Raw genomic sequence first — 55,950 nt, 5'->3', positions numbered from 1 at the left:
ACCGGCCGGTGGGACGCCACTGGTCGGGGGCTCCCGCACCCGGGACCGTGCCACGCAGGATGTGATCCGCCAGCACGTCACCGAGCACAGAAGACATCCATGCCGAATCACGATCCCTGCGCCGGACCGGCCAAGCCCCCCGCACGTCGGTCCACAACTCTCACACTCGCCTACGACGGCGACTGCGGCTTCTGCCAAACGGTCCTCGACCGCCTCGCCACGGCCCGCCCCGCCATTGCCGCCGTCCCCTGGCAGTCCCTGCCGCCCTCCACCGTCTCCACCCACCTGGAACGCTTCCAGGACGAAGTCCTGCTCCTGGACGGCGACACGGCCGTCGCCGGAGGAGCCCCGGCGCTGGCCGCCTACCTCCACAGCTCCCCGCTGACCGGCTACCGGCTCCTCGCCCGCCTGGTGTCGGCACCGCCCGTCCGCCCGGCGGCGGCAGCCGTCTACCGATGGGTGGCACGCCACCGGCACAGCCTCCCCGGAGGAACCCCGGCGTGCGCGGTGCGCCGTCCCCCGGCCGCTGCCTCCCCTGGCCCGGACAGCTGATCACCTGTCACGACCAGCCGTGGACAGGCCGCAGGAGCCGGTACCGCAACGACAGGTCGACGAAGTGTCCGGCCGTACGGCCTGACGGGCCGTACGGTCCTGCCGGGGAGACGTCGGCCGGGTCCGCGCCGCGGGGTCCGTTGCGTGGCGCTATCGCCGCCCCGGGTTGCTTCGTCGGCGATGCAGCCCCCTACACTCCGGACGGCCGCGCAGCTCGCGAAGCTGTCGACGGGCCGGGCCCGCACACCGGCCACAGCCGAGAACAGCGCACAAGGGGCGCCGTCGTCGACGGCTACCTCCGGCACCGCCGCGACCTCGCGACGGCGTCCGCCCGCGCCGTCGCGCTGAGCGAACGCGAGCACCGCGTCCTCGTCCTCCTCGCGCAGGGGCTTTCCAACATCGAGATCGGACGGCACCTGCACCTGAGCACCGGCACGGTCAAGGAACACGTCAGCACCGTCCTGGCCAAGCTCGCGGTCGACAACCGCGTCCAGGCCGCCCTGCACGCCCAGCGCGCCGGCCTGCTCAGCGGGGACCGGGCCCTGTGCGGGCGGCGCGGTCGACACTCCTGTGGGTGACGCTCACCAGCGCGCCGGACTACCGAGTAGCCCGCACCTGCTGCCTACCAGCGCTGACGTACAGAGCCCAGTCGCTCAACGCATCGACTCACAGAACGCACAGATGTGAACTGGGACGATGGCGACTTCCGGTGCGCAGAAGGAGCCGTAGGCGTGAAGCCGGGCGCGGTTCCTGAGCATCCGTACTCAGATCGGTGCCTCAGGTTCGTGGTTCCTGCCTGGGACGGTCCGTCAGGCCGAGTAGATCGGTCCCTGCTTGAGGACGTCGAGCTCGCGCGTCCGGGTGGTGGGCCAGACCGCCGGCCCGGTGGCGATGCCGACCTCCGAACGGCAGGCCGGCATTGCCGAGCTCGTCGTGCGGCGTCTCCCTGCACTCCGTCGACCAAGCCGGAGGAGCGCCCGGCCCCGGCGGCGCCATCAGCGGCCTGGATGATCAGCGCGTGCGCGTACCCCCGGTCACTGCTGCTCTTGCGCCGGTAGCTGCCCGCGGCCCTGGCAACCGTCGCCCAGTGCCCTCTGCCCGCCCGGGGTTACCAGGCGATGACGAGAAGTCCGTTGCCGCCGGAGCCGCCCTTGTTGGCGTCGCCGCCCGGGTTGCCCGGCCGACTGCCGTTGGACTGGAGAATGCCGGCCCGGCCACCGTCACCGCCGTTGCCGCCGCCACCACCCTCGCCGCCCCGGCCCGTCCCGGCCGGAGGGGTGTAGCTCGACCCGTCGGGCAGCGTCACCGCATCGTGGGGAACCCTGCCACCGGTCCCGCCCCTCCCGACCTTCCCCCCGGACCCGCTGTCGGTGTTCTTCCCACTGGACCTTCCCGCTCCGCCGTGCTGGCCCGGAGCACCCGGCTGACCAGCCGTCAACACACTGCAGGAGACCTGCGCCGAAGTGCCGGAGATGCTCGGCGTTCCGCCCTTGCCTCCCGCGCCGGCGCGACCCTCTTCGCCGCCTTCCGCACCCCGGCCGCCCCCTGGCGCACCGTTGTCGCTCCCACCCCCGCCACCGGAACCACCCCCACCAGGAGATCCGAATCCGCCACCCCCGGCAAACACCCCCAAGGGATTCGGATTCTGTTCGTCAAGTGGCGGAGCAATACCGGTCGACTCGTGGCCCAGGCCGTTGTCGCCCGAGGTTCCGGATCCACCCGTACCGCCGTCACCCTTGAAGAAATCGGCCCCGCCGGCGCCCCCGAGCCCTCCACGGCCTGCCGTCCCGCCCTGTCCGGTGCGGCCCACGTTGACGAAGAAGGTTTCGTCGGGGGTCAGGCCGTGAAGGGTGCACTGCACGAAGGCACCGGCCCCGCCCCCGGCACCACCTGCACCGCCACCACCTCCGGCACCCGCACCGGACGAGGGGGCGGCCCCGGTGCCCGGTGATCCTTCACCCCCACCCCCGCCGCCCCCGCCGCCCCCACCCGCACCGGTCGCACCCGCACCCCACGCGAACACGGTCACCTCCGAGAAACCCTCCGGGGGAAAGAAGCGACCCTCGCTTCTGTACACAACGAAGCCATGAGCGGTGGCACGAGGCTGCGCGACAGCGGGCGTGGACGGACACGATGCAACCGCCAGACCGGCCACAGCCACGAGAGGCAGAAAGGGATTCCGGGTCACTGTGGACGTCCTTTCACGAAACGGCAGGGGAACTCTGTCGGCGAAGGGGCGGATTCCGGGCACCCGCCATACTGCCTCGGCCCAGAAACGAAATCTTCACGAACACCCGCAACCGATATCAAACTACTTCACAACGCCCCGGCGGCCGCTCCTGCAGGCTTCGGCCGGAAGGGCCGCGGCGACGCCCGTCGCGGTGACAGTCCGGTGGTGACCACCGAGATGCGAGCACCCGCCTTCGCCCGCGTGCGCCGATCGGACCGCAATCCCCCGGGGCCGCCCGTGTGACGCGGGGCGTGGACGTGCGGCTCGCCGCCCGGGGTGAGGGCGGCGGGTGGTCGACGCTTCGGACAGCGGGGCCGTCCGGCCCCGGCGCCACTGTGCGGAGCCGGCCCGGCGAAGGGCCCTGCGGGACGGCCCGTGAGCTCCGTCGCCTCCTCTGGGAGGGTCTTCCATGCCGCGCACGCCAGCGCTCCCTGGCCGGTTCCGTCTCGGGGCAGCGATGTCTGTCCTGTCTGCCGTTGCCGCGAGGAGCGTCGTCGTGGCGACGCCCGCCCACGCCGCTTCGATCGCCTGCACCGTCAACGGGGTGGCCGTCAGCGGGTCGACGATCAACGGCTCCGAGGGCGACGACAAGATCGATTGCCCCATCGTCCCCAGCGGCGTCACCGTCCACGGGCGCGGCGGGAACGACAGCATCTGGATCAACGCGGACGGGGCCGTGTTCGAGGTCGGCAATCGGGGCGAGATCAACGGCGTCAGGGGAGACGACTCATCATGGTCACAGGTGGCGGGGCCGGCCTGTTCGGCCAGTACGGTGCGGACGGGAAGGCCGGGAACACCGGGGAGATCTACGGCGGGGGCGGCGGGCCCCGGCGATGGGACAGCGCGGCGAGCTGGTCTCTGTGAACGTACGACGCCTCGACCTCGCCGTCGAGGCGGACCAGGGGCCGGCCGCCCACGCGGTCTCCGACCATCCGTACCGTCACTACAGGCTGGGGTACCCCACAGTGCTCGGGACAGGCGCTCCCGCCGCCGCGAACGTGTCCCGCGAGGAGGGCGGCGTGACGCCCGACCCGACGACCGCGTCCACGGCCGGCGACCACCGCCCAGGACGCCGATCAGCTCGTTCGGCGTCGCGTCGTAGAGCCGGTCGTCGTCCACGGTCGGGGGCGGGCCCTCCGGCGGCGGGACCGCGCCCGTCGCCACCGCCCGCTGCCACACTTCCACCGGCACCCGCAGCCGACCCGCCGCCGCCCACCGGAGTGGCTGATCGAGCACGGCATCGGGACCGGCCGCCAGCCCTGCGCGCGCACCCGCTGTTGCGGAAACGGGGCCGCGCCTCGTCCGACTGGGCAAGGTCGAACGCTGGGGACCTGTCCTCAGGGCGGTGACGGGAGGACGTTCCTGAAGCGGATCGTCGCGGACGTCCGGTGGCGGGGTGTTGCTACGTCGGCGGCCTGGTTTCCTGCCAGAGCGAGTCGGGGCGTTGATAGCGGTGTGTATAGATCTGCCAGTGCCAGGAAGAGGCGGTGACGTCGGTGAGCGCGTCCAGATAACGATGGATCCGGGGCGCCAGCACGGTGTCAGAAGTGGCCCGGCTCACCTGGAGGGTCAGTTCGAGGAACTCGCGGGTGTAGGCGTTGGTGAGGGCGGCGCAGCGCTCGATGGCCGTTTCCAGCTCCGTGCCAGGGGTGGTGTCGTCGTCGTGTGGTGGCGGGCTGAGCATGGCCTGGGTGATCAGGTTGTAGTCGTCCTGGGCGTCGAGGACTTCTTTCTCGAAGGAGAAGAAGTCGTTGCTGGCGCAGGCGAGGGCGACGCACAGGAAGCGCAGCCGCTCGATGTCGGCTTGAACACCTGCTGTGTGGAGGTCGGCGTCGGTGAGGTGGTCGTCGAGGGCGTAGTCGACGAGGAGAACTGCGGGAACCATGCCCGAGGACACGCTGCGTCGCAGGAAGTAGGTGTCCACGTCGGGGGCGTGCCCGGTTGCCGTGTCCTGGTCGGTGGTGTTCTCGATGATGTGGGGACGCATGTTCGCGGTGAAACGGGCCGGGAAGTCCGAAGGGGTGGAGCGTGCGAGTTCTTCCATGATCTCTGCCGCCGCACGTTCGATGCCGGTCTGAGGGGGGCGTCCCTCCAGGACGGCCGCGACGCCCGTCACGATCGCCGCGCTCCGGGCGCGTTCAGCGGGCGAGAGCCACTTGTGATGCTCGCCGCCGAGGACATCGTCAAGGTAGTACAGGAGGTGGAAGGCCTTGCCCGCCAGGGTCAGGCGCCTCTCGTCGATGGCGAAACGCAGCAGAAACGCGTTCATGGTGACCGAGGCGGGACCCAATTGATCCAGGTGTACACCGCCTCGTTCTCCGGTCCAGATGCCGTGGAGCCGGGCCCAGGCCTCGACCGTCGCACATGAGGAGGCCATCGCGGCATGCGGTTGGAATCCGGGACACATCCCGGACAGCTCCAGCAGGCCACGCAAACTGATGCCCCTGGGGGTGCGCGCCACCACATCCCGGTACTGCGCTTCGACAGCCGCTTGCCGGTCGCTCCTGCTCAGATTCCGGTACGCCACAGGTATCCCTCCCCGCCCCACACCTCGACCGAGGGGAGGCTCGATCCGCTACACACAGCCATCACAGCGAATCACGGAAGCGGCCCTGACGGAACCGCTTCCCCAACGGGGCTTGGTGCATCGCCTGCCGGCCGGCGCACATCGGCGGACACGACGGGATCCGCTGACAGAGGGCGGTGCACGCAAGCGCTCCTGGCCGCACGCAGCGCGCTCGTGACACGAGCAGTCAGGCGCAGGACGGTGGGCAGGCTGATGACCGGTGAGGTGCTGCGGCGTAGCTCCTTGGGGTGGGAGTCCAGGTCGTTGGCCCAACTGATGATGTCGACCGCGTGGCCGCACAGGGTCACCGACCCGTCCAGCACAAGGCTCGGCAAAGGCATAACCTCCTCCGCCGCCGTTACCCCCGGGCAACTCGTCAGGACCGACGTCTCGGCGATCGTCGAGGTCAGCGGGAAAATCCAGTGCAGCCGGCGCGCCCCAGTGCACCGGCCGCACAGCCGACTGCCGACCGCCGTGCTCGAACAGGCCGGGCCCGATCAGGTGTCCGGACTGGGTACCCGCCCCGACCCACCGCCGCAGGCGCGGACCGCTCAACGGTCGACCGGGAGGGCCGGGCCCCTTCACGAAGACGCGCGCCGTGATGCGGGCGACCCGCGCACGAGCACTGGTTCCCGCCCCCGAGTGCACTCCTGGGCGGACAGGCCGAAGCACACGCCGTGCCCTCGCTCCGCGCAACGACGCTCACGCCAGCGCGCTCCGGTGACGGGGGACTCCCTCTGTGGGACAGTTCCCCCGGGTCCGCACGACCGGCGCCGCCCTCCTCGGGCCGGCGGTGACCGGCCGGGCCCGGGTACCTCGCACCACCAGCCCGACGAACGCCCCGAACCTCCGCCTGTGCCCGACCGCCGCGCGCGGTCGGCCGCACCGGTCCGGGCTCCTCGGCGCACGGCAACCGGACTGCGGCCTCCTGGGCCGGCACGCCCGGGCCGCGCCGACGCGCTCACCGCGCACGGCCAGGACCACACACCCCTGTTCCTCGTCCCGGGACGAGGAACAGCGGCATCGAGCCACCGGCCCTGCCCCGGCACGGCCCCGCACCGGACGCCGACCGCTGCAGCAGGCTCACGTCTCACGTCATCGTCCCGGCCAGCACGCGGAGCCACCCCGGCCTCCGCCCCTCACGACCCGCCGCGCCGCCGTCCCGCACGGACCTGCCGCGCCCCCGCACAGCCGTTGGAACCGCTATGACGCACCAGGATCCGCACCCCGCCGACGACGACGCCGAATCCCTTCGGCCCGCCACCCCCACCGACCTCTACGGCCTTCCCTTTCGCAGCCGCACGAGCCCGCTCGCAGCGACGGCCGCGCAGGCCAACGGCCGCTGGGCGTCCGCCGTCGGCCTGGTCCGCGCCGACCGCGCGTCATGGCTGGCCGACTGCGCACCGCACCTGGCCGCCGCCCGCATGTACCCGCACGCCCAGAGCCCCCGGCTCGCGCTCGTCACCGCCTACCTCACCTGGCTCTTCGTCCTCGACGACCGGCTCGACCACGACCCGGCCGACAGCACCGCGGGCTCGCGCACCCTCGCCGAGCTGGCCACGGTCCTCGGCCGCCCGCCGTCGACCGCACCGCCCGAACCGCTCCTCCGCGCCCTCGCCGACATCCGCCGACGCACCCGTGAACTCGCACCGCGAACCCTGTCGCAGCGGCTCGACACACACCTGCGCCAGACCGTGGACGCCTTCGCCACCGAAGCGGAGCACCGCCGCGACGGCCGGCCGCCGTCCGAGAACCAGTACATCGACCTGCGCCGACGGACCAGCTGCGCATGGATCTTCGCCGACCTCGCCGAACTCGCGCACGACACCGAGACCCTGCCCCTGCTCCACACCAGCGCCGAGTACCACGCCCAGGTCGCGTGCGCGGCGGACATCGCGGGCTGGGACAACGACCTCGTCTCCCTCGCCCGGGAGACAGCCAGCGACGAGAGCGACAACCTCGTCACGGTCCTCGCCCGCAGGCGCGGCTGGACCCCCGAACGCGCGGGCGAGGAGGTCGCCCGGCGGATCGGGCAGCGGGTGCGCGAGTACCCGGCCGCGGAGCGGCGCACCCTCGCACACATCGCCGCCTCCGGCCTGCGCGGCCCCGAACGCACCCGCCACGAGGACGTGATCATGTCCTTCCGCGACGTACTCGCCGGTGTCCTGGCCTGGAACCACGGCGACACCCTGCGCTTCACCGACCCCCCGACCGCCGCGCCCCGTCCCCACCGCACGGGAGGAACACCCGATGCCGAACCACGGCTCTGACCACCCGCGCCCTCCCGGCCGCCTGCCGCTGCTGGGCGACGCGCTCTCGCTGCGGCGCGACCCCCTCGGATTCCTGGAGTCCCTGCGCGGACTCGCCGACCTCGCCGAACTGCGCATCGGCCCCCAACGCGTCTACCTGCCCACCACCGCCGCACTCACCAACGCCGTCCTGACAGAACAGGCACGCCACTTCCACAAGGGCGCCCAGTTCGAGAAGCTGCGCCCCGTCATCGGCGACGGCCTGGCCTCGGCCGAGGGCCGCGCCCACCGCCGCCAGCGCGCCCTGGTCCAGCCCGCCTTCCACCGCTCCCGCTTCCCCGCCTACCTCCAGGTCGCCGCCCGCACGACCGCCGAGCGCACGGACACCTGGCAGGACGGCCGGACCCTGGAGATGGACCGCCAGATGTACCGCCTCGCCGCCGCGATCGGCACCCGGATCCTCTACCACAGCCACCTCGACGACGGATCGGAGGCCGTCATCGACGACGCCGGGCTGACCGTCGTGCGAGGCATCGGGAAACGGGTCACCGCGCCGTTCGGCCTGGCGGAACGGCTGCCGACCCGCGCCAACCGGCGCTACCGCACGGCGGTGGTGAGCCTGCACGAGGTCGTCTCGCACATCGTCAAGGCCCGCCGCGACGACGGACACGACCACCAGGACCTGCTGTCCGTGCTCCTGTACTCCCACGACCGCGCGACCGGGGACCGGCTGACCGACCGGCAGGTCCACGACGAGGTGATCACCATGCTCGGCGGCGCCACCGAGTCCACCGCGGTCAGCCTCTCCTGGACCCTGTACGAACTCGCCCGACACCCCGACGTCGAAGCCCGCGTCGTCGAGGAACTGGACACCGCCCTCGGAACACGCGACATCACGGTCGACGATCTCGACGCCCTTCCCGTCCTGCGCCGGGTCGTCGACGAGACGCTGCGCCTGGAGGGACCGGCCTGGATGCTCACCCGCCGGGTCGCCGAGGCCGTCGACGTCGGCGGCCGCACCCTGCCCGCGGGCACCGCCCTCTGGTACTCCCCCTACCTGCTCCACCACGACCCGGCCGCCTTCCCCGACCCGCACCGGTTCGACCCCGACCGCTGGCTGACCGCGCGCCGAGGAACGGACGCCGCCGGCCTGTTCATCCCCTTCGGCGCCGGCATCCGCGCCTGCATCGGGGAGAGCCTCGCCCGCGCCGAACTCCTCGTCGTCCTGGCCACCCTCCTGCAACGGTGGCGCTTCCACCTCGTCCCCGGCACGCGGGTACGCAAGGTCGCCGGCTTCGTCCTGAGCCCCAGCAACCTGCCCATGACCGTGACCCGCCGACCCCGCTGAAGCCGGCCGCCCCCACCCCCAGAAGGGCACACCCGTGTTCCACGTCTTCTTCGCCGCCGGCGGCGCGGCCTGGATCATCACCTACGCACTCATGATCCGTCTCGGCTTCCGCCAGCAGACCTACTGCATGCCGCTCGTGGCGCTCTGCGCCAACATCTCCTGGGAGTTCGCCTACTCCTTCGTCACCCCGTACTCCGGACTCCTCCACTGGGCGATCATCGCGTGGTTCACGCTCGACGTCGCGCTGCTCTACCAGCTGCTGCGCTTCGGCCCGGCCGAGTTCCCCCACCTCCCGCGACCGGTCTTCCACGCCATGGTCCTCCTCACCCTGGCCATCGCCTTCCCCACCGTCCTGACCGTCAACTCCTTCTTCCACGACCCGTGGGGCGTCTACTCGGCCTACGCGATGATGTTCCTCATGGACGGGCTGTTCCTCGCCATGCTCATCGCCCGCCGCTCGACGCGCGGGCAGAGCGTCCCGATCACCGTCGTCAGGGTCCTGGGCACCGCCTCGATCACTCTCGCGTTCACCCGCTGGACCCCCGACTTCCCCAACGCGCACACCCACCTGCTGACCTGGCTCTACATCGGCACCACCGTGCTCGACCTGGTCTGCCTCGGCGCAGTGGCCTACACGGCCACGCGAGCCACCCAACGGCTCGGCACCTCCGCCGCCGGGTCGACTGCCTGAATCGCGACCCTGCCGATACGGGCTCACGGCGCATCGGCAGGGTCGTGTACCGGCCCGGCGTCCAGCCCTTCGCACCGTGGGCGGACGACTTGGCACCGGCCGTCCGGGAAGCCGATCGAGCCGTGCCCGGCCGCGGCCGCCGGAACCCGCGGCCGACAGTCCGACATCAGCCCTGTTCCGAGTGAACATCAGACCGTGAAGGAGTTGTCCTGTTGTCCTCACACATGACGGACCACGGACCGGTGACCGGCAAACCGGTCTCCGCCCGGGACGGCCGCGCCTGGGCCAAGGTGATCCTGGCAGGTGAGCACGCGGTCGTCCACGGAGCTCCGGCGCTCGTCCTTCCGTTCCCGCAACTGTCCGTCACAGCCACAGCCCAGCTCGCCGGCTCCTCGCGCACGCGCCGCGACACCTTCTCGTTCACCATGGACGGCTCCCGGCGACCGGCACCGGGGGCCGCCGAGGGCGGCAACGATGCCATGTGCGCGCTGGCCTCGGCCTTTCGCGCCGCCGTGGGAGTAGCGGAAGAACACAGGGTCGTGGTGGAGATCGACTGCACCGTCCCGCCCGGACGCGGTCTGGGATCGAGCGCGGCGTGCGCGCAGGCGGCCCTGGGCGCGATGGCTCAGCTCTTCCGGGTCGAACTGACCAGTCGGCTGGCATTCGGCCTGGTCCAGGTCGCCGAGCAGGTGACCCACGGTCGCGCCAGCGGTGTCGACGCCATGGCTGTCGCGACGAGCACCCCGCTGCTGTTCCGAGCGGGAACGGCCCGTGAACTGGTGCCCCGCTGCGAGGGGTTGCTCATCGTGGCGGACAGCGGCACCACCGGCCACACCCGGGAAGCCGTGGAGCTGCTGGCGCGCGGCTTCGCGAGCCGCTCCGGATCACGTGAGGCGTTCGTCCGGGAGGCCACCGACCTGACCGAGGCAGCCGAGCGGGCGTTCACCGGGGGACGGATCCAAGACCTGGGTACGAACATGAACAGCTACCACGTACTACTGAGAAATGCCGGCCTCAGTACCGACGCCATCGACGCAATGGTTCGGGCCGCAGTCGCCGCCGGGAGTCCCGGTGCGAAGATCACCGGCGGCGGCATGGGCGGCTGCGTGATCGCGCTCGCCCACGCCGGACAGGCGCAGGAGGTCGCCCGCGCGCTGGCATCGGCCGGCGCGGTGCGCACCTGGTCCACACCTCTGGGGAACGTGGAACTGCCATGAGCGCCGAGGACCCGGCCACTGCCGCCCACCGGACGACCGAAGACCGGTCGGAGGCGGGCGAGGGTGCAGTCGCGCTCGCGTACCCGAACATCGCACTGGTCAAGTACTGGGGAAAACGTGACGAGCGACTGGTCCTGCCGTGGACCAGCAGCCTGTCCATGACTCTGGACACCTTCCCGACCACCACCCGGGTTCGACTCACCCCCCGCCACCGGCAGGACACCGTGACCCTCAACGGCAAACCCCTCGACGGCGAACCGCTTCGACGGGTCGTCGCGTTCCTCGACCTGGTCAGGGAGACGTCCGGCCGACCGGCGCGGGCCGTAGTAGAAAGCCACAACACCGTTCCGACCGGAGCCGGACTGGCGTCCTCGGCAAGCGGCTTCGCCGCACTGGCCACCGCCGCCTGCGCCGCCTACGGCCTCCACCTCGACGCGCGGGCCCTGTCCCGGCTGGCCCGACGCGGCTCCGGCTCGGCCGCACGCTCGGTCTTCGGTGCCTTCGCCGTCTGGCACGCCGCACGAACCGGACACCAGGACCCGGATCTCGACTCCTTCGCCGAACCGGTACCGGTGCGCCTGGACGTGCTCGATCCCGCACTGGTCATCGCCGTGGTCGACCCACGCCCCAAACCGGTGTCCAGCCGGGAGGCCATGCAGCACACCGTGAACACCTCACCGCTGTTCCGGGCCTGGGTGGCATCCAGCCGCGCCGACCTGGCGGAAATGCGGGCGGCGCTGCACGGCTGCGACCTCGACGCGGTGGGCGAGATAGCCGAGCGCAACGCACTCGGAATGCACGCCGTGATGCTCGCGGCGCGTCCGGCCGTCCGCTACCTGTCACCGGCCTCGTTGACCGTCCTGGACGCGGTACTGGAACTGCGCCGTGACGGGGTGTCGGCATGGGCGACGATGGACGCCGGACCGAACGTCAAGGTCCTGTGCCACCGGGCCGAGGCCGGTCGAGTGGCGGGCGTGGTGCGCGCGGCCGTGACGGCCGACTCGGTGCATGTGGCCGGCCCCGGGCCGGGAGCTCGGCTGCTGGAGGATTCGTCATGAGCGCGCACCCGACGCCGGTGACGCGTCGCGCGCCGGGAAAGCTGTTCGTCGCCGGAGAGTACGCGGTCACGGAGGCCGGCATCCCGGCGCTGCTGATGGCGGTGGACCGCCACGTCACCGTCACCGTGGCGGGGCCGAGCGGCGCCCAGGTCACGATCTCCTCGGATCTGACCGCCGGTCCGGCGCGCCTGCGCTGGGACGCCGGACGACTCGTCCTCGCAGACTCCGGAAGGCCGGTCGGGCCGAGCCTCGCCCATGTGGTGGCCACCGTCGAGACCGTCGCGAAGCTCCTGAACGAACAGGGCTTCGTCCTCCCGGAAATCACCGTCTCCGTCAGCAGCCGACTGCACAACGAGGGGGTGAAGCTGGGCCTGGGCTCCAGCGGCGCCGTCGGTGTGGCGACCGTTGACGCCGTGACAGCGTACTGCGGGCTCGCCCCGTCGGCCGAGCAGCGCTACCGCTTGGCCCTTCTGGCCGCGGCGGCGATCGGTGCGGCCGGGTCCGGAGGGGACCTCGCCGCCGCGACGTGGGGTGGCTGGATCGAGTACCGGGCACCCGACCGGCCGGCCGTGCTGGCCCTGGCCCGCCGACGGGGCGTGACCGCAGCGTTGGAGGAGGCGTGGCCGGGCTTCGCCGTAACCCGGCTTCCGGCACCGGCGGACCTGGTACTGGAGACCGGATGGACCGGGGCCCCGGCCTCCACCACCCTGATGCTCTCCGACCTGCACCGCAGCGCATGGCGTGGCACCCCGTCCCACCGACGATTCGTGGCCGCTACCACGGAGTGCGTGCGGTCCTGCGTCAGTGCACTCACGCGCGGGGACGGCCACGCCCTGCTGGAGCCGATCCGGCGCGCCCGCGCGGAGCTGGCCAGGCTGGACACCGAGACAGGGATCGGCATCTTCACCCCCTCGCTGACAGCGCTGTGCGACATCGCGCAGGAACTCGGCGGCGCAGCCAAGCCCTCCGGTGCCGGGGGCGGCGACTGCGGCATAGCCCTCCTGGACGACCCGAACCTCGTCCAGGAGCTGCGGCATCGTTGGGCCGCGGCCGGAGTTCAGCCGGTCCATCTGCACGCCGCCTCGGAAAGGGGCAGCCGAGATCGGCTCCCCGGCCCGTCTACTCCCCCCTCCGACGCCCCATGAGCGCCGGCCCACCCATCAGCCGCACACGGCAGCACCGAAGTCCCCTCACACCGTCCACCTCTCCTGCCCGCGCCCTCCGTCCGGACAACCGGCAGACCGACGCACACATGTCGGCGACGACAACCCCGCCGCCTCGTAACCGGCCCAGTCGGCCGGCTCACCCACTGGAGCGACTCATGACCCACGCCCCCGCCACAGCCGGCGTCCCCATGCGCTGGGTCGGCCCGGTACGCATCTCGGGCAACACGGCCACTACCGAGACGCACGTCCCGCTGGCCACCTACGAGTCCCCGCTGTGGCCCTCCGTGGGCCGCGGTGCGAAGGTCTCGATGCTCTGCGAACAGGGCATCGTCGCCACCCTGGTCGACGAGCGGATGACCCGCTCCGTCCTGCTGGAGGCGACCGACGCACAGACCGCGCTCACCGCCGCCCGCAGCATCGACGAACACCTCGAAGACCTGAGAGCAGTGGTTCACGGCTGCAGCCGATTCGCCGAACTCGTCGGCGTCCGCCACGAGATCAACGCCAACCTGCTGTTCGTCCGCTTCGAGTTCACCACCGGCGACGCAGCGGGCCACAACATGGCGACCCTCGCCGGCGATGCTCTCCTGCTGCATCTGCTGCGGACCGTCCCCGGCATCTCCTACGGGTCGATCTCCGGCAACTACTGCACCGACAAGAAGGCCACCGCGATCAACGGCATCCTGGGCCGCGGCAAGAACGTGGTGACCGAGCTGCTGGTGCCGCGCGAGGTCGTCACCGGCGTGCTCCGCACCACCGCGGCGAAGATCGTCCGCCTGAACATCCACAAGAACATGCTCGGCACCCTCCTCGCCGGCGGCATCCGCTCGGCGAACGCCCACTTCGCGAACATGCTGCTCGGCTTCTACCTGGCCACCGGCCAGGACGCGGCCAACATCGTCGAGGGCTCGCAGGGCACCGTCATGGCCGAGGACCGCGACGGTGACCTGTACTTCGCCTGCACCCTGCCGAACCTGATCGTCGGCACGGTCGGCAACGGCAAGGGGCTCGCCTTCGTGGAGACCAATCTGGCCCGGCTGGGCTGCCGGGCCGACCGCGAGCCCGGCGAGAACGCCCGCCGGCTCGCCGTGATCGCGGCCGCGACCGTGCTCTGCGGCGAACTGTCGCTGCTCGCGGCGCAGACCAACCCGGGCGAACTGATGCGCGCGCACCTCCACCTCGAACGCGGCAGACCCGCGCGAGAAGCGGACGCGGCAACCTGAGCGCTCTCCTCACCTCGCTGCGAGGCACTGCCCGTACCCCCGGATTCCCCCGGATCCGCCTCGGGGCCGTCGCACCCACAGAAGCCGAGGCACCGGTCGCGAACGGCGCCGGCATCGCTCTTCACCGGGGGACGCCCCTGCCCCCGTAACGACCACACAGCCGTCATACAGCGCACAAACCACCAAGGCTGCGCCACGCACACCGATCGGAAGCCTCCGGCCATGACCAGCACCCCCGACGACCTCTCAGCGGCCCTGGACCTGCCCATAGTCCGAGCGGCCGTCGAACAGTTCCTCCACGAATTCCTCACCGCCAAGGAACGGACAGCGGCGCAGCACGGCCTCCCCCCGACGGCCGCCCGAAGCCTGCGTTCCTTCCTCGACGCCGGCGGCAAGCGGCTGCGTCCGCTGCTGTGCGCCATCGGATGGTACGCCGCCGGCTCCCGCGGCCCCCTGCCCGAAGCCGTCGTCCGCACCGCGAGCGCGCTGGAGGTCTTCCACGCCTTCGCGCTCATCCACGACGACGTCATGGACCGCTCCGAGACCCGCCGCGGCCGCCCGACCGTCCACCGCGCGTTCGCCCTGCGGTACGCCGACCGGACTCCCGACGCCACGGCGGAGCACCTCGGCACCGGCGCGGCCATCCTCGTCGGCGACCTCGCCCTGTGCTGGTCCGACGAACTCCTCCACACGGCAGGCATCGCCGCCGACCGCCTCGAGGCGGTCCGGCGCCTGAGCGACCTCATGCGCGAGGAGGTGATGTACGGCCAGTACCTCGACCTCCTGGCGCCCACCACCCCGGCCCACGACATCCGCACCCCGCTGACCGTCATCCGCTACAAGACCGCCAAGTACACCTGCGAACGCCCCCTGCACATCGGCGCGGCCCTGGCCGGCGCCGGCCCGACGGTCCTCCGGGCCTGCACCGCCTTCGCCCTCCCCCTGGGAGAGGCGTTCCAGCTGCGCGACGACCTCCTCGGCGTCTTCGGCGAACCCGACCGGACCGGTAAGTCCCGCCTGGACGACCTGCGTGAAGGCAAACGCACCGTCCTCCTGGCGCTCACCCACCAACGCGCGAATCCTTCACAGTTGGAGACCCTGCGCGAGTTCGTGGGCTGTCCTGCTCTCACCGACCACGACGCCGATCGCGTCCGGGCCGTCATCGTCGAGACAGGAGCACGGGACGAAGCCGAACGCATGATCCGCCACCGCCACGACCGGGCCCAACGCACCCTGGACCGGGCACCGTTCCCGCCCTCCGCCGTCCAGGCCCTGCGCCACATCGCCCACCGGGCCACCCATCGGGACCTGTGACCGCCCCGGGGCGGAGGGTTCCTCCTTCCGAGGCGACGATCCCGCAGGAGCCCGAGGCACCGAGAAGGCCGTCGAGCAGCCGACGGCGCGCACCGCGCCGCGGGCGCGGGCCCGGCCGGGCGGCACCGGGCGCGCGTGGGGACGGCGCCGGCGGCGTTCTCCTCCACGATGCCGTCATCCCGGACGGCGGGGCACCTGCCGCGGGGCCTTCCCCTGCCGGTTCCTGGTGCGGACGGTGCCGTCGGGCGGCGTGAACGTCCAGGTCTGGCAGGAGCGCGGAACGTCCCCGCTCCGCACATCGCGTCCCCGGTACCCGTCCGAACCGGTGCCGCCGCTCCGGCCCCGGGCGGAAGCAGTCACGCGGATGGACCTTACGGGTGACCTTGGCGCGTGGGTGTCCGGCCTGTCGCGTCAGGAGGGTGGGCGGTGTCCGGTACTCCCTGTGGCGGGACTGTCGGGTCCCCGACGAATCCCGCACAACCGCGCCGGCCCGAAGAACACAACAGGGCCGACGGATCCGCACTCTCCGTCGAAAGGACCGCCCATGCCGCGCAGACTCGTCCCCCTGAGCCGCCTCCGCCTCGCCACCGTCCTCCCGCTGCTGTCGGCCGTCGCCGCGACGAGCGTCATGGCGGCGACGCCGGCGCAGGCCGCACAGGTCACGTGCAGGGTCAACGGCGTCGATGTCACGGGTTCGACGATCTACGGCACCGCAGGCGACGACGAGATCGTCTGTCACGCGGTCCCGTCCGGTGTCACCGTGAACGGTCGCGAGGGGGACGACACCATCACCGTCAACGCGACGGTGGGCTACGTGGCCGGGAACGTGGTCGGAAACCGGGGCGAGGTCAACGGCGGGCCCGGTGACGACACCATCACGGTGCAAGGAGGCGTGGGCTCTCCCGACGGGAAGTCGGGTCGGTCCGGAAACACCGGGGAGATCTACGGCGGCGGAGGGAAGGACAAGGTAACGGTGCGCGGGGGAGGCGGCGCCAGGGGGAAGTCGGACGGAGATTCGTTGTTCGGGTGCGGCAACGGCGGCCGGGGCGGTGACGGCAACGACGGGCGCATCAGCGCCGGCGGCGAGATCAGCGTCTTCGGCGGCCAGGGCGGAGAGGGAGGTACGTCGCTGGGCAGGGCCAGTGACTGCGACGGGGGCAAGGGCGGGGACGGCAACAACAGCCGCATCATCGGCACCGGCGTCGGCAGCAAGGTCTTCGCCGTCGGCGGTGCCGGCGGCAAGGGAGTGGCAGGGGGTGAGGGCGGTGACGGGGGGATCGGCAACGACGGTCACATCACCGTCGAAGTCGGAGCCCCCGACACGGTGGCCGTCAACGCCAACGGCGGCGAGGGCGGCAAGGGAGGCCCGTTCGGCGGAGGGGGCGAGGGCGGTGACGGGAACAACCGCACCATCGACATCCTGGAGGCGGGCACGGGGTTCGTGCGGGGCGGCGACGGCGGGAACGGCCGGCCTCCGGGCGCGGGAGGCAAGGGCAACGACGGAAAGGTCAACACCACCCCGAAGGGGAACTACGAAGCGCCCGGCGGCACCCCCGGAACGGCGACCTGACACCCGGCCGCCGCCGGCACCGGTCCCGGCGGCGGCCCCGGCGGCGGCCGGAGCACGCAGCAGCCACGCCCCGTCGAACGGGCAGGCCCGCTCGACGGGGCCGGTACCGCAACGACCGGTCCACGAGGTGCCGGCCGCGCGGCCGGACAGGCCGTACGGTCTGCACCGGCGCGGCGGATCCGACGCCCGGGCCCGCCTGTGAACCCCGCGGGCGTGGTCTGCGGTTCGCCGCAGCCGCCGTCAGCACCTGCGGGTACTGGCAGCGTACTGGCGGGCGTTGCGCGCGGCGGACTCCATCGGCACGGTCCAGCCGGCATCGTCCTCGTCCGCCACGGAGGTCTCGGACCCACTCTCGGAGACATCGACCTGCCCGCCGACCCCCTGCCCTGACAGGCTGCCGCGTCCTCCCCCGGGGCCACGGCGCCCGGACCCGGCAGCCCTGCGGGCAAGGGCAGCAGGCCATGCCGACGACGATCGTCACCCTTCGTTACCGCCGAATACGGGGCAGAACCGACGACCGCAAGGCCCTCGCCCGGCCACTCTCAGGAATCTTGCAAAAGTCGCACACTTTCATTTCATTACTATTGGATGCCGACAGTTTGGATGCTGCGGCCGCCGCACCGCCTTAGTCTCATATCTGTTCCCACGGAATCCGCGATCGACCCGACAGATACGCTCTCGAAAGATTACGGGAGGTCTGTTCGGCAGTCATCCGCGATCCAATCCTCGCGAAACGGTGGCCCCACCATGCCTGACACCATCAGTATTGGCGACCCGACCAGTCCAACCCTTTACCACGGATACAAGCCGAATAACCTCCCCTCGCTCCTGGATGCAATCCGTCGAAAGTCCAGTGAAAATACCGATTGGAATGGCTTCTATCTCGCCGAAACCCCTTACCACGCCGCCGAGTACAGCCACGGAAAGATTCAAGGGGAACCAAGGACTCGCGCGGGAGGCGTCGTGAAGGTGAGCTTCGAAAAGAGTGTGAAGATTGCGATCGTCGACATTTCCCAGGGCCACGCCGAGCACCTTGAAGAGTTTCAGGAGCGTCGAATAAGGGATATAAAAAACCATTTCAAGATACCCTCGGGCGAGAATCTGATGGACGCCCTGGTAAAGGACCAGACCATACTGAAGATTCTCGACGACGGAACCGGAAGGCCTGAGTACATCATCCCGTGGGGAATTGCCGAAAAGCAATGCCACGCCGAACCGCACAAGTCGTTCGAGCAGTACCGGAATTCCGCGGACGAAGCCTATGCTTACAGCGCAGAAGGCGCACGCCTTACTGGCTGTGTCCCAGGCGGTCGCGCCAAGAGGTCTGCGGGAAGCTGCATCCCTGCCGCATCGTGGGAAGCTATCGAACACAGGTCCAAGGAGATGGCTTCGGCGGTGGCGCGAGACACCGAGTACACGAAAAGCCTGCCGAACCGGCACCCCAAAGGCCCGACCTGGAGCGAGGCCCACACCACCTCGACGTCCACCCATGCCCGGGTCAGCGCGAAAAGCGGTGCGCACGTGGCTGTCGGCGCCTTCGCCGTCGGCTCCTGGATCTACGGCTTGTCGGAGACCTTCGCCAACAACAACGTCACAACCCTCGACAAGGCCGCCGCGACTGTCGCCATTGTTCCGGGGATCGGTCATGCTTTGGGGATCGCCGCCGCGCTCGAACACCACGACATCGAAGGCGTGGTCGTCAATGCCATCTCCATCGCCGCCCTGGCAGCCGCCCAGGTCGTGCCCGTCGTCGGCGAGATCGTCGATGCCGCCCTACTCGCCGAACAACTCGTCGAAGTCCTTGTGCACGTCTTCCGCGCGTCCACGACCGAGCCACCGGCAGCGCACCTGGAAACGGGAGTCCTGCCCGTTCTGCCGGCACCGCGGGCTTGGATCGACGCGACCGCCTGGCGCGGGAAGATGGAAATCCGCTGGAAGACCGACCGGAGCGACAAGGATCTGCCTCCCGGAGAGTACGTCCCGGCCGGTACCCGAGTGATCGTCCGAGAGCGCGGAGACGCGGAATACGAATTTCCGATGGCCGAAGGAGTTTCCCCGGACTGGGAAGCCGTTCGGACGATCGGCGACTCCCGAACATTCGATGTTTTCTATCGTTTCGAACTGGACGGCGGCCCGTACCGGTTCCTGGAATCGGAGAAGCTGGCGGTCGTCCGGGCAACGGGCAAGTTCAGCATGATCGACACTACGGCCTGGTACGAGGACTGGACTCCGTAGCCGCGTTCCCCAAGGACCCGTCGGCTCGTCGGCGGGCCCCACATCGGAGCTGTCGCGTTGGCGCCCCCTCAGGCAGTCACACACCCGCCAACGTGACAGCTCCTCTTGCCCTTGTCCATCACGGCCATGAGGGCCTCGCGGGACGGGCAGGTGCAGACGCAGTGCTTGTTGGTGCCTCGGGGGGGGAACCGGTCGAGAGCAGCCGGTCGGCCGGTCGGGAGCAGCGGGTCGGGGGGTTACGGATCGGTGCGGTGCGGGAGAGGCTGGGTGTCTCCTCGCGATCATCGGCGAGGGCCGCACGGGGCATCGGCCCCTTGCGTCCGTTCTGCCTGGAAGCGGCTCCAGGCCGCGTCGAAGAAGTCGAGCGAGCAGGCGGTTCTCGGAGCGGTGGGCGGATGTGTCGTCGGCTCGATCGGAGCCCGCGCGGGCTGCGGCGCGGGCGCGGCGACCGGAGCCGTCGGCGGGGCGGTCAAGGGCGGACTCGAAGGATTGATCAAGGGCAAGTGACTCCACGGAACGGAAACATCATGAAAGACGAGCAGCACCGGCCCGCGCCGCCGCGCCTCGGGCTCGAGGGGAGTCTGTGGGCCCTCGTCGCGTGCGCGCTCCTCGCCGCCTGGGGCATTCACCGCCTTCTCGTCCTCGTCCTCCCCGGGGAAGGGCTCGCGGGTCTCGCGGTGGGTCTGCTCGCAGCACTCCTGGGGGGTCTGACGGTCGGCGGCCCCGCCCGCCTGCTGCGGGCGCGCCGACGAGGTGACCGGTAACGAGGGCACCGGTGTTGTTGCCTCCCGGGACCAGGGAGGCAACAACACCTCCTCCGTCGGCACGCCGTGACCGCGCCCGGCGACGGCCTCGCCACACGCCGGCGGGCGTTCGCCGGGTTCAGTCCTTGGGTGAGGCGAAGCGCTTGAACGCCGCACGGGTGTCCGGTCCTGCGACGCCGTCGATCGGACCGTGGTAGCTCTCCTCGGCCGTCAGTCGGCGCTGCAGGGCCTTGACTGTCTCGGTGCCGACGATGCCGTCGATCGCGCCGAGGTAACCCCATTTGGCCTGGAGGAAACGCTGGAGCGCCTTCCAGCTCTCGGTGTCCAACTGGCCGTCGGCCGCGCCCGGGTAGCCCCAGTACAGCGCCAGCCAGTCCTGGAGGTAGGCGGCTTCGGAGGCGTTCAGGCCGAGGTTCTCGACGGTCGTAAGCCGTGCGCCGGCCTGGGCGCCCGCCGCCTCCCGGGCGACGGACGCGGGCGTCGCGGAGGCCGTACCCGCCGTCCCGCCGACGGCGATGGCGGCGACGACGGTGAAGGCGGCGAGGGACCTCGTCATCGAGCTGGACCGCATGTGCTCCCCCTCAGGATCTTGGACCACGTCCGGGCCATCGAAGGGCCGATCGCCCACGTACCAGTGTCGCCCGCGCCCGCCCCGGCGAACAGCAGCGAATCGGGCTCCTGCCCGCCGGATCGCGCCACCTCGACACGGGCCGCAACCCACCCGCCGTGACTCCGACGAGCGAGCCGGGGTCCGGCCGGCCACGGAGTCGCGACCGCCGGTCGACAACAACAGGACTCCCCCACTCCGCCGGGCACCGCCGTGGCGCTTGCGGCGCCACCGCGCGATACCCCGACGGCCCGCAACCGGACCCGCCGGACCGTCTGGGCAACGAGGCGGGCGTACGCGGGACGGGAAGAGCCCGGTGTCGCGCGCAGCAGACCGAGAGGGTGTGCCGTGGTGTGCTCTTGATCGTTCTTCTGGGGCGGCCCGGAGCTGCGCAGGCGCTCGGGCGCGCAGCGTGCGAGGGCGCGAGAACCGTCAGGACACCTCCGGAAGCACGCCCGTGCCACCGGGCGGTTCTCGGCTGCGACCCGCCTGTCCGGCAGGTGCGGACCCCGGCCCCGCGGTCGCTGTCGGGGCTGTCGGGGCGGCGTACGGGACAGCAGGAAGCGTCGGGCCCGGGCGGCGCCCGTGGATCCTGTCGCCCAGCCGTGCGGGTGACGCGCGGCCGAAGTGTTCCAGCCGCGCGTCACCCGGGGCGAGGGTCTAGAAAGGCAATCCCCCGTGCCCGATGAGGGACTTCAGAACGCCCGGGGATCCCACTCCGTAGGCGCCGACGAGCACGTATCCGAGTGCGGCCTCGTCGAGGGTGCAGGCAGCGTCCGGCGACCAGGAGGCCCCGATCCCGCACGTGGCGGTCCGCTCGAAGACGGCCAGCTCGACCCCGTTCCGGGTGAAGCGGGTGAGATGTTTCGCGACGGGGTCGAACCCGTAGGAGACACCGCGGATTTCAACACCTACCCGGTAGGACCGGCGGGTGGCGAACCCCGTCCCCGGAGACACCCGCCCCGATTCGCCGCCCACTGTCAGAACTGTCCGGCTGCCGTCACGGGTCCCGATCGGCGAAACATCGCCGGCCACGGATCCTTCCCGACGCGTTACGGTCGCGTGCGGCAGAGAGGGCGACCTGACCTCGACCACTCCGCGCTCGCGGTCGGCGGAGATCTCCACCTGCCCATGGTGCGGGTCAGCGACCACCAGGTTCATCACCCGGCTCCTTTCCTTGCGCCCGTTTCCCCGCGTTCGCGCACCGCACGAGCGGACCCGTCGTTGTCCGGCCGGAGAGCGCATTGTTCCGTCAACGCACGATTGGCTGCGCGTTCTTCTGTTCCCACCCGAAATCACGGACGAAGCGGTTCGGTTTCCGCTCCCCGGAGGCGACGACCGAATGTTCCGCACAATGTAGGAGACCGCGGCCCGCCGGGGCAAAAACGGGAGACACTCCGAAGGCGCCGATCATTTCCTTGACAAATCGGGTTTCGATCGGACCCGGGAGCGACTCGCGGATTCGGGCGTCCCGCGCTCCTGTTCCGGCCCTGCGGCGCCTGAACATCCACCAGCGTGTCGGCCTGTGTCTCCGTCGGCTGGTCCACGACCGCCGCACACCCGGTGCGCCCCGGTGTACCGGCCGGGCCGGCCGGAGCCGCGGCCCCGGCCGTGCGGGGACGGCCAGGGCTGCGGACGGGCTCAGTCCCAGATGCCTGCTGCCGCCGCCGCGGCAGCGAAGGACTCGAAGGAGCGGGCCGGGCGGCCGAGGGCCTGTTCGACACCGTCGGAGACGTCGGCGGCGTGGCCGTCGCGGATGTTGACCAGCAGGCCGGTGAGCACGCCGGCGACGACCTCGGGCGTGCCGTGGGCGACCAGCTGGGCGATGAAGTCCTCGGGGGCGATGTCGAGGTGGCGGACCTCGCGTCCGGTGGCGGCGGTGATCACGTCGGCCGCCTCGCCGAGGCTGAGCGAGCGGGGACCGGTCAGCCGGTAGGTCCGGCCGCTGTGGCCGTCCTCGGTGAGGGCGGCCACAGCGACGTCGGCGATGTCCTCGGCATCGACGAAGGGGACCCGGCCGTCCCCGGTGGGCAGGGCGAGGGTGCCGGAGCGCACGCCCTCCCGCCAGAAGGACTCACTGAAGTTCTGGGCGAACCACTCGGGCTGCAGGACGGTCCAGTCGACGCCGCTCCCGCGCACCGCCGCTTCGGCGGCCCTGAGCGGATGGCTGTCGTCGGCGTGGTCGACGCCGTGGGCGGAGAGCAGTACCAGGCGCTTCACGCCCGCGGCGACCGCTGCTTCGACCAGACGCGGGGTGCGGGACTGCCCGGCGGGCTCCAGGAGATACACGGCGGTGACGCCGTCGAGCGCGGGCGCCCAGGTCGTGGGGTCGTCCAGGTCGAGGCGGACGTCGGCGCCGGTACGGGCGGCGGTCCGCACCGCCAGGCCCTGGGAGCCGAGGCGGCGGGCGATGCGGCGGCCGGTGGTGCCGGTGCCGCCGAGAATCAGGATGTTCTTCGTCATGCCCTCCAGACAACCGTGCCGGATCCGGATGATCCATGGGTGATCGTCGACGATCCCTTTGTCGTCGTCCAGCTCCGGCATCGTCTAGCCTGGGGCGCATGGACGTCCTGAGCGATCTGCTGCACCGGGCCCGCGCGAGCAGCGCACTGGTGCGGCAGATGATCCAGCGCCCGCCCTGGGCGATGACCTTCGCCGACGCCCCCACCCTCACCGTCCTCGCCGCACTCGACGGTGCGGCCTGGGTGCGCCTCGACGACGACCCCCGGGCCGCCCCGGTGCGGCTGGCCGCTGGCGACATCGCGCTGATCAGCGGCACCCCCCGCTGCACCGTCGCCGACGCCCCGGACACCCCGCCCCAGGTGATCATCCGCAGCGGCACCACACCCGCCTTCGAACCCCTCGGACCGTGCCGGCGCAGCCTGGCCCCCCGCACCTACGGCGACGGACTGCCCGGCGCCACCGTCCTGCTCCGCGGCGCCTACGACCTGCGCGGCGACGTCGGCGAGCGCCTGCTCGCCGCGCTCCCGCCCCTGGCCGTCGTCCCGGCCGGCCCCCGTACCAGAGGCGCCCTGGACCTGCTCGCCACCGAGACCGCACAGGAGGAACCCGGCCAGGACGCCGTCCTCAGCCGCCTCCTCGACCTCGTCCTGGTGCTCGCCCTGCGCGCCTGGTGCGCCCGACCCAACGCCACCGAACTCCCCTCCTGGCACGCGGCGTTGACGACGCCGGCGGTCGGCGACGCACTGCGCCTGCTGCACGAGGACCCGGCCCGCCGCTGGACCGTCGCCGAACTCGCCGGCCAGGTCGGCCAGTCCCGGGCCACCTTCGCCGCCCACTTCACCACCGCCGTCGGCGAACCCCCGCTCACCTACCTCACCACCTGGCGGATGACCCTGGCCGCCGACCTGCTGCGCGACACCGACGACACCGTCGCCGCCGTCGCCCGCGCGGTCGGCTACGCGGACGCCTTCGCGTTCAGCGTCGCCTTCAAACGCGCCCGCGGACACACCCCCTCCGACTGGCGGCGACAGGCCGCCTGAACCCGGGAGCGTACTCGCTGACCTGACGGCCCGTGACGCCGCGCGCCCGCCGGCGGGCCGCGATCAAGATCTACAGGTGGCACTGGGTTCACCATGAAATCGGGTACAGGATTCATGGCACCTTCCTCCTGCGGTGCCCTAGCGTCGTGCCATGACGATTCCAGCTGGACTGAGACGCACGGTGCTCCGGGCGCGGCGGGACACCGGCTTTCTTGCCGCTGGTGTGCTGCCGCACCTGGCGCTGGTGCCTGTGTGGGCGTGGGCGGCGGCGACCACCGCCAGGACCGGGAACTGGCTCTTCACGGTTCCCGTGTCGGCCGCCCTGGTCCTGCTCGGCAGCCCGGTGCTGACGGCTGTTCAGCGGGCCCGCTACCGGCTGCTCGTCGGCGTGGACGTCCCCCGGCTCACCTCCACCGTGCCGGAACGATGGACGTGGGCCTCCGCCGCCCGGTGGCTCGCGGCGGCGCGGCCTTGGCGCAGGATCGGCTACCACCTCGTGCTGGGCCCGCTGCTCGCGCTGCTGGAGTTTCTAGTGCTCGCGGTGGCGGTGGCGGCTCTGGCCGGTGTCGCCGCCTTCGCCTGGTCGTGGGCGCTGTCGGCCGGGATCCGTCAGGGCTGGTTGGGCTACCTGGCCGTGCTGCTGGCCGCCACGGCAAGCGGACTCCTCCTCCTGTTCGCCCTGCCCCGGGCCGCGCGGGTTGTGGCCCGGGCGGAGGCGCGGCTGGTGTCGGGCCTGCTCGGGCCCAGCCGGGCGCAGCGGCTCCAGGAGCGGGTCGACCAGCTGGCCGTGAGCCGGTCCGACCTGATCGAGGCCGTCGATGCGGAGCGCCGCCGGATCGAGCGTGATCTGCACGACGGCACCCAGCAGCGGTTGGTGTCGCTCGCGGTCAACCTGGGTCTCGCCATGGCCACCCGCCCGGACCTGCCGGGCGATGCCCGCGAGGTGATCGCGAAAGCGCACCTGGAGGCGAAGGAGGCGATCGCCGAACTCGACGACCTGGTGCGGGGGCTGCACCCGGCCGTGCTCGAGGACCGGGGTCTGGACGCGGCGTTGTCCGGGCTGGCCGCCCGCACTCCCCTGCCGGTGCGGCTGCGGGTCGATCTGGAGGGGCGGGTGGCGCCCGGCGTGGAGTCGGTCGCGTACTTCGTGATTTCGGAGGCGCTGACCAATGCGACCAAGCACGCCGACGCGGTGCGTGCGGAGGTCGTGGTCCGCAGGGTCGGCGAGGTGCTGCGCGTGCGCGTCACCGACGACGGTCTGGGTGGCGCCGACGCCGCCGCCGGCACGGGGCTGACCGGGCTGGCCAAGCGGGTCGGCTCCCTGGACGGGACCTTCCGGGTCAGCAGCCCCGTCGGGGGGCCGACCACCGTCACCGCGGAGCTGCCGTGCGCGCGGTGATCGCCGAGGACTCGGTGCTGTTGCGGGTCGGCCTGATCAAGGTGATGGAGATGGGCGGGTTCCAGGTCGTGGCCGAAGTGGGCGACGCGGAGGGGCTGTTGGCGGCGGTGGCGGAGCACCGGCCCGAACTCGCCCTGATCGACGTCCGGATGCCTCCCGGCTTCACCGACGAGGGGGTGCGGGCGGCGCTGGAGATCCGTCGGCGATGGCCGGGGACGGCGGTGGTGCTGCTGTCGCAGTACGTGGAGGAGCGGTACGCGGCCGACCTGCTGTCCGCGAACACCAGCGGTGTGGGCTACCTGCTCAAGCAGCGGGTCGCCGATGTCACCGACTTCGTGGCGGCGGTCCGGCGAGTGGCGGACGGGGGCACGGCCCTGGACCCGCAGGTCGTCGCCCAGTTGCTGCTGCGGCGCGACAGCGATCCGCTCGCCCGGCTGACCCCCCGCGAACGGGAGGTGCTCGGCCTGATGGCCGAGGGGCGCTCCAATGCCGGTATCGCGCAGGCGCTGGTGATCGGTGAGAGCGCGGTGGCGAAGCACATCAACAACATCCTGGCCAAGCTGGACCTGCCCGTGGTCGAGGTGGACCACCGCCGTGTCCTGGCCGTGCTGCGGTTCCTCGCGGCGTCCCCGGCCTGACCGTCCGGTCCGTGACCACGATCCGCGGCCGGGCAGCCGGTGCTCCGGTGGGAGTCGTCCGCCGGGCCCGGACAGCGGCCCGGGGCGGGAGGCGGTCAGGAGTGGGCGGCCCGGTGACGTTCTCGGCCGCCAGCTTCCACCGGGAGGTGAGCGCACCTTCTTCACGTGCCCCTCTACCGGTCGGGTCCGGCCGCGGGACCGGCGCCCGCGGTCGGCGGCCGGCCGTCAGCGGCGGGTCTCGATCCGCAGGCCGCCCGTGGTCACCCGGCGGATGGGCTCGCTCGCCAGCAGGTCGTGCGGCTGGCCGAGGGTGACCGCGCCCGCCGCGTCGAGCCGGGCCAGCTGGGCATCCGTCAGCTCGACTGCCAAGGCGCCCAGGTTGTCCTCCAACTGGGCGAGGGTGCGGGCGCCGAGCAGCGTGCTCGTCACGCCCGGCTTCCGCAGCGTCCAGGCCAGCGCCACCTGGGCCGCGGTGTGCCCTAGCTCGCCGGCCAGCTCCCGGACCGCCCCGGCCACGCCGAGGCTGCGTTCGGTGAGGGTGCCCAGCGCGAGGTTGTGGCTCCGACGGGTGCTCCCGTCGGGGCCGGCGCCCGTCGCGCCCACGTCCTGAAGGCCGTACTTGCCGCTGAGCACCCCGCCGCCGAGCGGCGAGTACGGGACCACGCCCAGACCCAGCTCCCGGGCCATCGGGATCAGGTCGCGCTCCGCGGTGCGTTCGATCAGGCTGTACTCGAGCTGCAGCGCGACCAGCGGCGACCAGCCGCGCAGGTCGGCGATCGCCTGCATCCGGGACACCTGCCAGGCCGGGGTGTTGGAGATCGCCACGTACAGCACCTTGCCCTGCCGCACCAGGTCGTCCAGGCCGCGCAGCACCTCCTCCACCGGCGTGCGGAAGTCCCAGACGTGCAGGTACAGCAGGTCGAGGTAGTCGGTGTCCAGCCGCCGCAGGCTGCCCTCCACCGAGCCGAACAGCGCCTTGCGGTGCCCGCCCCCGGAGTTGGGGTCGCCGGGACGGCGCAGGGTCGAGTACTTGGTCGCCAGCACCAGGCGCTCGCGCTCCTCGTGGGCGAACTCGCCGAGCAGACGCTCGGAGCTGCCGTCGGTGTAGGTGTCGGCGGTGTCGAGGAGGTTGCCGCCGAGCCCGACGTAGCGGTCGAACAGCTTGCGGGCCTCGGCCCGTTCGGCGCCCCACCCCCATTCGGTGCCGAAGGTCGCGGTGCCCAGGGCCAGCGGTGAGACCCGCAGTCCCGAGCGTCCCAGCAGCCGGTAGTCGTCCAGGGCCAGTGCCATCGGTTTCTCCTGTGTGCTCGTGTTCGCGTGTGCTCATGCGCTCGTGTTCCGTTGCCGGGACCGAGTCTGCGGCGGCGGCCGGCCCCGGATAAGGGAGGGACTTTCCTGGGAAGAGCGGTCCCACCCTGACGGTTGGACCGGTCATGACGACACCGACCGTGGACACCACCGAGGAGCTGGCCGCCTTCCTGCGCAGCAGGCGCGAGAGGCTGGACCCGGTCCGGCTGGGCCTGCCCGCGCACCGGCGGGCCCGGCGCACACCCGGACTGCGCCGCGAAGAGGTCGCCGAGCTGGCCGGGGTCAGCACCGACTACGTGGTCCGGCTGGAGCAGGGCCGCGGGCTGCGGCCCTCCGCGGAGGTGCTGGCGGCGCTGGCCGGGGCACTGCGGCTGGACGCGAGCGAACGAGACTACCTGTTCGACCTGGCCGGCCGCCGCCGCCCCGGCACCACCGGTGGGCCGTCCGCCGCCGGCCCGGCACCGTCGCTGGCCCGCCTGGTCGAGGACCTCTCCCCGCTGCCGGCCATGCTGATGGACCACCGCTACGACCTGCTGGCCTGGAACCCCGAAATGGCCCGGCTGCTACCGGACTTCGACGCCGTGCCGCCGACCCGGCGCAACGCCATGTGGCTCTGCCTGCTGCACCCGCCGATGCGCGGCTTCTACGCCGACCGCGAGTCCGTGCTGCGGGACGGTGTCGCCCACCTGCGCGCGGCCTGGGCCGCCCACCCGCAGGACCGGGCACTGGCCGGCCTGATCGCCGAATTCACCGCGCAGGACGCGGACTTCGCGCGCCTGTGGGCCGAGCGGGAGGTCAGTGCGAACGGCCGCGGCCGCAAGCTGCTGCGGCACCCGGCGCTCGGGGTGATCGCCGTCGACTTCGAGGTCCTGCTCCCGCTGGAGGACCCGGGGCTGCGGCTGCTGGTCTACCGCGCCGCGGACCAGGAGAGCCGTGCGGCCCTGAACCGGCTGTGCGCGCGATGACCGGCCCTCGGCCCACGGCCCACGGCCCACGGCCCCGGTCGTCGGTGGCAGGAAGCGTGACCCGTCGGTGCCGACAGGCGTGTCCCCGGGCCAGGAATCGCAGCTCACCGACGACCACTGGTTCCGACCGGCATGTCCGGGCTCACCGGCCGAGCCGCTGCGCAACCTGGGCCGCTGCGGGCCGTCGTAGTCGGGTGACACCCTCGAGCACCACCGAGGAGGCGCGACCGGCCGGGGCTCAGGTCCGCTCCGGGAGAGACCCGAGCGGAAAGGCGTCCCGGATCAGGTCGCGCAGTTGTCGGCGTGCACCGCGCAAGGCGTCGAGGGTCTGCTCCAGCTCGACGGCCAGCTCTTCCACGGTCTCGGTCGGCGTGTCCGGATCGGACAGGATCAGGGGCAGACTCTCCCGGTGCTCCCGGATCCATGCGGATCGCCCGGCGACAGCCGCCTCGAAGGATTCCAGAACCTCGGGGCAGTAGAGCTTCATCATGTTGCGCAGGCTGCGCCGGGCGGCGAGCCGACGCTGCGGAGCGAGCCACCGCTTCGACCAGTGAGCCCTGCCTTCGAGCAGGAGCAGGATCTCCGCCTGCCTTCGCTCCACGAATCGAGGCCCCGTGTTGTCGCCACCACCCGCGCCGCTCCCCGGGTCCGCCTCGAACCCCGCGCGCGCGAACGGATTGGACCAACTGCGGCGGGTCACCGCGGGTCGGTCGCCTTCGAGGGTCTCCCAGGCATAGCGGCCGGTCGCCTCCGCGGCCTCGCACCACTCGTCCAGGACGACGTGCAGTTCCATGAGGGCTTCCTGCGCGTTCGGCCAGGCTGCAGCAGGTCCGGACAGGCCGCGGAGCGCGGAGACGACTCCAGCGCTCGCCTTCACCACAGCACCGACCTCGACGCCTGAGACCATAACCCCACCCTCATCGCTGGTCCGGACGCGTCAAGAGTGCCGCACCGCCGCGCTTCCCACCGGACGTTTCCGTAATCCGGCACATCCGAACAGTCCCTGGCGCTCCTCGCACAGGGGACCCGGCGACAGGCCCACGAGCCGATCACTGCGGTGGTCCGGCTGATGCGGAGTCGATGCGCCTACCGCTGCTCGGCCCGGGGTCATCGCAGGGCTGTCAGCACAGACGAGGACGGTGCGGGCGAGGACGGTGCCGACGAGGACGGTGCGGGCGGCGTGCTCCGGGGTGTCGTGCGGCGGATCACCGGTTCGGTCCGGGCGAGCTCGGTCCGGGCCCACGGCCTGATCCGGGGAGGCCGGTGCGCGGTCGCAGGCGCTCCCCCTGCGGGCCGAACATGATCAGGTATTCGACCGGTCCGCCGGGTCCGGCGTTCGCGACTCCATGGGCGGTACGGGTGTCGAACTCGGCCACCTCCCCGGCGCCCAGGACGAGGTCCTGGGCGCCGAGCGCCAGCCACAGCCGCCCGTACAGGACGCACAGCCATTCGTACCCGTCGTGGGAGACCTGCCGCGGCCGCGTCGGGGGCGCGTCGACGGCGGGCAGGACGTGCTTGTGGGCGTGCAGGCCCCCCACGTACCGGGTCAACGGCAGCACGGCCTTGTCGTCACCGGGGCGCAGCACCGTCCGGTTGCGCGGTCCGGGCGTGGTGCCGGCCAACTCGTCCAGGGAGACGTCGTACACCTTCGCGAGCTGCAGCAGCACCTCCAGGGTCGGCTTGCGCCGACCGGTCTCGATCCGCGACAGCGTGCTCACCGAGATGCCGGTCGTACGACCGATGCCGGTGAGGGTAGCGCCGCGCCGCTCGCGCGCGGCCCGCAGCCGAGGACCGATGGCCACCAGCCGGTCGGCCGTGCCGTCGTCCGTCACCGTCGCCCCGCTCTCTCCGGCCATGCCCGCCTCCACCGCCCTGTCCTGCCAGTTTGCCAGAATGGCAACGATGCTCGCGCCGGGTGGCCGCCCCGCCGCAGGATCAGTGCGTAACCGCAGCCGCCCGTGATCCGAGGAGTTGCCCATGCACCCGCCCGTACCGTCCGCAGACCTGCGCCACCGCACCGTCGAGGCACCCGCCGGGCGCCTGCACCTGGTCGAGCAGGGCACCGGGCCGCTGGTCCTGCTCGTGCACGGCTTCCCCGAGTCCTGGTACTCCTGGCGTCACCAGCTCCCGGCCCTCGCGGCGGCGGGCTACCGGGCCGTGGCGCTCGACGTGCGCGGCTACGGCCGCTCCTCGAAGCCGGCCGCGACGGACGCCTACCGGATGCTCGACCTCGTGGAGGACAACGTCGCCCTCGTGCGCGCCCTGGGCGAGGAGTCGGCGGTGATCGTCGGACACGACTGGGGTTCCGGCATCGCCGCGGCCTCCGCCCTCCTCCGTCCGGAGGTGTTCCGCGCCGTCGCGCTGCTGAGCGTCCCCTACGCGCCGCCCGGCGGCCCCCGCCCCAGCGACGTCTTCGCGCAGATGGGCGGCGACCAGGAGTTCTACGTCTCGTACTTCCAGGAGCCCGGCCGGGCCGAAGCGGAGATGGAACCCGACCTGCGCGGCTGGCTCGCCGGCTTCTACGCCGCCATGTCCGGCGACACCATGCCCACGCGGGGCGAGCCCGACCCCCACTTCGTGGCCCGCTCCGGCGGCCGGCTGCGCGACCGCTTCCCCGGCGGCACGCTGCCCGCCTGGCTGACCGAGGACGACCTCGACGTCTACGCGGCGGAGTTCGAGCGCACCGGCATGACCGGGGCCCTCAACCGCTACCGCAACATGGACCGCGACTGGGAGGACCTCGCCCCGTACGACGGCGCCCCGATCAAACAGCCGTCCCTGTTCATCGGCGGCGCCCTGGACGCGTCCACCACCTGGATGGCCGACGCGATCGACGCCTACCCGGTCACCCTCCCCGGGCTGGACGCCGCTCACATCCTGGACGGCTGCGGGCACTGGACCCAGCAGGAGCGTCCCGAGGAGGTGAACCGCCTCCTGACCTCCTGGCTCGCCTCCCTCCAGGGCTGACCTCCCGGACGTGCGTTCCTCCTCCCGGAGGGGCGGAACCCGTCCGGGGAGCAGTACGCCGAGCGCGCGTCCAGGGCCGGTCCGCCGTGCCCGCCGTGCCCGCCGGCGGATCGCGGCCTCCGGCGAAGCGGGCCTATGATGAAGGAACAGGGCGGCGCACAGCGCGTCTTGAGAACATCCGACGCTCTCTCGCGCGGCCGGGCCCAGCAGCCGGCGATCGGAGTCCGCGATGGCGCCACACCTGGACCTCAACGTCATCGTCGTCGGCCGGGACGGCTTCACACCCGACAAGCTGCAACAGGTCGAGGACTCGCTGGCGATCATGAAAGGGATCTTCGCGACCCACGGGCCCGAGATCGGGACGGTGCTGCGGTTCCACATCGACGTCAGGGACGCCGGCCACCTGGTCGTGATCCGGAGCCGGTCCGACGTGACAGAACTGACCAACAGGTGGGCGGTGCCCAACGCCGCGCTCGACCTGTTCGTCGTCGACCAGATCACGGCGGAGTTCTCGGGGACCTCGCCGATCCCGGGCAGGTGCCCGAAGCGGGCGACAAAGGGGAAGCGGGCGCCGGTCGTCTCGCTGCGCGGCGACAAGGCCTTCAGTGGCAACACCTTCGCCCACGAGGTCGCCCACTGCCTGGGCCTGAACCACTGCGAGCTCATTCCGTCGATCTGCGGCCCGGCCAACTTCATGGCGACCGATCCCGGGGCCAACACCGGTGTGACGGAGGCACAGGCCACCAGGATGAAGACCCACTGCTTCGTCAGCCCCTGACCGGGGAGAGTGCGACACCACCATGACCGTGAACCTCGATCGGCTGCTGGCCGCCAAGGAAGGCGGCCTGGACTCCGAGCTCCTGGTCGTCCTCGACGACGCCGACCGCGCCGGCCTGCTCGACCGGGCACTCACCGCGGGCGGCCCCGACCGTGTCCGGGCGATGACCCTCCTCGCCCGGCTCGACCCGGGCCCGGACGGTCCGCTGGCCCGGGCCGTCGGCCTGGCGCTGGAGGAGGGCGACCCCGATCCCTTCGTGGTCGCGGCGGCGGTCTCGCTGGCCGCCTGCCTCGGCAACGACGCGGTGCCCGTCGTCCAGGCCGTCGCGGCCTCCGGAGATCCCGTGGTCGCGCTCGCCGCCTGGCAGACGCTCCAGCAGATCGCCAAGTCGGAATCCCTGGACGCACTGAGCGCCCTCGCACCGCCGCCCGGGGACGTCGTCGGCGACCAGGCCGCCTTCGCCCTGTCGGTGATCGCCTACCGGGCCGGGAGCACCGGATTCGAACTCGCCCCGCCCGACGAGACGGAACTCCGGGCGATCGAACAGAACGAGCAGGCCGTGACCGTGATCAGCACGACGCCACCGACGGCCGTGGACTTCGAACTCCTCACCCGGCTGACGCACGGCGAGCTCTACCTGATGAGCCCCGAGCCCTCGGCGACGCTGGCGATCGACTGCGGCGGCGACCACATGCTGCTCTGCATCGACCCCGACATCCAGTCCTCGCTGCCGGACACCCTGTTCCAGGGCCCGGCGCTGGCCGGCCTGGTCGCACTGCTCGACGAGGACGGGCCGAGCTACTCGGTGCGCTACCTGGCCCTCACCGCGGCGGACGGGAGCGACGGCGTCCACGTCCTGCTCTGCACACCCGGCGGCGCCCCGGTCTACTACGGGCACCCCGACGGAGGCGAGATCGCCGACGGCACCGTCACGTTCCCGCTCTTCGCGGTCGAGCGCCCGGGCGTCGGCCCGATCGCCCTCTCGGTGGTCTCCACCACGGCCGGCACCAGTCTCGTCGGCGACCTCCTCGCGATGGAGGAGATCGCCACCGACCGACTGGTCCCCGACCCGGATTCCTGACCGGCCTGCACCGGCCTGCACCGGCCTGCTCGGCCGGACCGGCCTGGTGCCCGAGGGCGGCCGGGTGGCGGAGGCCGAGGTGCGTCGCGCGCTCGCCGCGCTGGGCCTGCCCCCGGCGATACGTACCGAGGGGAAGGCGGACGGCGCACGGGTCGGTGTCCTCCGGCGTTGGAGGGCAACGGCTTCGACCCGTGGGACTGCCTCTTCGCCCCGGGTGAGTCCGGGGCGCACCGACGTCTGGACGCCGTCCGGGACACAGCGGACGCCCGGAGAGGGCGGCTGCACCGTGAGCAGCCCGCTCGACCCGAAACCCGCGCCGCACTGCCGTCCGGCCGACCACCTCCCGACGGCCTCCCGACGGCCGACCTTCTCGAACAGGAAATTCTTCGGCGCGCACCGGGCGCTGAGGAGCCATCTTGCGCGTCATTGGCCGCAAGATTTCCTGTCTTCTGGACGGCAACACATCGTCCGCCCCGGAAGCGGCCGGCCATCGCGGCGACCGTCGGCACGGCACCGCCCGCGCACTGCTCGCGGACCGGGAACGTCGACCAGGGTGCGGGCTGGCCGCTCTCTCCGCTGGGGGTGCGGCCCCGCGGAGAGAGCCGCCGTGGTGCATCTCGTCAGTTGATCATCATCGAGGACGCCCGGTTGTTGAAGGCCAGGGGCACGTCGGTAATGAAGGTGGTGCCCTGGCGGGCGAGCTGCGCGTAGAGGGTGATGGAGGTGCCGGTGCGCTTGCAGACGGAGCTGACGACGTTGTCGAGGTTGTAGTCGCTGAGCCAGTCGATGTACTGGTGGGCCAGCAGGGCCCGGCCGCCCAGCAGCTGGACGCCGGCGGCAAGCCCGTCGGCGGCATGAGCCGAACCGCGTATGACCGGACCGCCCCTCGGAGACGCGGGCAGTCGGGCGCTGCTACGGTCGGACGCCATGAGCTGGCTTCCCGACAACTTCGTCCACCCCGTCCTGGTACCGCTGCCCGGCGGTGGCCATCACCTGCGGCCGATCCGGGAGGCGGACACCCCGCTCGACTACCCGGCGGTGATGGGTTCTCGCGAGCGGCTGTGGACCATCTTCGGCCCGGCCTGGGGCTGGCCCGCGGAGACCATGACCTACGAGGCCGACCAGGCCGACCTCCTGCGGCACGAGAAGGAGATCGCCGCCCACCAGTCCTTCAACTACGCGCTGTTCGACGCGGCGGAGACGGTCCTGCTCGGCTGCGTCTACATCGACCCGCCGGAGAAGACCGGCGCGGACGGCGAGATCTCCTGGTGGGTCGTCGACGACCTGGTGGGCAGCACGGTCGAGCAGGCCCTCGACACGCTCGTGCCGCAGTGGATCGCCGCCGACTGGCCGTTCCGGCAGCCGCGGTTCCTCGGCCGCGGGATCTCCTGGTCGGACTGGCTCGCCCTGCCGGAGCACCCCGACGCGTAGGCGGGTGTCCACCCGTACCGGTCTCGAAGGCTGCCGGCCGAACAGGGGTCCCGGTCGGGTGGCCGCGACGCTCTCCGCGCGTGAAAGCACAGCCTCCTGGGACCGGGGGCAGGATCTCCGTTCAGAGCAGTTCCCACAGCCCCGGTCGTCCTTGGTCGTCCGCGCCCGGGCGCGTCGATCTCGAATCGGCCGACCACCGATTTCCGCGACCGGCCGTGCGCGACGGCCCGTCAGCACTATGGCCGCGCAGTCGGCGTCGCGGAGGGGCCGCCGTCGACACGAGGTCGGTGACCGCCGCGGCCCCGGCGGCGCGGCGGTCCCCGTCCGCGTCGCCGGACCCCGCCCGCACGCCCGCACGCCCGCACGCCCGCACGCCCGCACGCCCGCACGCCGTGGAATGTAACGCTTCTGTCACCGCCAGGGATCACGTGCAGCAGCCGCGCCTCACGCACCGTCAGGTAGGGCGGGGGAGCCAGGGGGGCTTCGGGAGGGGACGAAGAGATGCTCAACACACACGAGCCGGGTGACCATGCGGACCGCTGACGTCCCCGCCTTCACGGCCTTCGTCCACGCCCGGTCGGCGTCCCTCTTCAGGACCGCACTGCTCCTCACCGGCGAGCGTCATACCGCCGACGACCTGGTGCAGTCCACGCTGGAACAGGTCTGCCGGAACTGGCGCCGGGTGCGCGCCGCCGACGCGCCGGAGGCCTACGCGCGCCGGATCCTGGTGAACCTCGCCAACGACCGCTGGCGCAGACTGCGCGGGCACGAGGAAGTCCCGCTGGACGACGGCATCGGGGACGGGCACGTCGATCCCTACCGGGGCGTCGTGGTGCGCGACGCGTTGATGCGCGAGCTGCAGTCCCTGCCGATCGGCATGCGCACCGTCCTGGTGCTGCGCTACTTCGAGGACCTCGACGACGCGGAGATCGGCCGGCTGATGAACATCTCGCCCGGCACGGTCCGCTCCCAGGCGGCCCGTGCCCTGTCGAAACTCCGGGCGACCGTCGACACCCAGGCACTGCAGACACGTTCGGGAGGCACGGCGTGAAGGACGACCACCTGGAGCGGGAGCTGGCCGAGGCGATGTTCGAGCGTTCACGGCGGGAGGCGCCGCCCGGCTACGACGTCGAGGGCCTCGTCGGGTCGGTGCGCCGAAGCCGGCGGCGCCTGCAGACGGCCGCGGCGGCGGCCGTGGTGATCGTGGCCGTGGGCGCCGGCCTCGTGTCCCGGGCGGCCGACGACCGCCTCCCGGTGCCCGTGCAGGCCGCGACCGCCACGACCACCGAGGTGCCTGCGCCGCTCCCGAGCGTCGCACCGTCCTCCCCCACGGCAGCGGCAGCCGCACCGGCACCGGGATCGACACCGGTCGTCCAGGCCGACCCGGCCCGCACGACGAACGCCCTGCTCCTGGCCGCCCTGCGCTACCAGAACCCGGCCACCCGGTCCGCGGTGGACACGGCCCAGGTGGAGGCGCTGTTCACCGACGAGTCCGCGTACCGGCGGGTCTGGGGAACCGACTCCACCGGTGTGACCTGCGGCGCCGCGGTCGACGGTGTGCTGGCCGCCGGCGAGATCCTGCTCTACCGGGGCACCGAACGGCTCGACCTGGCCCCGTCGCCCGTCTTCGACGGGGCCACGGGGAAGGTGACCGGCCTGACCTGCCGAACGGTCGTCGCGGACAGCAGGAGCGGCGGCCCCGGCGACCCCACGGTCTCGGGCTTCTACGGCGGGCTGGTGGCGGCCACCAGGGCCGGGGACTCCACCGCACTGGCGAGGCTCGGGAGACAGTTCGTGACCGCGAACCTGCGCTCCGACCAGGGCCCGACCGCCGGGACCTGCTCCTTCACCGCTCCCCCGTTCTGGCTCGCCGACAACCCCTCCTCCGCGACCCTCACCCACGGATGGACCGTGAACCTCGGCGGCCAGCACGACTTCCCGATCGACATCGACGAGAACGCGAAGATCGCCGGCTCCTGCGGCAAGTGAGCCCCGCCGGCCGTAACTGAACCGAACGACACCGCACCGGACCCGCACCGCGGCACGTCCGGCGACCCCGCACACCCCTTCACCCGCCGACAGGCCATGTCGGCATGCCCGGACACCGGAGATCGAGTACCCCGTGAAGCACCGAACCGCCCTCGCCGTACCCCTGCTCGTGGGCGCCGCCATGGCCGCCCACGTCCTGCTCCCGGCCGCCGGACCGGCGAAGTCGGCCGCTTCCGCGCCGTTGCCGGCGTCCACATCGTCGGCACCGTCGGCTCCGTCGGCCCTGTCTGCAGCAGGCACCCCGTCGGCGCCCGGCGCGCCCTCCGGACAGCCGTCCACCAACGCGGCTGCCACAACGCCGCAGCAGGCCGTGAAGCTGGCCCTCGACGGAATCGGGGCGCACCACGGCCGGTTCGCCGTCGCCGTCGAGGACCTCACCTCGGGCCGCTCGGCCGCCTACGGCCCGCCCTCCGAGACGTTCGCCTCCGCGAGCATCGTCAAGGTCGACATCCTGGCCGCCCTGCTGCTGCAGGCACAGGACCGGGGAGAGCAACTCGGCGCCGCCCAACGGCAACTGGCCTCCGACATGATCCGCGTCAGCGACAACGACGCCGCCCAGAAACTCTGGACCGACATCGGCCGACGCCAGGGCCTGGACGCGGCCAACGCCCGCCTCGGACTCACCGCCGCCCACGCCGGCCAGACAGCACCCTGGGGACTGACCCGCACCACCACCGGCGACCAGATCAGCCTTCTCAAGGCCGTGTTCACCCAGGACTCCCCCCTCAACGCCGCCTCCCGCGCCTATGCGCGCACCCTCATGAGCACCGTCACCGACGAACAGAACTGGGGCATCAGCGCGGCGGCAACACCCGGCAACCCGCCCGCGCTCAAGAACGGCTGGCTCCCGACCGGCACAGCCCAGTCGTGGACCGTCAACAGCATCGGCACCGTCGAACACGACGGACACACCCTGCTCGTCGCCGTCCTCACCGACGGCCAACCCACCCAGCGGGCCGGCATCACCCTCGCCGAACAGACCGCCGCGACCGCTGTCGAGGCGCTGCTGCGCATACCCTGAGCAGCCGGGGTTCCGGCCCGGAGCACCCCGCGCCCTGCGGGCGAACGCCGCACGAGGCGCAGCGCGGCCGTTCCGGCGGCGGAGCGAGCGCCGGCGGACGGGAGCGGCGACCGCTTCCGACATCACCGGGGGCTCTCCCGCTCGGCGTGCGGGCGCACAGCTCACAGATCGCGGCTCACGGCTCACGGCTCACGGCTCTCGGCTCACGGGCCTCGCCACTTCGTCGGAAGTGGCGAGGCCCACTGCGTTCCCCAGGTGAGGCGCGGCACCGTGTGCGGAGCGCGGCAGGGAGGCGGGCGGGTCCCGTTGTCAGGCCGTGGTGCGCGGAGTCAGGCCGTCCACGATGAGGGAGAGTCCCGCCTCGAAGGCCGATTCGGGGTCGATGGACGGCACGTCGGCCGGCAGTTCCCCGCCGCCGTCGACGCCGGGGCCGACGCCTAGGCCGGAGTCCGCCTGTTCTTCCAGGACGCTGCCGACGGTGAAGCGGCTCGCCGTCAGCATCGCCGTCCGCGCGTCGTGCTCGGGCACGCCGGAGGCGACGAGGAACGCCATCTTGTGGCGGATCCGGTCGAGGTCCGCGGTGGGCGTGGAGCCGGCGTGCAGGCGTGCGCCGTCGCGGCGCAGCAGCAGGGTGCGCCGGAAGCTGCGGGTGTTCTCCAGGAACCACCCGCGCCAGTCGTCCCCGGGCGTCGGCAGCGGTGCGTTCGCGTGGGGCGCCATCGCGGCCTGGGCCATGGCGGCCAGGAGGTCCTTCTTGGTGCGGAAGTGCCAGTACAGCGACGGCTGCTCGACGCCCAGCCGCTTCGCCAGCTGCCGGGTGCTGACGCCGTCCAGGCCGACCTCGTCGAGCAGGTCGAGCGCCTCGGCGACCACGGTCTCACGGTTCATCTTCGTCACGTTGACAATCTATCGCCGATAGACAAGCCTGGAGAAGAATCATTCACCGATAGATTTTGAGGTGATGGACATGGCACAGACCTCCGGGTCGCGCTCCTTGCACGTCCTCGTCGCCGGCGGCGGAGTCGCCGGGCAGGCCCTGGCCTTCTGGCTGACGCGGGGCGGCCACCGGGTGACCGTCGTCGAACGCTTCCCCGCCCTGCGGGCCACCGGCGCCCAGGTCGACCTCCGCGGCCAGGGCATCGAGGCCGTCCGCCGCATGGGCCTCCTCGACGAGGTTCGGGGCAGGCTCGTCGACGAGAAGGGCGTCGCCTTCGTCGACGCCCGCGGCAGGGCCAGAGCCACGATCATGGCCAACACGTCGGGACAGGGCCGCCAGACCCTGACCTCCGAGTACGAGATCATGCGTGGCGACCTGATCCGCATCCTCAACGACGCGACCGCGCACGACGCCGAGTACGTCTTCGGCAGGAGCGTGGACGGCCTCGACCAGGACGAGCACCGGGTCGTCGCCCACTTCTCCGACGGGTCGTCCGGAGAGTTCGACCTCCTCGTCGGAGCGGACGGCCAGGGATCACGCGTCCGCCGGGCGATCCTCCCGCAGGACTCCGACCCGTACCGGCGTCTCGGCATCCACACGGCCTACTGGTTCGTCCCCCGCGTCGCCTCCGACACCGACGTCCGCGACACCTACATGGTCCCGGGCGGCCGACAGATCATGCGCCGCAGCCACAACCCCACCGAGACCCAGGTCTACTTCGTGCTTCGGGAGGACTCCGCCGAGGCCTCCGCGATCCACCGGGCCCCCGTCGACCGCCAACAGGCCTTCTGGGCGAGCAGGTTCCACGATGCCGGCTGGCAGACCCGACGCTTCGTCGACGGCATGGCGGCCAGCCCCTTCTTCCACTCCCAGGAGACCGTCCAGGTGCGCACCGACACCTGGTCGAAGGGCCGCGTGGTCCTGGCCGGGGACGCCGCGCACTGCGCCTCCCCCTACAGCGGCATGGGAACGTCCGCGGCCCTGGTCGGCGCCCACGTCCTGGCCGACGCGATCGATCGCCACCCGGACGACCTGCCGACCGCGCTGGCGACCTACGACGCCGTCCTGCGACCCTTCGTCGACCGGATCCAGGCCGAGGTCAATCCGCGCCTCCTGCGTCTGGGCCTGCCGAGGACCCGCCGCGGCGTCGAGGCCTTCCAGGCCGCCACCGCGCTCGCCTGCCACCTGCACATCCCCGACCTCCTCGCACGCCGCTCGAGGACGGAGCGCGGCGGCACCTGGCGGCTCCCCCGAGCACGGCACGACGCCTGACTCGATCTTCGATCGGTGCGGCGTGGGCGAGGGGTTCCGGTGTTCCTCGTGGCGGGCGTCGTTGTCCCCGGGCTTCGGACGGCGCGGACGGTACGGACGGCGCGGACAGTACGGACGGTGCGGACGGCGTGGCGCGGGGCCGGCCGGTTCACACCGTGCGACGCCTCCGCAGCTCGGCGAGCCAGAGCCGGACCTGCTCGTCGTCGTGGAGGTGGCCGCCGCCGGGCCCGTCAAGGAGATCTATTCCGTGCAGGAGGCCCAACGCCCACCAGGAGAGGTCGTCCCAGTCCAGCCCGTCCTGCGCAACCCACCCCGCGGCCCAGCGGTCCACCTCGTCACGCGTCAGCCGGCCTTCGGCGAGCGCAACAAAACGATCTTCGATCTCGGCGGGGGTCGGCTGCGAAACGGCACTCATACCCCTGACCGTACCGGCGACCCGCGAAGGCTCGCCGACCGCTCCGGCTCCGCACGACGCCGCCGACCGGGCCGGACGGCGGAGCGCTGCCGGCGCACTGGACGAGTCGTTCCGAATTGATCGTGATCAGCTTGGCGACAAGCCAAGGGGCTGTTCGGGGTGCTGCTGGTCAGTGGACACGCAGGGCACCCGCGTCAAGGCCGGCTTCGCATCCCCTGAGAAGCCACCGAAGCAGTTGAAACTCGCCGCGTGATGGAGGCCGGAGCCGGTGCTACGTGTCCCGGGTCGCTCACGACAGCTGCCGAATCGCTCCGGGTTCAACTCAGCTGGTCGCGCACGAGATCGAGGAACGCCTGTCGGCTCGGACGGATGTGCGCCCAGACCTTCTCGTCCTGCGGATCCTCCGGATCCTCGGGGCCCTTCCTGATCACCTCCTGCACTGCCCACGCGAGGTTGCGGGCCGCTTCGCCGACCTCGGACGCGCACAGTATGTGGATCGTCTTCTGCATCACCCACACCCTGTCAAGGACCTGCCGTGCCCGGGCCTGCCACTGCTCGTCAGCCAGGTTGTGGTGATACCGGTCCACCGCGACTCGTTCAGCTTCCTGCACCGCGGACAGGAATTCGACGAGGTGAGCAAGCCGTTCGCTGCGGCGCGCCTCGGCACGTTCATTAGCACTGCGGCGCGCCTCGCCGCGTTCCGAGGCGCGTCCTGCCGAGCGCTGGGCAAGCATCGACATCAGCCCGCCGAGTATGACGCCGATGAGCGGCGCAAGCGTTGTCCACACAACGTCCGACTATGACATCGATGGCGTGAAAACGGCATGGGGTTCAAGCAAGATCGGGCCGGGGCCGGGACGCGGCCAGGTCGTCGCCGCCTTCGACAACGGCGGGCAGCGGACGGCGGACGATCCGAGATCGTCGCTCTGCCCTGGGCGCTCTTGGCCACAGCGCGGACCGGGGGATCCAGCACGGACGGCCATGGCGCGACGTCCGGTCTCCCGTAGCTTGTCGGCCTGCTCGAGCGTGAAGCCGAGCGATCGGGCAGTCCCCCGCCGGCGGCCGGAGAGACAGCCGGGGCAGCCAAGATCGTTCTGTGACGAATGACCTGGACGCCTTTGCTCACCGCACTGTGTGAGGACTGACGACGAGATGACGGACACGTGGAGTGGGCGCCCTCGGTTCGTTTCCTGGCGTCGTCAGGAGGTGGGACCGGGTACCGGTCGGTGGATCGCCTCAGGACTGCCCACGGTCAGGACCAGGTCCTGACCGTCCCGCCACGCTCTCAGCGAGTCCCCCGCCCTGCCTCCGGATTCGGCCGCGGCGCCCGCACCCTCGATTCTCACCGCCATGGCCCTCTCGGAGCATCCGAGGGCAGCGAACCTGAGCGGCGGCGACTGCGAGGTCGCCCGGGTGGATTCCCCGGCGAGAACGTCCCCGGGGAATCCCTGGTGGCTGTCCGACCGGTCACTGCCGGACGGGCGCTGCGCCCCGAAGGAGCTGAGAACCGCGGGCGTCGCCCCGGCGGATCGGGCCGCCATGAACAGGACCTCACAGATGTCGTTCCTGATCGCGAGGACCACGTCGGCCCCCTCCACTTCCGCAATGCCAAGGATCTTGGCAGCGCCCTCGGCGGGAAGCGCGTCGACGGTGGCCTGGAGCGGCTGGCCCGCCGGAACGGCGGCCAGCCCGCCCAAGGCCCAGGAACCGTCCGCTCCGGGGGACGCCACCCCGTCACCGGTGCATGCCGTCACCAGGACCGCGGCGACCGGAAGAACCGCCGCGCCCGCAAAGCGGAAGGAGCGCCTCATACTGAACTCCTCTGATCCAAAGCCTTGTTGCAGGAGCAGACTACCGAGTCTGGACGTCTTCAACGCTCCCCGGGGCAACACCACCATGGCAAGCAATCCCACGAATTCCCCTCCCCCGGCCCCTCGGGCCCAGCCGACCGGGGGCAGAAGAACAGCCTTCCAGGGGATTGGGTTGCGCCGGGCCCTTTGGTAGTGGAATTCCCGGCCGCTCCAAAACGGCCGGGGCAGTGCGTTTCGGCGAAACGGGTCGTCGTCGGGTGTCGGCGTGTGGCTGTGCGAGGGGCCGCAGAACCCCGATGCAGTGCTCCCACTCTCCGATCTGCACTCGGTCCGCCCGTAGCGCCCGGGCCAGGGTTCCGGTGGTCCGGTCGTGGGTCGGGGCGACTCGCCCTGGAGCGGGCCGGCCGAGGCGGACGTGGGCGGACGACGCAGTGGACGCGCCGGTCCCGGCAGCGCCACGACGGCGAAGTCGTGGTCGTCGGCGGCGCGGCGGGCCACCACCGGGGCCGCCGTCCGTACGGATTTCGCAGCGGACACATCCGCGGACGCGTCCGCGCCGAACAGGAGGACGGCGGCGCGCACACGCGGCGCCCCGCGACCGGAAGGGGAAACCGATGATCGACGTGGAGCGCCGCATCGCGGTGCAGCGGCCCGCCGACGAGGTGCTTCGGTACCTGGCGGACTTCGGGAACACGGTCGAGTGGGACCCGGGCACCGAGGACTGCGTGCGCCTGGACTCCGGGCCCGTGGCGCCGGGAGCGCACTGGCGCAACACCTCGCGCTTCCGGGGGCGGCGCACCGAGCTGGACTACCGGCTGGAGGAGTACCGGCCCGACCGGCTGGTGTTCGTCGGGCACAACCGCACCGTCACCGCCACCGACGACATCACCGTCAGCGCGTCCGCCGACCGCACGCTGCTGGTATACCGCGCCTCGCTGCGCTTCCACGGCCTCGCACGGTTCGCCGCGCCGTTCCTGCGGTCCGAGTTCGAGCGTCTCGCGGACGCGGTGGCCGACCGGCTTCCCCGCGTGCTGGCCCGACGGTGACCGGCACGGCGAGGGCCGGCAAGGCGATGGCCGACAAGGCGACGGCTGGCAGAGCAATGAGCAGCGCTGCGATGACCGGCACCACGGCACACCGGGAGGCGACGGTGGATCTCGACGGATGGCGACTGCTGGTGGCGGGTGCCACCGGGACGATCGGGGCCGAGGTGGCGGCCACCGCGGCGGCGCGAGGGGCCCGGGTGGCGGTGGCCGGACGGGACCCGGCGCGGCTGGAGCGCGTGGCACGACGGGTGGGCGCGGAGCGAGGAGAGGCGTTCGACGCCTACGACCTGGAGGGCTGCCGCGGCCTCGCCGCCCGGGCCGCGCGGCGGACCGGTGGCCTGGACGCGGTCCTGGTCACGTTCGGCGCGGTCGCGTTCGGCCGGGCCGGCGAGGTTCCGCTCGCGGTCCAGGAGCATCTGATGGCGGTGAACGCCTCGGCCCCGATGGCCGTCCTCGAAGGGGCGCTGGAGGTCATCGCGCCGGACGGCGCGGTCGGGGCGCTGACCGGCGTCGTCGTCGACCTCGCCGTACCGGGGACGGCCGCCTACCGGGCGTCCAAGGCCGCGCTGGCGGCCTGGCTCGATTCGCTGCGGGCCGAGCGCCGCCGGGAGGGCCTGACGGTACTCGACGCCCGCCTGCCGCACCTGGAAACCGGCTTCGCCCAGCGTGCCCTCGCCGGGACGCTCCCGCCGCTGCCGGCCGGGGCGGACCTGGACACCTGGGTGTCGGCGGTGCTCGACGGCCTGCGCCACGGGGGCGCCGTCCTGCGGCCCGACGGTGCGGGTCCCCGTCCCTTCAGACCGTGACCGTAGGGGCGGGAGGGGTCCAGCGCCGGTTCGGGGGGACGGTGCCGCCGACGCCGAAGTCCTTCTTCAGCTGCTCGGGAATGGCGTAGTGCATCACCCGGCCCCGGGTGAGGGAGGACAGTTCGAGGACGGTGGTGAGGTGGCCGAGCCGGTCCAGGGCCCAGGCGCCCAGGGGCGAACGGTCCTCGATGCTCTCCAGGACCCCGAGCAGGGCGGGCGCGGCCTTCACCACGGTGTCCCAGCGGGTGCGCGGGACGCGGAGCCAGTCGGCGCAGGTGTCACCGACGAGGTAGCGGATCAGGGCGGAGACGACGGGATCGAAGAACGTGCCGGGGACGACCTCCTCGTAGAGGTCGATCAGCTGCCGGGTCAGGTGCGCACCCTCGTCCGAGGGCCCCATGTGGCGGAGCATGTAGAGGTCCAGGAACTGCCGCGCGTCGTCCAGGGTCACGGGGACCGCGTCCTGGTCCACCCCGAGCATGGCGCCGACGACGCGCCAGGCGTAGTGGTACGCCTCGGCCCCCTCGGTGGACATGTGGATGCCGAGCCGGTGCAGGCTGTCCAGGACGAGCATGGAGAAGAACATCTGCCCGCCGATCATGTCCTCCTGGCAGATCGGCGTCCCCAGCGTCCCGGTGTCCCAGCGGTCCTCGCGCACGAGGTGGTGGCGGATCGAGGCGTGCAGCAGGCGCACCTTCTGCGCGGCGGGGATGAACCTGCTGCCCGCCTCGAAGGCGTCCGGCTGCATCAGGTGGACGGTGAACTGGCCCGTCTCCGCCATCCGCTTGGACGGGTAGTTCAGCCCGTGCGTCGCCGACAGCAGCTTCGCGACGTGCGGCACGAGGTAGCAGGCGGGCATGGACGCGAACGACAGCGCGGTGGAGATGTGCACGCTGTTGTCGATGAAGAAGAGCCGGGCCTTCTCCATCTCGCCCCAGTCGACCCAGGAGGGCGGCGCGGCGGTGACCTGGAGGTACTCGCGGGCGACGTCCGGCAGTCCCTCCGGCAGGGGCGAGCCCGCGGTGGAGACGTAGCGCATCAGGGTGTTGAACTTGCCGACCTCCCCCCGCTCGAACAGGGTGGCCACCACGGCGTCGGCGAGTTCGTCGCCGGACCCGCGCAGGGCGTTCATCGAGGCCTCGGTGTACGGCATGTCGGTGGTCCTTCCCGACGGGCCGCGCGGTGCGGTGCGCGTCCGTCGCACGGAGCGGATCGAGGTCGGTCGGGTCGGGGACGGCGGGCAGCAGTCAGTGGCGGCGGTCAGTGGCGGCGGTCGGTGGCGGAGGACGCGAGCGTGGTCAGGGCCCGGCGCGCCTGCGGAGGGATGCCGAGGCCGCCCAGGTGACCGACGGCGTCCCGGACCCGGGCGGCGATCATGTCCTCCACCTGCTCCGGGGCCTTCAGCGCCACCATCAGCTCGCGCACCTCCCGCAGGTGCCGCTCGTCCAGGTCACCGCGGCCCAGCACACCGGCCAGGTGCTCGCGCTGCGCGGGAACGGCGGCCTGCCAGGTCACGGCCAGCAGCGCGGTGGGCCGGTGGGTGCGGATGTCGTCCAGGCCCTCCTTTCCGGTGCGCTCCGGCTCGCCGAAGAGACCGAGCAGGTCGTCGCGCAGCTGGAACGCCTCGCCCAGCGGGAGGCCGTAGGCGGACAGGGCGACGCGCAGGTCCGGGGAGGCGCCCGCGAGCAGGGCGCCGATGAGCAGGGGCTGCTCGACGGTGTACTTGGCCGTCTTGTGGCGGACGACCTTCAGGGACACCTCGGGGTCCGGGCGGGCCCCGGTGGCCAGGATCTCCAGGCACTCGCCGGCGACCAGGTCGCGCGCGAGGTCCCCCCACACCGGCCGGGCCCTGGCCAGATAGGCGGCGGGCAGGCCGCTGTCGGCGAAGAGCTGCCCCGCCAGCGCCATCAGGTGGTCGCCGACCAGCATCGCCAGCGCGCGGGCGGCGCCGTACGCCCCCCGTCGCCCCGCGAGGGGTGCCCGGAGCGAGACGTGGGCGGTGGGCAGATTGTGGCGCAGCGGGCTGTCGTCGATGAGGTCGTCGTGCACGGTGGCCGCGGCGTGGACGAGCTCCATCGAGGCGGCCGCCCGCAGCAGGGCGTCGTTGTCGGGCTGTCCGCCGGCGCGCCACCCCCAGTAGCAGAAGGCCGCCCGCAGCCGCTTGCCGTGCCTCGCGGCCGCCCGCAACTGCTCGGCCACCGGCTCCAGGGCGTCGTCGATCGCGAGCAACAGCTCGGCCTCGTCGGCCAGGTAGTCGTCCAACAGGCCGTCGACACGGTCCTTGAAACCGCTCGGGTCCCACTCGTCAGGCGTCACCGGGCGGCGCCTCCTGTCGCGCGACCACCTGCCGGGCCAGCAGTTCGAGGTGGGCCGGCGGAGCGGAGCCGACGCGGTCCAGCGCGATCCGGCCGCGGGCCATCAGATCCTGCTGGGCGTCCCGTGCGAGCTCGGGCCCGTCGGACCGCCGCAGCAACTGCTGCACCGTCCCGACGGCCGAACCGATGGTGCTCACGGCGGTACTGACCGCCAGGTCCGCCAGTCCCGCCACGAGCAACAGCGCCCGCTGGTCCGGGCCCTCGCTGTCCGGAGTCGATGCCATCCCGATCCCCTCGCACTGTCGACCGAAGGCGGCACCCGCCGGCACGCGGCACCGCCGACTCAAGGTAACCGCACAACTACCGCACCCAGCAGCCTTGTTACACCATCGAGTGACGGGCGAACTGGCTTGCGCCCTGCGGCGGGCGGCCGGATCCCGTGGGCGTGCGGCGCCGGGGCCGGGGCTGAGGCCGGGTCCCGACGGCCGCACGCACGAACGACGAGGACACCGAGGGCGCCGGGAGCACCGAGGGACGCGGGCCCGCAGTTGCCGCCGCTTCCGCCGGCGGGGCGCCGCCGGACTCCGGCGGAGAACGGGCTGCGCTCGGGAATGTCATCGCGGGGCAACGGTCAGGTGTCCGGCCGGTCGCGGTCCCCCGGAGCGGACGCGGGGCGGGCACGGCGACCGTTAGCGTGACTGCCACGGGGGCCAGGGGCGAGCGAAGAGCAGGGGTGGGACATGCGGGAATCCGTACGGTTCGGGCGGTTCGGTGCGGTCGCGGTGATGGTGGCGCTGGCCGCGACGACGGTCACGGCCTGCGGTGGGGGCGACAGTGACGCGGCGCCCGCGACGAGCACCAGCGCTGACGCGAGCACGAGCGCCGGCGCGAGCACCGGCACTCCGGCGGTGACGGCCTCCGGCAAGCCGTCCGGCACGGCGAGCGCGACGGCCGGCGGGAGCGCGTCGTCGAGCGCGCCGGGCGTTCCCGCGCCGGTGACGGTCCCGGCCGTGGTCGACGTGGCGTCGCTGCCCACGACCACCGAGGTCAAGGGGCTGGTGATCGCACAGTCCGTCAACGCGGGCAAGAAGGACGCCGGTTGCGTCGTCCTGACACTGGCCCCCGACGGCCGGCTGGCCCGCCTGCGGACCTTCGTCCTCGGCGACGGCAGCGCGGTGCCGGGGAGCACGGTCGGCCCCGGCTGCTTCACTCGCTACGGGTTCACCCGGGACTACTCCGGCATGGTCGGCAGGACGGCCTTCAACTTCAAGACCCCGGTGGACAGCGGCGATCCGCACCTGTCGCTGCTCGGCCCCGGCGGGCCGACGGACCTCAAGGACATCTCCGGTGTCGGCGGGACACCCGGCGTGCGCCAGGACGGCGCCGTCGTCGACCCGGTGAGCGGCGACGTCGTGCACTGGAGCGGCACGTCCTCCTCGACCTCGTTCAAGCTGCGCGCGGTCAAGCCGGACGGGACCGGCGCCCGGTCGCTCGACGTCCCCGGGCTCCAGCCCCCGAGCGCGCCGGGCTTCGTCGGCGGCCGGATGGTGCCGCCCGGGGTGGCGAAGCAGGCCGCAGCCCGGCCGGACGGTTCACTGGCGGTCTTCGTCGACGCCTCGCGCGGTCTCCACGTCGGACCGGTCGCCACCCTGGAGACCAATCCGGTGGCCGAGGTGACGGGGAGCGGCCTCTTCCAGCCGAGGGACTTCGCGGGCCCGAACGAGCTCTTCGTCGGCAGCACCCGCCAGCCCGCCGTGGTCACCCTCGACACCGCCGACCCCGCCCACCCCAAGGCCGCCGTGCGCACGCTCGGCCCGGTGCCGAAGGAACTCGCGGGCAGCGACGACGCGCTGGAGCCGATCGCGGTCGCCCCCGACCAGCGGGCCGCGTACGCGGTGGTCTCGCAGGGCGCGGACAAACTCGGCCGCACGCCTCGGCTGCTGGTCCTCCGGTACGACTTCGGGACGGGGGCGGTGACCGCCGCCGCAGCCCTCGCGCCCGCGGGAACCGGCGGCGCGGCGGTCCTGGAGTACCGGCAGTAGCGGCCCGCAGGGCCGTCGCGGGGCCGGACCTTGCGGACCTTGCGGGCCCCGGGCTTCGACGCCGGCTCGTAGCCGTCACCGGCCTCAGTGCTGGATCTGCAGCAGTTGCTGCCTGGTCCAGCCCTCCCCGGCCGGGGTGAGTGCGGTGATCCGGTCGTTCGTGAGGTCGACGAGGAGTTTCGGCTCGGCCTTCTCCTCGAGCAGGAGGACCTGCGGGTGTCCGTCGCTCTCGGTGACGGTGGTCGCGCCGCACTGGACGAGGTGGTCACGGTAGCGGTCCAGCGCGGCGGGCACCTGGGCCGGGGCGAGTCCGAGAACCTGCTGGGTGAGGCCCTGGCCGGCGCCGCCGCCGGTGATCGTCGATGTGATCCAGGTCTGCACACCGGCGGCGCGCAGGCGGGCGGCCCGCAGCTCGTCGGGGGCACTCCACGGGAACTGCGCCGGGTCGCAGGAGGCGGACGGGGCGGCGGGCGCGCCAGGGCAGCCCGCCGACAGGGTGAGCGAGGCCTCGGAGCGGCTGTAGGGGGCCTGGGGCCAGACCCTCTCCGGGCGCAGCAGCGTGCCGTCCGGGGCGTGGTACTCGCTGGTGCACGCGGCGGCCTGCACGGAGGACCGGGCTTCGCCGGCGGGTTCGTCGTTCGTGCAGGCGGCCAGGAGGGTCACGGTCGCGAGGGCCGCGAGCAGGGCCGGTGCGGTGCGGCGGTTCATCGGTCTCCTGTGGCGGGCGGGTGGGTGCGGTGGTGGTGCGGGGTACGGCCTCGTGGTGGCCGCACGCCGGTCCGGCGCCGCTGGGCAATGCGGCCCTCGGAGCGGCGCTCCTGCGCACTCACGGTGGCCCGGTTCGTGCTGGTCCGGCAGTTGCTGCGGATACGGACGGCACGGACGACGGCGAGGCAGCGGTCGATCGAATCACTCCACTGGTGACGACATGACAAGCAAAGCACGGCCGAGGTCAGCTGACAGCACGTCTGAGGGAGAACTGAGCTTTCGGCCGCCCACTGCAGGGACCGTCCGGCGGGAGTCCTTGGAGTCGCTCAACCGCTCAACCGCTCCCGAGGATCCGGCCCAGACCGCATTCGAAGCGCTCGTTGAAGGAGTCCAATCGGCAGCCTGGCCACGGCCGGTAGGCCGGCGCGGGCGGGCGAGGCGTCCGCGGCGTTCGGGGCCGACAACACCGACAACACCGACAACACGGTCCGCGCGACTCCGGAGCGGCTCGTCAAGGCGGGCCGGGCGCAGCGCATGGGCCAACACCCCGACCCAGCCACGCATTCACCGGTGGCCGCAGCCCGGACGGACGGCGTGGCCGTACGGCGGGCCGAGGACCCGGCCCGCCGTGCAGCCCGCCGCACAGCCCCTCCGTACTGCCCGCCGTACTGCCCGGCGGTCCGGCCCGGCGGTCCGGCCCTGCGCTGCCCCGCGGAACGGTCAGGCGAACGCCTGCGCGTGGTCCGCCGCCCAGGTCCCGAAGGGCCGTGAGGGGCGTCCCAGCAGCGCGGGCACCGCGGAGTCCACCCGTGCTTTCGCGCCGGCCTTCTGGCGCTCCGCGCTCTGCAGGAGCGCTTCGACGATCGCCTCGGGGTAGCGGTCGAGCAGTGCGGCGCGGGCCTGCTCCGGCCCGAGTTCCTCGAAGCGCAGGGGGCGCCCCAGCACCTTCGAGAGCACGGCGGTCTGTTCGCGCGCGGTGACCGCCTCGGGACCGGAGAGCGCGTGGACGCGGCCTTCCTGCCCGTCCTGCGTCAGAGCGTGCACCGCCACCTCGGCGACGTCCCGCGGGTCCACGCAGGCGTTGAGGGAGTCCCCGTGGAGCGCACGCACGACGCCCTCGGTACGGACGGCCCGTGCCCACGACAAGGTGTTGGACATGAAGGACCGGGGGCGCAGCAAGGTCCACGCGAGGCCCGATTCCCGCAGGGCCCGCTCGTTCTCGCGCTGCCAGCGGGTGATGAGGTCGTCCGCCTCCGGATCCTCCACGGCGGCCGCGGAGAGTTTGACCACATGCCGTACGCCGCAGGCCCGGGCCGCGTCGATGAACCGGGCGTCGTCCTCCTCCGCCACCCGGTTGGTGACCAGGAAGGCGGCGCGGACTCCGGTCAGTGCCCGGTGGAGGCTCTCCGGGTCCGTGAAGCCGCCGCGGACCACGGTGACGGCGGGCCCTTGGGCGGTGACGAGTTCGGGCCGCCTGGTGAGGATGCGCAGCGGGTGGCCGGGGGCCAGCAGGCGGGCGACCTCCCGCCCTGTCGTGCCGGTTGCGCCGGTGACCAGGATCATGTGTGCGTCTCCGTTCGTCAGCAGGCGGGAAGGTCCGCGGAGAGCTCGGCGCGGAACACCGCGCTGCCGTCCTGGCTCCCCGTGACGGTGATGCCGGTGGTTCCGGCGCGCGAGGTGGCCAGTGCGTCGGCTTCTATCCAGCAGGGGGTGCCGAACTCCGCGTAGCGCTGGAAGGTCATGCGTCCCGAGGAGGGGACGAACGGCTGGGAGGGCGTGGCCAGTTCGGCCGCCTGCCTGGCTGCCTCGAGCAGCAGCATCCCGGGGACGTGGTCCTTCTCGCCCTGGAACAGGACCGGGTGCCCGGTGTCGACCCGCAGCTGCCACAGCCGGTCCTGCGGGGTGGACGAGAGCAGGACGTCCTCCGGGTTCGACCGGCCGACGAGCCCGGCGGTCACCGGAGGCGTCCCCGGGACCTCGAATCCCGGGACGCCTCGGTCGCCCCGTATCCGGCGGTAGGTCTCCGGGCCGACGATCCGCCCCAGGATGGAGCCCGTGGCCACGGCCGACCCGGCACGGTGGACGACCATGTCGACCTTGAGATGGGAGACGTGCCCCTGGGCCCACTTCAGCTCCGAGCAGACCACCTGCACCTCCACCTCCGCCGGGCCGTCCACGATGGCGAGCCGGTCCGATCGGCAGGAGAACTGCAGCTCCGTCAGGAGGAAGTGGTGGCCCAGGGGAACGCCGTACCCGGCGTGCAGTACGAGCAGGGTGGCCTGACGCATGGTCTCGGTGACGAGCAGTGGATCGAAGCGGTGCCCGTGCACCGGTACGAAGTAGGGGTGCGTGTCGGGCCACCTGGCGACCACCGCGTAGTGGTCGTCCCCGGTCCGTGCCCAGCTGACCGGGAAGGCGTCGGCCTCCCTGGCGCGGTGCAGCTGAGCCAGCGATGCGGGAACCGGCGCGCCGGGCGCCCGGTCGATTCCGGTGTCGATTCCCGTGTCGGTCGTCGTCGTGTTCATGAACTCCCCCGTGGGTTCCGCCGGCGGCAGGAGAGCCGCTTCCGGAACAAGATCCAAACCAGGCAGATGATCTTATGCACTGATCGGGTCATTGCTCAATGAAGAGACCCAGCTCACAGCCGGGAAGGGGCGGCGTGACGAGGCAGGACCTGCCGGACCGAGCACGGCGGAAGGACCGTACGGGCCGCCCCGGCAGCGCCCCGACGGGCGCCGACCGGACTGCGGCCCGCCGGCGGCTATCGGGGCTCGCCGAACCACCGGCGCAGCGCGTCGGTGAGGTCGCCCGCATCCGGCGCCCAGGCAATGTGGCCGTCAGGACGCACCAGCATCGCCTCGCACGGGAGGGCGGCATCCGGTGACGCGGCAACGGTGTTCAGCACATGGGCCCAGCCCCGGGCCGACCTGCCGTGGGCCACGGCCCGCTCGCCGGACAGGAGAAGCAGCGGCCGGCCGTCGGACAGCAGCCCCGTGACGTCCTGCGGGTCCGCGCCCTCCCGCACCGGGACGTTCTCCAGGAACCGCCCCTCCCACCGGGAGGCGAAGCCCGAGCGGACCGGGTACACCGTCTCCTGAGCGCTGATCAAGTCCCCCATGTGTCCACGGGCCTGTTCCAGCGTCAGCAGCTCGGCGACCATCGCGCGCAGCGGGTCGAATCCGGGGTCGGGTCGCATCAGCGTCAGCTGGACGCGGGTGTTGTCGATGACCCGCTGCGCGGCCGGCCTGCGCTCGTCGTCGTACGTGTCGAGCAGCCCCTCGCCCGCTGTTCCGCGCACGGCGTGGGCGAGCTTCCAGCCCAGGTTGAGCGCGTCGACCAGTCCGGTGCTCAACCCCTGCCCCCCGATCGGGAAGTGGACGTGCGCGGCGTCGCCCGCCAGGAACACCCGGTCCTTGCGGTAGTGGCGCACCAGCCGGGTGAAGTCGCTGAACCGGGTCAGGGCGAGCGGGTCCTCCATCGGGATGTCGTACCCGGCGATCCTGGACGCCTCGTCCTGCAGTTCCCGCACGGTCACCTGCGTGCGCCGGTGGGGATGGGGCCCGCTGCAGTCGAGTGTGCGGACGAGGGTGTGCCCGTCGTGAACGGGCTTCGCGACGACCCAGCCGCGCTCGGTGCGCGACCAGCCCCGCGGTGCCTTGTCGGGCTCGGTCAGCCGGACCAGACCCATGATCGCCGAGACCGTCGCGGGGTGGGTGTCCTCGGCGAAGCCGGCCTCCCGGCGTACGACGCTGCGCGCGCCGTCGGCCCCCACCACGAAGCCGGCACTGTACGTGTGCGTGCCCCCCGGCCCCTCGGCCACCACCTCGACCCCGTCGTGCCCCTGGCGCAGCGCGGTCACCCGGTGGCCGCGCAGCACGGTCACTCCGCGATCACGGGCCCGTTCCTCGAACTCCCGCTCCAGATCGGCCTGTGCGCGCTTGAGGACGGGTTCCGGCTCGCGGGCGGGAACCGTGATCGTCAGGCCGGGCATTCCGGCGAAGTGGAACTGCTCGGTCACCGGGGCGTCGGAGAGCCGGGGCAGTCCGAGGTAGCCGCGCCGGGCCAGCGCCTGCACGGCCCTGGCGTGGACGGTCCCGGCCTTGGGCTGGACGGGGGTCGCGCTCTGCTCCTCCAGCACCACGACGTCGATCCCGTACGCCCCCAGCTCGGCGGCTGTCAGCATGCCGACCGGCCCGCCTCCGACGACGACTATGTCGGTGTGCGTAGTAGTGCGCATGGCAGTCTCGGTCCTCCGCCGGTCGATGGGTGCGGCGGTTCCGGGGCGTTCCCTCGTGGGGCTCCGGCCGGTCCGCCCGGCTTTCTCCGGGAGTCCCGTTCTGCCGTCATGATCGAATCTAGTACAGCAGTACCGTAGTACGGCCGTGCGCGGGGGTGGGACCGTGCGTGACCTGGGGGGCACGGGGCGGGGTGGGGCCCCGCCGGCCGGGCCTGCCGGCTGTTGGGCCAAGTGCCCCCGGGCGCGCACTGCGACGCGACCCACCGCCCCTCCGCTCCTCGCCTCCGGCGGGTTGGGCTGACGCTCCCCCATCGCTCGCGGCGGTCGGCCCGAGCGACGGTGTGCGGTGCGGGCCCGGTGGGCGGCGGCCGCGGTGGGCGGCGGACTTGACGCGGTGCCGGCAGGCGGTGGAGCAGTGCCTGAGGGTGCCGTTGCGGGAGAGGTCGCCGTAGGCGCGCGGTGGGCGAAAAGGAGTTCGGTCGACGATGAAGCGGCCGGCCGACCGGGGCTGGGCTGGGCTGGGCTGGGCTGGGCTGGGCTGACGAGCCCACCCCGGGACGGTTCACGCTCGCCGCCGCGTCGGCCGGCGGCTCATGAGCATCGTCATCGACCGCACTAGCATCTGCTCGTGCACGGCGGGGCAGCGAATCGTCTCGTCCTCGCGTGATCGCCAACGAAAGAGCAACCGATGCAACCGATTGTCCTGTTCGACCTGGACGGCCTTCTGATCGACTCCGAGCCGATCTGGGACGCGGCAAAGCGTGAAGTGTTCGGTCCGCTCGGCCTGCACCTCACAACGGAGATGCAGGCGGCCACGCGCGGGCTTCGGCAAAGGGACATGGTGGCCTACTGGTTCGATCGGGCCGCCCTTCGAGCCGACCCCTACGACGTCGAGCAGCAGATCGTGGCCGCCGTGTGCCGTAGGTTGGAGGGAGTGGCGCTGAAACCCGGCGCCGAACACGCCGTCGCGGCGTGTGCGCGTGCATCGAGGGCGATGGCCGTCGTGTCGTCCTCGCCGGAGTCGGTGATTCGGGCCGCGCTCGCGAGCACCGGCCTGGTCCGATCCTTCGATGCCGTGTTCTCGGCCGAGGACGACGAACACGGCAAACCCCACCCGGGCGCCTATCTCCGCGCAGCCGCCGCCCTCGGCGCCTCACCCGGCGAATGCATTGTGATCGAGGACTCCCTCAACGGCGTCCTCGCCGGCGTGTCGGCCCGGATGACGGTCGTCGCCGTTCCCGAGGCCGCTGATCGCTGCGATCCTCGCTTTGCGATTGCCACTCTGGTGCTGGAGTCCCTCAAGGATCTCGATCTCTCTGTCTTCGGCGCGTATGTGTCCAGGGGGAGCCGGGACGCCACGTGCGCATAGCGTGCCGCGGATCCTCAACCGTTCCGCGCAGCAGACCGCGCTGTATGACGCCCTCCAGACTTGCGCAGCCGGGCGCGAGCATCGGCGGGTGATCGACGATTCGCCGGATGTTCCGCTGACCGATTCGTCGGACAGCCGAGCCGATCGGTGCGGGAGATCGACTACAACGACGGCGGTCGGCTTCACAGCCGGCCTCACGCTCCAGTTCCCAGGCGGCAGCGTCCGCCTGCTCAGTCTCGTGGACGATCTCCTCGTCGCCCACGACCGGCATCCGGGCGCTGTCGAGGCCCACCTGCACGAGGATGTGACTCTCACGCGCGTGGTGCAGACTTCTGGGGGTTGCCCGTCGCAGTGGGCCGCTTGGACGGCCAGGGGCCATTACCTGTACCTGCGGTACCGTCACGGCAAAGGGACTGTCGAGCAGCATCCGAGCGAGGACGTCGGCTCCTGGGACGGCGAGGAGTCGAGGCTCTGGACCAGCTGGGACGACGGAACCGACGGCGGCCGGATCGACCTCACCGACTACGTCGCCACGGCCGGCCTGCGGCCGGCCCCGGACGCCGAGGTCCGCACCACACCGCCGATCGACCGGAAGGCCTGAGAACGATGGTCGTACACCCCAGCCGCGACTACGCGATCACCGCGATGTACTCCGTGTCCGAGGACGCCTGGCACCTGGAGCTGGACCTCGTCCGGGAGCAACGGGCCGTGATGACCGCGGTCATCCCCGACGAGGACCCGACGCGCGAGCCGACGGTGTGCTTCGATCCCCGAGGACAGCACCTGGACATCCCGTACCAGGTCATGCGCTGGTTCATGGACCAGGTCGCGGAGGAGATCCGGACGTCCCGCGCCTGGATGCGGCTGAGGCCCGAGCTGGTGGAGGTCATCCACCGCTTGCGCCAGGAGTATCTGGGCTTCATCGAGGACGTCGACTTTCCCGATGTCCTCGCCGAGCTGCGCGCCGCTGTCCCCGAAGCCGATCTCCCAACCGTTCTGGCGGCAGCATTCGGGCTGCATCCCGATGGCACCCCCATGGACGGCATGCAGGCGTTCCAGCTC

Annotated in this window: 52 protein-coding genes (1 of these 52 cut by a window edge); 31 read left to right on the top strand and 21 right to left on the bottom strand. The window is 72.2% G+C overall.

The annotated features are described in order from the left end of the window. Window positions 1-99 precede the first annotated feature (99 nt). Entirely contained in the window at window positions 100-552 is a 453-nt protein-coding gene (locus ACIPYS_RS21290; protein ID WP_400748076.1) for a thiol-disulfide oxidoreductase DCC family protein, read from the top strand. A gap of 140 nt (window positions 553-692) precedes the next feature. Next, entirely contained in the window at window positions 693-1,130 is a 438-nt protein-coding gene (locus ACIPYS_RS21285; protein ID WP_400748073.1) for a response regulator transcription factor, read from the top strand. Window positions 1,131-1,660: 530 nt separating this feature from the next. Here ACIPYS_RS21285 and ACIPYS_RS21280 read toward each other — a convergent pair. Further along, window positions 1,661-1,858 carry a hypothetical protein gene (locus ACIPYS_RS21280; protein ID WP_400748070.1) on the bottom strand — a complete coding sequence of 66 codons (198 nt, stop codon included), beginning with the start codon at window positions 1,856-1,858 and terminating at the stop codon, window positions 1,661-1,663. A 1,656-nt stretch (window positions 1,859-3,514) separates the two neighbouring features. Between ACIPYS_RS21280 and ACIPYS_RS21275 the strand changes: the two genes are divergently transcribed. Then, on the top strand, window positions 3,515-3,646 hold the full coding sequence (locus tag ACIPYS_RS21275; protein WP_400748067.1) for a hypothetical protein: 132 nt from the start codon (window positions 3,515-3,517) through the stop codon (window positions 3,644-3,646). Window positions 3,647-4,184: 538 nt separating this feature from the next. On the opposite strand, the gene ACIPYS_RS21270 is transcribed toward ACIPYS_RS21275, so the two are convergent. Further along, complete coding sequence (locus ACIPYS_RS21270; protein WP_400748064.1) at window positions 4,185-5,309, bottom strand: terpene synthase family protein; 1,125 nt, start codon at window positions 5,307-5,309, stop codon at window positions 4,185-4,187. Window positions 5,310-6,553: 1,244 nt separating this feature from the next. Here ACIPYS_RS21270 and ACIPYS_RS21265 point away from each other — a divergent pair. The 10 genes from ACIPYS_RS21265 (at window position 6,554) to ACIPYS_RS21220 (ending at window position 19,419) form a co-directional block, all read left to right on the top strand. Continuing rightward, window positions 6,554-7,618 carry a hypothetical protein gene (locus ACIPYS_RS21265; RefSeq protein ID WP_400748061.1) on the top strand — a complete coding sequence of 355 codons (1,065 nt, stop codon included), beginning with the start codon at window positions 6,554-6,556 and terminating at the stop codon, window positions 7,616-7,618. Continuing rightward, window positions 7,599-8,945, top strand: a complete 1,347-nt coding sequence (locus ACIPYS_RS21260; protein WP_400748058.1) for a cytochrome P450 — start codon at window positions 7,599-7,601, stop codon at window positions 8,943-8,945. Before ACIPYS_RS21265 ends, ACIPYS_RS21260 begins: the two co-directional genes overlap by 20 nt. A 34-nt stretch (window positions 8,946-8,979) precedes the next feature. Then, on the top strand, window positions 8,980-9,636 hold the full coding sequence (locus ACIPYS_RS21255) for a hypothetical protein (protein ID WP_400748055.1): 657 nt from the start codon (window positions 8,980-8,982) through the stop codon (window positions 9,634-9,636). A gap of 212 nt (window positions 9,637-9,848) precedes the next feature. After that, window positions 9,849-10,853 carry a mevalonate kinase gene (mvk, locus tag ACIPYS_RS21250; RefSeq protein WP_400748052.1) on the top strand — a complete coding sequence of 335 codons (1,005 nt, stop codon included), beginning with the start codon at window positions 9,849-9,851 and terminating at the stop codon, window positions 10,851-10,853. Beyond that, complete coding sequence (mvaD, locus tag ACIPYS_RS21245) at window positions 10,850-11,911, top strand: diphosphomevalonate decarboxylase (protein WP_400748048.1); 1,062 nt, start codon at window positions 10,850-10,852, stop codon at window positions 11,909-11,911. Before mvk ends, mvaD begins: the two co-directional genes overlap by 4 nt. Beyond that, window positions 11,908-13,056: a phosphomevalonate kinase gene (locus ACIPYS_RS21240; RefSeq protein ID WP_400748045.1), complete on the top strand. Its 1,149-nt coding sequence runs from the start codon at window positions 11,908-11,910 to the stop codon at window positions 13,054-13,056. The genes mvaD and ACIPYS_RS21240 overlap by 4 nt, the downstream gene beginning before the upstream one ends. Before the next feature lie 176 nt (window positions 13,057-13,232). Continuing rightward, complete coding sequence (locus ACIPYS_RS21235; RefSeq protein WP_400748042.1) at window positions 13,233-14,300, top strand: hydroxymethylglutaryl-CoA reductase; 1,068 nt, start codon at window positions 13,233-13,235, stop codon at window positions 14,298-14,300. A gap of 222 nt (window positions 14,301-14,522) precedes the next feature. Next, window positions 14,523-15,614: a polyprenyl synthetase family protein gene (locus ACIPYS_RS21230; RefSeq protein ID WP_400748039.1), complete on the top strand. Its 1,092-nt coding sequence runs from the start codon at window positions 14,523-14,525 to the stop codon at window positions 15,612-15,614. Window positions 15,615-16,158: 544 nt separating this feature from the next. Further along, window positions 16,159-17,184: a hypothetical protein gene (locus ACIPYS_RS21225; RefSeq protein ID WP_400748036.1), complete on the top strand. Its 1,026-nt coding sequence runs from the start codon at window positions 16,159-16,161 to the stop codon at window positions 17,182-17,184. A gap of 747 nt (window positions 17,185-17,931) precedes the next feature. After that, window positions 17,932-19,419: a hypothetical protein gene (locus tag ACIPYS_RS21220; RefSeq protein ID WP_400748034.1), complete on the top strand. Its 1,488-nt coding sequence runs from the start codon at window positions 17,932-17,934 to the stop codon at window positions 19,417-19,419. A gap of 882 nt (window positions 19,420-20,301) precedes the next feature. On the opposite strand, the gene ACIPYS_RS21215 is transcribed toward ACIPYS_RS21220, so the two are convergent. The 3 genes from ACIPYS_RS21215 to ACIPYS_RS21205 all read right to left on the bottom strand — a co-directional run bounded on the left by ACIPYS_RS21215 (window position 20,302) and on the right by ACIPYS_RS21205 (window position 23,253). Continuing rightward, entirely contained in the window at window positions 20,302-20,754 is a 453-nt protein-coding gene (locus ACIPYS_RS21215) for a peptidoglycan-binding protein (RefSeq protein ID WP_400748032.1), read from the bottom strand. 696 nt (window positions 20,755-21,450) lie between these two features. Beyond that, window positions 21,451-21,951, bottom strand: a complete 501-nt coding sequence (locus ACIPYS_RS21210; protein WP_400748030.1) for a hypothetical protein — start codon at window positions 21,949-21,951, stop codon at window positions 21,451-21,453. A 480-nt stretch (window positions 21,952-22,431) separates the two neighbouring features. Further along, a complete protein-coding gene (locus ACIPYS_RS21205) occupies window positions 22,432-23,253 on the bottom strand; it encodes an SDR family oxidoreductase (protein WP_400748028.1) in 822 nt (273 codons plus the stop codon). A gap of 98 nt (window positions 23,254-23,351) precedes the next feature. On the opposite strand from ACIPYS_RS21205, the gene ACIPYS_RS21200 reads away from it, so the two are divergent. From ACIPYS_RS21200 to ACIPYS_RS21190, 3 genes are all read left to right on the top strand, one after another. Further along, window positions 23,352-24,293, top strand: a complete 942-nt coding sequence (locus ACIPYS_RS21200) for an AraC family transcriptional regulator (RefSeq protein ID WP_093864395.1) — start codon at window positions 23,352-23,354, stop codon at window positions 24,291-24,293. A 151-nt stretch (window positions 24,294-24,444) separates the two neighbouring features. Beyond that, complete coding sequence (locus tag ACIPYS_RS21195; RefSeq protein ID WP_400748025.1) at window positions 24,445-25,692, top strand: sensor histidine kinase; 1,248 nt, start codon at window positions 24,445-24,447, stop codon at window positions 25,690-25,692. Further along, the gene (locus tag ACIPYS_RS21190) at window positions 25,680-26,330 is read left to right on the top strand and encodes a response regulator (protein ID WP_400748024.1); all 651 of its coding nucleotides are present in this window, start codon (window positions 25,680-25,682) and stop codon (window positions 26,328-26,330) included. The genes ACIPYS_RS21195 and ACIPYS_RS21190 overlap by 13 nt, the downstream gene beginning before the upstream one ends. 225 nt (window positions 26,331-26,555) lie before the next feature. Here ACIPYS_RS21190 and ACIPYS_RS21185 read toward each other — a convergent pair whose 3' ends face one another. Next, window positions 26,556-27,620, bottom strand: a complete 1,065-nt coding sequence (locus ACIPYS_RS21185) for an aldo/keto reductase (protein WP_400748022.1) — start codon at window positions 27,618-27,620, stop codon at window positions 26,556-26,558. Window positions 27,621-27,763: 143 nt separating this feature from the next. Here ACIPYS_RS21185 and ACIPYS_RS21180 point away from each other — a divergent pair, with 143 nt between their 5' ends. Continuing rightward, complete coding sequence (locus tag ACIPYS_RS21180) at window positions 27,764-28,603, top strand: helix-turn-helix domain-containing protein (RefSeq protein WP_400748020.1); 840 nt, start codon at window positions 27,764-27,766, stop codon at window positions 28,601-28,603. Window positions 28,604-28,841: 238 nt separating this feature from the next. On the opposite strand, the gene ACIPYS_RS21175 is transcribed toward ACIPYS_RS21180, so the two are convergent. Together ACIPYS_RS21175 and ACIPYS_RS21170 are read right to left on the bottom strand one after the other, a co-directional pair. Continuing rightward, window positions 28,842-29,396 (bottom strand): hypothetical protein, encoded by a 555-nt coding sequence (locus ACIPYS_RS21175; protein ID WP_159425251.1) that lies wholly within the window; start codon window positions 29,394-29,396, stop codon window positions 28,842-28,844. A gap of 412 nt (window positions 29,397-29,808) precedes the next feature. Continuing rightward, on the bottom strand, window positions 29,809-30,459 hold the full coding sequence (locus ACIPYS_RS21170; protein WP_400748017.1) for a helix-turn-helix domain-containing protein: 651 nt from the start codon (window positions 30,457-30,459) through the stop codon (window positions 29,809-29,811). Window positions 30,460-30,580: 121 nt separating this feature from the next. Between ACIPYS_RS21170 and ACIPYS_RS21165 the strand changes: the two genes are divergently transcribed. The 3 genes from ACIPYS_RS21165 to ACIPYS_RS21155 all read left to right on the top strand — a co-directional run bounded on the left by ACIPYS_RS21165 (window position 30,581) and on the right by ACIPYS_RS21155 (window position 33,429). Next, the gene (locus ACIPYS_RS21165; protein WP_400748015.1) at window positions 30,581-31,570 is read left to right on the top strand and encodes an alpha/beta fold hydrolase; all 990 of its coding nucleotides are present in this window, start codon (window positions 30,581-30,583) and stop codon (window positions 31,568-31,570) included. A 229-nt stretch (window positions 31,571-31,799) separates the two neighbouring features. Next, window positions 31,800-32,348 (top strand): hypothetical protein, encoded by a 549-nt coding sequence (locus tag ACIPYS_RS21160; RefSeq protein WP_400748013.1) that lies wholly within the window; start codon window positions 31,800-31,802, stop codon window positions 32,346-32,348. 22 nt (window positions 32,349-32,370) lie between these two features. Next, window positions 32,371-33,429, top strand: a complete 1,059-nt coding sequence (locus tag ACIPYS_RS21155) for a hypothetical protein (protein ID WP_400748011.1) — start codon at window positions 32,371-32,373, stop codon at window positions 33,427-33,429. A 620-nt stretch (window positions 33,430-34,049) separates the two neighbouring features. Here the strand turns inward: ACIPYS_RS21155 and ACIPYS_RS21150 are convergent. Next, window positions 34,050-34,358 (bottom strand): hypothetical protein, encoded by a 309-nt coding sequence (locus tag ACIPYS_RS21150; protein ID WP_400748009.1) that lies wholly within the window; start codon window positions 34,356-34,358, stop codon window positions 34,050-34,052. Between ACIPYS_RS21150 and ACIPYS_RS21145 the strand changes: the two genes are divergently transcribed. From ACIPYS_RS21145 to ACIPYS_RS21130, 4 genes are all read left to right on the top strand, one after another. Next, window positions 34,357-34,860: an N-acetyltransferase gene (locus ACIPYS_RS21145; protein WP_400748007.1), complete on the top strand. Its 504-nt coding sequence runs from the start codon at window positions 34,357-34,359 to the stop codon at window positions 34,858-34,860. The two genes, ACIPYS_RS21150 and ACIPYS_RS21145, sit on opposite strands and share 2 nt — an antisense overlap. 529 nt (window positions 34,861-35,389) lie before the next feature. After that, the gene (locus tag ACIPYS_RS21140; RefSeq protein ID WP_400748005.1) at window positions 35,390-35,911 is read left to right on the top strand and encodes a SigE family RNA polymerase sigma factor; all 522 of its coding nucleotides are present in this window, start codon (window positions 35,390-35,392) and stop codon (window positions 35,909-35,911) included. Next, on the top strand, window positions 35,908-36,849 hold the full coding sequence (locus ACIPYS_RS21135; protein ID WP_400748004.1) for a hypothetical protein: 942 nt from the start codon (window positions 35,908-35,910) through the stop codon (window positions 36,847-36,849). Before ACIPYS_RS21140 ends, ACIPYS_RS21135 begins: the two co-directional genes overlap by 4 nt. A 133-nt stretch (window positions 36,850-36,982) precedes the next feature. After that, entirely contained in the window at window positions 36,983-37,930 is a 948-nt protein-coding gene (locus tag ACIPYS_RS21130; RefSeq protein ID WP_400748002.1) for a serine hydrolase, read from the top strand. A 309-nt stretch (window positions 37,931-38,239) separates the two neighbouring features. Here the strand turns inward: ACIPYS_RS21130 and ACIPYS_RS21125 are convergent, their stop codons facing one another. Next, window positions 38,240-38,818, bottom strand: coding sequence for a TetR/AcrR family transcriptional regulator C-terminal domain-containing protein (locus ACIPYS_RS21125; RefSeq protein ID WP_400748267.1), 579 nt, complete (start codon window positions 38,816-38,818; stop codon window positions 38,240-38,242). Window positions 38,819-38,897: 79 nt separating this feature from the next. Between ACIPYS_RS21125 and ACIPYS_RS21120 the strand changes: the two genes are divergently transcribed. Beyond that, a complete protein-coding gene (locus ACIPYS_RS21120; protein WP_400748000.1) occupies window positions 38,898-40,139 on the top strand; it encodes an FAD-dependent monooxygenase in 1,242 nt (413 codons plus the stop codon). Between the two features lie 148 nt (window positions 40,140-40,287). Here ACIPYS_RS21120 and ACIPYS_RS21115 read toward each other — a convergent pair whose 3' ends face one another. The 3 genes from ACIPYS_RS21115 to ACIPYS_RS21105 form a co-directional block, all read right to left on the bottom strand. Further along, window positions 40,288-40,554: a hypothetical protein gene (locus ACIPYS_RS21115; protein ID WP_400747998.1), complete on the bottom strand. Its 267-nt coding sequence runs from the start codon at window positions 40,552-40,554 to the stop codon at window positions 40,288-40,290. Between the two features lie 317 nt (window positions 40,555-40,871). Next, entirely contained in the window at window positions 40,872-41,294 is a 423-nt protein-coding gene (locus ACIPYS_RS21110; protein WP_159425250.1) for a hypothetical protein, read from the bottom strand. 459 nt (window positions 41,295-41,753) lie between these two features. Further along, on the bottom strand, window positions 41,754-42,365 hold the full coding sequence (locus ACIPYS_RS21105; RefSeq protein WP_400747995.1) for a hypothetical protein: 612 nt from the start codon (window positions 42,363-42,365) through the stop codon (window positions 41,754-41,756). A 614-nt stretch (window positions 42,366-42,979) separates the two neighbouring features. Between ACIPYS_RS21105 and ACIPYS_RS21100 the strand changes: the two genes are divergently transcribed. Next, complete coding sequence (locus tag ACIPYS_RS21100) at window positions 42,980-43,411, top strand: SRPBCC family protein (protein ID WP_093864378.1); 432 nt, start codon at window positions 42,980-42,982, stop codon at window positions 43,409-43,411. A gap of 71 nt (window positions 43,412-43,482) precedes the next feature. Further along, window positions 43,483-44,217, top strand: coding sequence for an SDR family NAD(P)-dependent oxidoreductase (locus ACIPYS_RS21095; protein ID WP_400747993.1), 735 nt, complete (start codon window positions 43,483-43,485; stop codon window positions 44,215-44,217). Here ACIPYS_RS21095 and ACIPYS_RS21090 read toward each other — a convergent pair. The 3 genes from ACIPYS_RS21090 to ACIPYS_RS21080 all read right to left on the bottom strand — a co-directional run bounded on the left by ACIPYS_RS21090 (window position 44,207) and on the right by ACIPYS_RS21080 (window position 46,816). Beyond that, window positions 44,207-45,370, bottom strand: coding sequence for an oxygenase MpaB family protein (locus ACIPYS_RS21090; RefSeq protein ID WP_400747991.1), 1,164 nt, complete (start codon window positions 45,368-45,370; stop codon window positions 44,207-44,209). The two genes, ACIPYS_RS21095 and ACIPYS_RS21090, sit on opposite strands and share 11 nt — an antisense overlap. 107 nt (window positions 45,371-45,477) lie before the next feature. After that, entirely contained in the window at window positions 45,478-46,533 is a 1,056-nt protein-coding gene (locus tag ACIPYS_RS21085) for a polyprenyl synthetase family protein (protein WP_400747989.1), read from the bottom strand. Beyond that, on the bottom strand, window positions 46,523-46,816 hold the full coding sequence (locus ACIPYS_RS21080) for a polyprenyl synthetase (RefSeq protein ID WP_400747987.1): 294 nt from the start codon (window positions 46,814-46,816) through the stop codon (window positions 46,523-46,525). The genes ACIPYS_RS21085 and ACIPYS_RS21080 overlap by 11 nt, the downstream gene beginning before the upstream one ends. Window positions 46,817-47,272: 456 nt before the next feature. Here ACIPYS_RS21080 and ACIPYS_RS21075 point away from each other — a divergent pair, with 456 nt between their 5' ends. Then, on the top strand, window positions 47,273-48,574 hold the full coding sequence (locus ACIPYS_RS21075) for a hypothetical protein (RefSeq protein WP_400747985.1): 1,302 nt from the start codon (window positions 47,273-47,275) through the stop codon (window positions 48,572-48,574). Between the two features lie 84 nt (window positions 48,575-48,658). Here ACIPYS_RS21075 and ACIPYS_RS21070 read toward each other — a convergent pair whose 3' ends face one another. The 5 genes from ACIPYS_RS21070 to ACIPYS_RS21050 form a co-directional block, all read right to left on the bottom strand. Continuing rightward, the gene (locus tag ACIPYS_RS21070) at window positions 48,659-49,282 is read right to left on the bottom strand and encodes a hypothetical protein (RefSeq protein WP_400747983.1); all 624 of its coding nucleotides are present in this window, start codon (window positions 49,280-49,282) and stop codon (window positions 48,659-48,661) included. 720 nt (window positions 49,283-50,002) lie between these two features. Then, window positions 50,003-50,845: an NAD(P)H-binding protein gene (locus ACIPYS_RS21065; protein ID WP_400747982.1), complete on the bottom strand. Its 843-nt coding sequence runs from the start codon at window positions 50,843-50,845 to the stop codon at window positions 50,003-50,005. Window positions 50,846-50,862: 17 nt separating this feature from the next. Next, the gene (locus tag ACIPYS_RS21060) at window positions 50,863-51,807 is read right to left on the bottom strand and encodes a ScbA/BarX family gamma-butyrolactone biosynthesis protein (RefSeq protein ID WP_400747980.1); all 945 of its coding nucleotides are present in this window, start codon (window positions 51,805-51,807) and stop codon (window positions 50,863-50,865) included. A 236-nt stretch (window positions 51,808-52,043) separates the two neighbouring features. Next, window positions 52,044-53,519: an FAD-dependent monooxygenase gene (locus ACIPYS_RS21055; RefSeq protein WP_400747978.1), complete on the bottom strand. Its 1,476-nt coding sequence runs from the start codon at window positions 53,517-53,519 to the stop codon at window positions 52,044-52,046. A gap of 118 nt (window positions 53,520-53,637) precedes the next feature. Beyond that, entirely contained in the window at window positions 53,638-54,006 is a 369-nt protein-coding gene (locus ACIPYS_RS21050; RefSeq protein ID WP_400748264.1) for a CGNR zinc finger domain-containing protein, read from the bottom strand. 201 nt (window positions 54,007-54,207) lie between these two features. Between ACIPYS_RS21050 and ACIPYS_RS21045 the strand changes: the two genes are divergently transcribed. From ACIPYS_RS21045 to ACIPYS_RS21035, 3 genes are all read left to right on the top strand, one after another. Continuing rightward, window positions 54,208-54,888, top strand: coding sequence for an HAD family hydrolase (locus ACIPYS_RS21045; protein WP_400747976.1), 681 nt, complete (start codon window positions 54,208-54,210; stop codon window positions 54,886-54,888). A gap of 88 nt (window positions 54,889-54,976) precedes the next feature. Beyond that, a complete protein-coding gene (locus ACIPYS_RS21040) occupies window positions 54,977-55,489 on the top strand; it encodes a hypothetical protein (protein ID WP_400747974.1) in 513 nt (170 codons plus the stop codon). 5 nt (window positions 55,490-55,494) lie between these two features. Beyond that, window positions 55,495-55,950, top strand: the 5' portion of a protein-coding gene (locus ACIPYS_RS21035; RefSeq protein ID WP_400747973.1) for a hypothetical protein. The gene runs 72 nt beyond the window's last position; the window shows 456 of its 528 coding nt (coding positions 1-456); its start codon is at window positions 55,495-55,497; the stop codon falls past the right edge of the window.

This window comes from Kitasatospora sp. NPDC089913, assembly GCF_044748625.1.
In the GTDB taxonomy this organism is placed as follows: domain Bacteria; phylum Actinomycetota; class Actinomycetes; order Streptomycetales; family Streptomycetaceae; genus Kitasatospora.
This window is presented reverse-complemented; position numbering and strand designations above follow the sequence as displayed.

Bases quoted from the DNA above. Each gene is read 5' to 3' on its own strand.
- ACIPYS_RS21290 (WP_400748076.1), top strand. From the start codon at position 100: ATGCCGAATCACGATCCCTGCGCCGGACCGGCCAAGCCCCCCGCACGT.
- ACIPYS_RS21275 (WP_400748067.1), top strand. From the start codon at position 3,515: ATGGTCACAGGTGGCGGGGCCGGCCTGTTCGGCCAGTACGGTGCGGAC.
- ACIPYS_RS21265 (WP_400748061.1), top strand. From the start codon at position 6,554: ATGACGCACCAGGATCCGCACCCCGCCGACGACGACGCCGAATCCCTT.
- ACIPYS_RS21260 (WP_400748058.1), top strand. From the start codon at position 7,599: ATGCCGAACCACGGCTCTGACCACCCGCGCCCTCCCGGCCGCCTGCCG.
- mvaD (WP_400748048.1), top strand. From the start codon at position 10,850: ATGAGCGCCGAGGACCCGGCCACTGCCGCCCACCGGACGACCGAAGAC.
- ACIPYS_RS21240 (WP_400748045.1), top strand. From the start codon at position 11,908: ATGAGCGCGCACCCGACGCCGGTGACGCGTCGCGCGCCGGGAAAGCTG.
- ACIPYS_RS21235 (WP_400748042.1), top strand. From the start codon at position 13,233: ATGACCCACGCCCCCGCCACAGCCGGCGTCCCCATGCGCTGGGTCGGC.
- ACIPYS_RS21230 (WP_400748039.1), top strand. From the start codon at position 14,523: ATGACCAGCACCCCCGACGACCTCTCAGCGGCCCTGGACCTGCCCATA.
- ACIPYS_RS21225 (WP_400748036.1), top strand. From the start codon at position 16,159: ATGCCGCGCAGACTCGTCCCCCTGAGCCGCCTCCGCCTCGCCACCGTC.
- ACIPYS_RS21220 (WP_400748034.1), top strand. From the start codon at position 17,932: ATGCCTGACACCATCAGTATTGGCGACCCGACCAGTCCAACCCTTTAC.
- ACIPYS_RS21215 (WP_400748032.1), bottom strand. From the start codon at position 20,754: ATGCGGTCCAGCTCGATGACGAGGTCCCTCGCCGCCTTCACCGTCGTC.
- ACIPYS_RS21210 (WP_400748030.1), bottom strand. From the start codon at position 21,951: ATGAACCTGGTGGTCGCTGACCCGCACCATGGGCAGGTGGAGATCTCC.
- ACIPYS_RS21205 (WP_400748028.1), bottom strand. From the start codon at position 23,253: ATGACGAAGAACATCCTGATTCTCGGCGGCACCGGCACCACCGGCCGC.
- ACIPYS_RS21200 (WP_093864395.1), top strand. From the start codon at position 23,352: ATGGACGTCCTGAGCGATCTGCTGCACCGGGCCCGCGCGAGCAGCGCA.
- ACIPYS_RS21195 (WP_400748025.1), top strand. From the start codon at position 24,445: ATGACGATTCCAGCTGGACTGAGACGCACGGTGCTCCGGGCGCGGCGG.
- ACIPYS_RS21185 (WP_400748022.1), bottom strand. From the start codon at position 27,620: ATGGCACTGGCCCTGGACGACTACCGGCTGCTGGGACGCTCGGGACTG.
- ACIPYS_RS21180 (WP_400748020.1), top strand. From the start codon at position 27,764: ATGACGACACCGACCGTGGACACCACCGAGGAGCTGGCCGCCTTCCTG.
- ACIPYS_RS21175 (WP_159425251.1), bottom strand. From the start codon at position 29,396: ATGGAACTGCACGTCGTCCTGGACGAGTGGTGCGAGGCCGCGGAGGCG.
- ACIPYS_RS21170 (WP_400748017.1), bottom strand. From the start codon at position 30,459: ATGGCCGGAGAGAGCGGGGCGACGGTGACGGACGACGGCACGGCCGAC.
- ACIPYS_RS21165 (WP_400748015.1), top strand. From the start codon at position 30,581: ATGCACCCGCCCGTACCGTCCGCAGACCTGCGCCACCGCACCGTCGAG.
- ACIPYS_RS21160 (WP_400748013.1), top strand. From the start codon at position 31,800: ATGGCGCCACACCTGGACCTCAACGTCATCGTCGTCGGCCGGGACGGC.
- ACIPYS_RS21155 (WP_400748011.1), top strand. From the start codon at position 32,371: ATGACCGTGAACCTCGATCGGCTGCTGGCCGCCAAGGAAGGCGGCCTG.
- ACIPYS_RS21145 (WP_400748007.1), top strand. From the start codon at position 34,357: ATGAGCTGGCTTCCCGACAACTTCGTCCACCCCGTCCTGGTACCGCTG.
- ACIPYS_RS21150 (WP_400748009.1), bottom strand. From the start codon at position 34,358: ATGGCGTCCGACCGTAGCAGCGCCCGACTGCCCGCGTCTCCGAGGGGC.
- ACIPYS_RS21140 (WP_400748005.1), top strand. From the start codon at position 35,390: ATGCGGACCGCTGACGTCCCCGCCTTCACGGCCTTCGTCCACGCCCGG.
- ACIPYS_RS21125 (WP_400748267.1), bottom strand. From the start codon at position 38,818: ATGAACCGTGAGACCGTGGTCGCCGAGGCGCTCGACCTGCTCGACGAG.
- ACIPYS_RS21120 (WP_400748000.1), top strand. From the start codon at position 38,898: ATGGCACAGACCTCCGGGTCGCGCTCCTTGCACGTCCTCGTCGCCGGC.
- ACIPYS_RS21115 (WP_400747998.1), bottom strand. From the start codon at position 40,554: ATGAGTGCCGTTTCGCAGCCGACCCCCGCCGAGATCGAAGATCGTTTT.
- ACIPYS_RS21110 (WP_159425250.1), bottom strand. From the start codon at position 41,294: ATGTCGATGCTTGCCCAGCGCTCGGCAGGACGCGCCTCGGAACGCGGC.
- ACIPYS_RS21105 (WP_400747995.1), bottom strand. From the start codon at position 42,365: ATGAGGCGCTCCTTCCGCTTTGCGGGCGCGGCGGTTCTTCCGGTCGCC.
- ACIPYS_RS21100 (WP_093864378.1), top strand. From the start codon at position 42,980: ATGATCGACGTGGAGCGCCGCATCGCGGTGCAGCGGCCCGCCGACGAG.
- ACIPYS_RS21095 (WP_400747993.1), top strand. From the start codon at position 43,483: ATGACCGGCACCACGGCACACCGGGAGGCGACGGTGGATCTCGACGGA.
- ACIPYS_RS21090 (WP_400747991.1), bottom strand. From the start codon at position 45,370: ATGCCGTACACCGAGGCCTCGATGAACGCCCTGCGCGGGTCCGGCGAC.
- ACIPYS_RS21080 (WP_400747987.1), bottom strand. From the start codon at position 46,816: ATGGCATCGACTCCGGACAGCGAGGGCCCGGACCAGCGGGCGCTGTTG.
- ACIPYS_RS21075 (WP_400747985.1), top strand. From the start codon at position 47,273: ATGCGGGAATCCGTACGGTTCGGGCGGTTCGGTGCGGTCGCGGTGATG.
- ACIPYS_RS21070 (WP_400747983.1), bottom strand. From the start codon at position 49,282: ATGAACCGCCGCACCGCACCGGCCCTGCTCGCGGCCCTCGCGACCGTG.
- ACIPYS_RS21065 (WP_400747982.1), bottom strand. From the start codon at position 50,845: ATGATCCTGGTCACCGGCGCAACCGGCACGACAGGGCGGGAGGTCGCC.
- ACIPYS_RS21060 (WP_400747980.1), bottom strand. From the start codon at position 51,807: ATGAACACGACGACGACCGACACGGGAATCGACACCGGAATCGACCGG.
- ACIPYS_RS21055 (WP_400747978.1), bottom strand. From the start codon at position 53,519: ATGCGCACTACTACGCACACCGACATAGTCGTCGTCGGAGGCGGGCCG.
- ACIPYS_RS21045 (WP_400747976.1), top strand. From the start codon at position 54,208: ATGCAACCGATTGTCCTGTTCGACCTGGACGGCCTTCTGATCGACTCC.